We start from the raw sequence: 55,671 nt of genomic DNA on the forward strand, positions 1-55,671 counted from the left end.
GTTTGCTCGGTGCCTGGGTCCGCCCCTGGCTTCCCGGCGCTTTCTGCGGGGCGGGGGCCCTGCCGCAGATCCGCCCGGACCGCCGCAAGATGCTGCTCCACTCGATCAGCGAAGCGGCTGCCACGGCGCCGGGCTGGTCGGCCCGCGAGCCGAGCTTCTATCCCGAATTCATCGAGAAGGAAGCCGCCTGAAACTTCACAAACGTTGTCCACGTGGACAACGCGCAAGTTTCAAGGATAGCGTTTTAATTCAATGCATTATGAGAAACGCGCTGGTGAAGAACCGGCGCGTTTCGCGTTTCTCCCGACGATGACAAGGAGCCCGCCGATGGTGACAGGCTCACCGTCGGTAGGAAAGCCCGCTTACGGGATCAGCACGGTCGAGCCGGTCGTTTCGCGGTTCTCCAGCGCGCGGTGCGCCTTGGCGGCGTCTTCCAGCTTGTAGGTCTGGCCGATTTTCGGCTGGAGCACGCCGCTGGCGATGCGACCGAACAGCTTTTTCGCACTGGCCACCAGCATCTCGGGCGTCGCGATGTAGTCGGCGAGGGTAGGGCGCGTGGTGTAGAGCGAGCCGCCGCGCATCAGGTCGAGCAGCGAGATCGGCGGGACCGCGCCCGAGGCATTGCCGTAGCTGACCATCATGCCTCTGCGGCGCAGGCAAGCGAGCGATGCCTCCCACGATGCCGCGCCGACGCCGTCGTAGACCACATCGCACAGCGCGCCGCCGGTCACGGCGTGAACCGCTTCGGACAGCTCGTCAAAAGAGACATGGAGCGAATGCTGCGCGGGCACTTGTGCGGCCTTTTCCGCCGTACCCGAATGGGCGATCACGGTCACGCCCTTGTCGACGAGCCAGGGGACCAGCAGCGATCCCACGCCGCCGGCCGCCGCGTGCACGAGCGCGGTCTGGCCTACGGCTGCGGGAAAGGTGTCCTCTGCCAGATAGCAGGCCGTCAGCCCCTTGAGCATGACCGCCGCGGCCGTTTCCGGCGCCACGCCTTCGGGGATCCGAATCGCCTTGTCGGCGGGGATCAGCCGGTGCGTGGAATAGGCACCGCCGTTTTGCGTGGTGCCGATGCGCTCGCCGACGGCAAAGCCGCTCACGCCATCGCCCAGCGCGACGATTCGCCCGACGCTTTCGGACCCCAGATGGATCGGCAGGGCATCGGGATAGAGCCCTTTGCGGTAATAGGTATCGATGAAGTTGAGCCCCACGGCCTCGGTTTCGATCAGGATTTCACCGGTGCCGGGGGAGGGGACCGTGAAGTCTTCCCGTTCGAGGACTTCCGGGCCGCCGTGGGTCTTCACGATGATGCGGTATCCCTCTGGCATATCCAACCAATCCTTTGAAATATAATATTAATTCACACGGCGGAAAGTTTCCGCACGTGAAACGCGCCAGGCGTGTGCATAGTGCGTCGATTCAGGATCTTCCAAAAGCTGCCCCGGCTGCACGAAGCGATAGACTTCGTCGAGCGGGCCGGCCTTGGCGCTGTCGATGCGCTGGTACATGTCGTGCTGGGTGAGCTGCCAGGGATTGTCGTAGCCCATGGCGACGACGATCTCGCGCAGCGACTTCAGCGTCTCGTGCTGGAAGCGCGCGACCCGCTCCGCCTTGTCATCGACCACGAGGCCTTTCTGGCGCCAGTCGACCTGGGTCGCGACACCTGTCGGGCATTCGCCGGTGTGGCACTTCATCGACTGGACGCAGCCCAGCGAGAACATGAAGGCTCGCGCGGCATTGCACCAGTCCGCGCCCAGCGCGAACGAGCGGGCCATGCCGGCGCCCGAATGGACCTTGCCCGAGGCACCGATGCGCACGCGATGCTTGAGGTTGGCGCCCACCAGAGCGTTGCGCACCAGGATCAGACCTTCGCGCAAGGGCATGCCGACGTTGTCGGTCAGCTCCTGCGGCGCGGCGCCGGTTCCGCCCTCGGCGCCATCGACGACGATGAAGTCCGGGGTGATATCGGTTTCGATCATGGCTTTCACGACAGCCATGATCTCGTGCGGCTGGCCGACACACAGCTTGAAGCCGGCCGGTTTGCCGCCCGACAGCTCGCGCAGCTGCGCCACGAATTGCAGCAGTTCGATCGGCGTCGAAAAAGCGGAGTGGGCCGGGGGCGAGATGCAGTCCTCACCGACATCGACCTTGCGCGCGGCCGCGATCTCGGCGGTGACCTTGGCGCCGGGCAGCATGCCGCCGTGTCCGGGCTTGGCGCCCTGGCTCAGCTTGATCTCGACCATCTTGACCTGGTCGTCCTGCGCCTGCTCCGCGAAGAGTTCGGGATTGAAGCGGCCGTCCTTGTGGCGGCATCCGAAATAGCCGCTGCCCAGTTCCCAGATCAGGTCGCCGCCGTGCTTGCGGTGATAGCGGCTGATCGATCCTTCGCCGGTGTCGTGCGCGAATCCGCCGATCGCCGCACCCTTGTTCAGGGCCTCGATGGCATTGGCGGAAAGCGAGCCGAAGCTCATCGCGGAGATGTTGAGCAGGGCGCTGTCGTAGGGCTTGGTACATGCCTCGCCGCCGACGCGCACGTGCCAGCTCTTGGGCGCATCCTCGTTCGGGGCGATCGAATGGCCCAGCCACTCGTACTCGTCCGAATAGACGTCGAGTTCGGTGCCCATCGGATGAGTCGAGATATCGCCTTTGGCGCGGGCGTAGACGAGGGCGCGTTCATCGATGTTAAACGGACGGCCCTCGCGGTCGCTTTCGACTATATAGGCGCGCAGGAACGGGCGCAGGTCCTCGAAGAGCCAGCGCACGCGCGCGATCAGCGGATAGTTGCGGCGCAGCGCATGCCGATTCTGAAGAAAGTCCCAGAGCGTGATCAGCAGGATCGGGACGAACAGCACCAGCGCCCAGCGCAGGGGGGCGACGAACCAGCAGGCGGCCGTGAGCACCACGACCGCCAGCGGCACGACATAACGCGGGATAAGCGACATGGCGGCTTAGCCGATGTGCTCCTTGAAGAAGGCTTCGGTTCGTTCGTCGGCGAGCTTGGCGCCGGCCTCATCGCGGCGCGACCCGATCTCGGCGGCAAAGCCGTGGTCGAGACCTTCGTAGTCGTAGAGCGTCACGCGCGGGTGATCGTCGAGACCTTCGTGCATGGCCTTCTGCGCTTCGGGCGGAACGAAGCCGTCTGCCGTGGGTACGTGAAGCATGAGCGGCTTGGCGATCGCGTGCTTCTCATTCAGCATCTGGTCGATGCCGACGCCGTAGTAGCCGACCGTGGCATCGATGTCGGTGCGCGCGGCGACCATGTAGGCGACCTTGCCGCCCATGCAGTAGCCGACGAGGCCCACCTTGGGCACACCCTGTTCGCGGCGGATCCAGTGGATCACCGCTTCGAGGTCGCGGATACCGAGATCGAAGTCGTGCTTCATCATGAAGTCGATGGCCTTCTGGAATTCCTCGGGCTTGTCGGCATCGAGTTCGACGCTCGGCTCCTGGCGCCAGAAGGCATCGGGTGCGACGGCGAGGTAGCCCTTGGCGGCCCAGCCATCGGCCTTCTTGCGGATACCGGGATCGACGCCGAACACTTCCTGCTGCACGATGATCGCCCCGCGGGGGGTGCCTTCGGGCTTTGCCACGTAGGCCGGGATCATGCCGTCACCGTCGAGTGTGGGGATTTCGGTGTTGGTAGTCGCCATGGGGGTCTCTCCTGAAGCGGGTTGGCCTGAATCGGGTTTCAGGCTTGTTAGGCACTTGCATTGGACTTTGTGAAGTGCATGTGTCAGCTATGTCAAAGAAATCCCGCGGGAGACGCTGAATGAAGGTCAATGTCGAGGTCGAATGTTCGCCTGAAGAGGCCCGGCGTTTTCTTGGTCTGCCCGATGTAACCAAGGCCAACGAGGTCTATGTCGATGCCCTGACCAACGCTATGAAAGGCGCCGGCAATTTCGATCAGCTTCAGGAACTCACCAAGCAGATTGCGCCGATGGGCGAATTCGGCCTGAAGATGTTCCAGCAGTTCATCGAAAGCGGTGTGGCCATGGCGATGAGCGGTGGCAACTCGCCATCGGGCAAGCCCAAGAACGACAAGTAAGTTCGGGACGGCTCCGCGACGCGGGCCTGTTGCAGCATCATGGCTGATACGATTTTCGCGCTCTCGAGCGGGTCTCCGCCTGCGGCCATAGCGGTGGTGCGGATCAGCGGGCCGCGAGCGGGGGAGGCGCTCGCGGCGCTGGCCGGTGCCTTGCCGAAGCCGCGCATGGCGAGCTACCGCACCTTGCGTGTTCCACGTGGAACAGTGCTCGATCAGGCGCTGGTGCTATGGTTCCCCGGACCGCGCACGGCGACCGGCGAGGATCTGGCCGAACTACACCTCCACGGTGGCAGGGCGGTCGTCGCCGCGGTGGAAGCCGCACTGGCTGACCTGTCCGGATTGCGCCGTGCTGTCCCGGGAGAGTTCACCCGCCGCGCTTTCGCCAATGGCCGGATCGACCTCGCCGAGGCCGAAGGACTGGCCGATCTGCTCACCGCAGAAACCGACCTGCAGCGCCGCGCTGCCCTTGCCATGGCAGGGGGCGCCTTCTCTCGGCAGATCGAAGAATGGCGCGACCGGGTACTGGCGGCGTCGGCGGCGGTGGAAGCCGTGCTCGATTTCGGCGACGAGGATGACGTTGCCGATTTGCCGCCGGACTTCATCGCGCGGCTCGATGTGCTGGCCGGCGAGGTGTCCGATTGGCTTTCCCGGCCTCGCGCGGAAACTTTGCGCGAGGGGTTTCGGGTGGTGCTGGCGGGGCCGCCCAATGCCGGCAAGAGCACTCTGTTCAATGCGCTCGTCGAGGACGAGGCGGCCATCACCGCACCGCTGGCGGGCACCACCCGCGATGTTCTGACGCGCGCGGTGGCCATCGGCGGCGTGCCTTTCGTATTTGCCGATACGGCGGGCCTGCGTGACGAATCCGGCGACGAGATCGAAGTCATCGGGATCGCCCGCGCCCGTGCTGCGCTGGAGGGGGCCGATCTGGTCCTTTGGCTCGGTCCGGAAGGGGACGGGCCGGACGCGGCTTGGGAGATTGCGGCCCAGTCCGACCGGGATGATGCCAGTGCCAAATCGACGCCGCGCCATCGGGTGTCGGCGGTTACGGGTGAGGGGCTCGACGCGCTGCGGACCGATCTGATCGAGACGGCCCGGCGGGCGATGCCCAGGCCCGGTGAGGCCGCGCTCAACAGGCGGCAGCATGCCTTGCTCGTTCAGGCCGAAGCGGCGCTGCGTGATGCCCGGGATGAGACCGATCCCCTTCTGGTGGCCGAGGCGCTGCGTCTGGTGCGTGTGGCTTTCGATGCCTTGATCGGCCGGGCGACGACCGAGGACATGCTCGACGCCCTGTTCGGCCGGTTCTGCATCGGGAAGTAGTTGGGGGCCCAACCGGAAGGTCAGAGGCCAAAGTTTCACGTGAAACGTGCCAAGGTGCTTTGACGCGAATCTCGCTCTGGAGTAAGGGCGGCGTATGCATTCCTTCGATGTGATCGTGATCGGCGGCGGCCATGCCGGCTGCGAGGCGGCGGCTGTTGCCGCGCGCATGGGCGCGCGCGTCGCGCTCGTCAGCTTCGATCTTGATGCCATCGGGGCGATGAGCTGCAACCCCGCAATCGGTGGTTTGGGTAAGGGGCACCTCGTGCGCGAGGTCGACGCCTTCGATGGACTGATCGGCCGGGCCGCAGATGCGGGCGCAATCCACTACCGCATGCTCAACCGTTCGAAAGGCAGCGCGGTGCAGGGCCCGCGCGTGCAGGCCGACCGCAAGCTGTTCAAGGCGGCCATTCAAAGACTGCTGAAGGAGCAGGGAGACCTGACGCTCGTGGCCGGCGAAGCGGCGGCGCTGGCGTTCGACGGGGGCAGGGTGGTCGGCATCGACCTCGCCGATGGCACGCGGCTGATGGCTCAAGCCGTCGTGCTGTGTACCGGCACTTTCCTCGGCGGCACTCTGTTTCGGGGCGAGGAGCGTATTGTCGGTGGCCGTATCGGCGAGGCCTCGGCGCAGCGGCTGGCCGAGCAGATGCGCGAGGCCGAACTGCCGATGGCACGCCTCAAGACCGGGACCCCGCCACGCCTCGATGGCCGCACTATCGATTGGGCCCGGCTCGGCGAGCAGCCTTCCGATGGTGAGATGTGGACGATGTCCGCCATGGGGACGCGCCGGATCAATCCGCAAGTCTTCTGCGCGATCACCCGGACCAACCCGCACAGCCACGATGTCATCCGCGACAATCTCCATCGCTCGCCGCTCTTCTCGGGCGCGATCGGCGCGCAGGGGCCGCGCTACTGCCCTTCGATCGAGGACAAGATCCACCGCTTCGCCGACCGTGACGGGCACCAGATATTCCTCGAGCCTGAGGGTCTCGACACGCACCTTGTCTATCCCAACGGTATCAGCACATCGCTGCCCGCAGACGTGCAGCTTGCCATGCTGCGCACCATGGAAGGGCTGGAGACGGTCGAGATGGTCGTGCCGGGCTATGCCGTCGAGTACGATCACATCGATCCGCGCGCACTGCGCACCACCCTTGAGCTGCGCGAAATGCCCGGCCTTTTTTGCGCGGGCCAGATCAACGGCACCACCGGATACGAGGAGGCCGCTGCGCAAGGGCTGGTTGCCGGCATGCACGCGGCTGCCGAAGTGCTGGGCCGCGAAGCCGCTGCGATCGACCGGGCCAACAGCTACATGGCGGTGATGATCGACGACCTCACGCTGCATGGCGTGAGCGAACCCTACCGCATGCTCACTGCGCGGGCCGAGTACCGGCTGCGTCTCCGCGCCAACAACGCCACGAGCCGGCTCACGCCCCTGGCGCTGAAAGCCGGGACGGTCGGCCCTGAGCGCAAGGCCTGGTTCGTACGACGTGAGCAGGCGAAGCAGGCGTTGGGCGCAGCGTTCGATATGCCGGTCTCCGCGAACGATCTGGCCAACGCCGGCCTGCCGGTGCGCACTGATGCCGGGCGCCTTCCGCTGCGCGAGTGGCTCCGCTTCGGTGGTGTCGACCTCGAAGGGCTGACCCCATGGCTTGAAGACGACCTCCTCACGGATCGTGACCTTGCCGAGGAGATGGCCGAGGACGCGGCCTATGCCCCTTACCTTGAACGGCAGGAGCGCGAGCTGCGTGACCTGCGCGCGAGTGAGGCCCTGCCGCTGGGGGATCGTTTCCCCTATGAGGCGATCCCCGGCCTGTCACGAGAAATGGTCGAGCGGCTGAGCAAGGCTCGGCCGGCAACTCTGGCAGCGGCAGGGCGCATCCCCGGTATCACCCCCGCGGCGCTGGCGGCGCTGCTGGTCCATGCCCGGCGGGAGGCCGCGTGATCGAATCCGAGCAAGAGGCACGCGCCTGGCTGCAGGCCTTGCCCGAATGCGACAGTGCGGCGCTCGAGCGGCTGGAACTGCTCTGCGCTATGCTGGCCGAAGAGAACCAGCGCCAGAACCTCGTCTCGGCGACAAGCCTTGATCAGGTCTGGTTGCGGCACATCGTCGATAGCGCCCAGCTCCTGCCGCATGTTCCACGTGAAACGCCAGGTCGATGGCTCGACCTTGGAACGGGAGCGGGATTTCCCGGCCTCGTCATCGCCGCGCTGCGGCCCGAATGCGAAGTGCTCATGGTCGAATCGCGCAAACGGCGAATCGAATGGCTCGACCGCGCGCGAATCGCCATGGGTCTGGACAAGGCGCAAGTGCTCGGCCAACGCCTCGAAATGGTCGAAACACGTCAGGTTGCAGTCATATCGGCACGCGCATTTGCACCTTTGGATCGTTTGCTGCCACTATCAGCACGATTTTCCACAGCTGACACCATCTGGCTGTTGCCCAAAGGGCGCTCCGCGCAGCAAGAATTGGATGACCTTCGCAAGTGGCGGCATGTGTTCCACGTGGAACAGTCCCTGACGGACCCGCAGGCAGGCATTATTGTCGGCACACTCGCCGGCAGGAAGGACAAGACCAAGTGATCCGGATTGCCATTGCCAACCAGAAGGGCGGGGTCGGGAAGACGACGACCGCCATCAACATCTCGACTGCGCTTGCCGCGACAGGCTGGAAGACCCTGATGATCGATCTCGATCCGCAGGGTAACGCTTCCACCGGGATCGGCGTGTCCTCATCCGAGCGCGATGCCTCTTCCTACGATGTGCTAGTCGATCGGACGCCGGTTGCCGATTGCGTGATGCCGACGCGCATTCCGGGTCTCGATCTACTCCCTGCTACGGTCGACCTGTCCGGCGCCGAAGTCGAACTGGTCAACGAGGACGATCGCGCCCACCGTCTGCAGGGCGCGCTACGGGGCGATCTAGGATACGACGTCTGCCTGATCGACTGCCCGCCTTCGCTAGGCCTGCTGACGCTCAATGCCCTGACAGCCGCCGACACGCTGCTGGTGCCCCTGCAGTGCGAGTTTTTCGCGCTCGAAGGCCTGAGCCAGTTGCTCCAGACGGTCGACCGGGTGCAGCAACGCTTCAATCCCGATCTCGGCATCATCGGCATCGCGCTGACCATGTTCGACCGCCGCAATCGCCTGACCGACCAAGTGGCAGAGGACGTGCGTTCGTGTCTGGGCCAGCTCGTCTTCGAAACAACCATTCCGCGCAACGTGCGTCTGTCCGAAGCGCCCAGCCATGGCGTTCCCGCGCTGATCTATGATCACGCCTGTGCAGGCAGCCGGGCCTACATGGCGCTGGCGCGCGAACTGATCACCCGTCTGCCCGAGAAGAGGAAAGCGGCATGAGCGACGAATCGGTCACCCGCACGAACGCCCCGTCGCGTCAGAAGTCGAAGGGGCTGGGCCGGGGGCTCGGTGCGCTCCTGGGCGAATCGCGTCGCGAGGAGCCGTTGGCACAGGCGCCCTCGGGTGAAGGCGCCTCCGCGTCTGCACGCGCCACCGGGCTGATGACGCTGGCGATTGCCGACATCACGCCGCACCCCGATCAGCCGCGCCGCATCTTCGACGAGAACGCACTGGAGGAACTGGCGGCCTCGATTTCGCAGCGCGGGGTGATCCAGCCGATTATTGTTCGGCCTACCGATAATGGGCGTTACCAGCTCGTCGCCGGTGAACGCCGCTGGCGGGCGGCGCAGAAAGCGCGGCTGCACGAGATCCCGGCGCTCGTCCGTGATCTGTCCGAGCGGGACGTCATGGCGCTGGCGCTGATCGAGAACCTGCAGCGCGAAGATCTGAATCCCATCGAGGAAGCGCGGGCCTACAACCGGCTGGCCGAGCTGGAAGGCATGACGCAGGCCGAGATCGCGCGGATGGTCGACAAGAGCCGCAGCCATGTCGCGAACTTCCAGCGCCTGCTCGCGCTGCCCGAAGGGGTGATCAACTTCGTCGAGAAGGGTGATCTGTCGATGGGCCATGCCCGCGCGCTGATCGGCTGCGACGATGCCGAGGAAATCGCCGAGGCCGCGATTGCCAAGCAGATGTCGGTACGCGAGGTCGAAAAGCAGGTGCGCAAGAAGCAGCGGGGCGATGCCGCGCCGCGCCGTGCCCGCACGGCGCGCAATCCCGCCGACGACGCGGACATTGCCGCCGTGCAGAGCCACCTTGAGGAGTTCCTCGGTCTGCCGGTAAAGATCAATGCCGATGCCGATCCCAAGTCGGGCGCGGTGACGATCCGCTATACCACGCTCGATCAGCTCGACCTGATCTGCCAGCGCCTGACGGGAGGCTCTATCTAACTGATTTATTTATATAAATTAGTTAGATTTACTCTTGTATAGCCCATCCATGCGTGGACCGTAGCGTTCTTTCAGCTTGTGCCGCCGGATCTTCAGGCTCGGTGTCATTTCCTCGTTCTCGATGGTGAAGGGTTCATCGGCGAAGGTGAACTGACGGACTTTCTCGACGACCGAGAGGTGGACGTTGACGCGGTCGATGGCGACCCGGATCGCGCTGCGGAATTCGGGGTCGTCGCGCAAGTCCGAAATTTCCGCAGACTTGCCGTTGTCGCTGGCCCATTGCTGCATCCATTCGGGATCGGGCACGATCAGACCGACGATGTAGGGGCGGCGGTCGCCCGAGACCATGGCCTGCGCGATCTCCGGCTGCAGCGTCAGCATCGATTCGACCTTTTGCGGAGAGACGTTGTCGCCCTTGTCGTTGACGATCATGTCCTTCTTGCGGTCGGTGATGCAGATGCGGCCCTTTTCGTCGAAGTGGCCGATGTCGCCGGTGTGCAGCCAGGTGCCCGAGCCAGTCTCGAACCGCAGGACGTTCGCGCTGGCGGCCTCGTTCTGCCAGTAGCCGGACATGACCAGTTCGCCTTGCACGAGGATCTCGCCGTCCTCGGCAATGCACACATCGACGCCGCGCATCGGCGGGCCGACGGTATCGAACTTCACGCCCGCAGCCGGCCGGTTGCAACTGATGATCGGGCCCGCCTCGGTCTGGCCGTAGCCCTGAAGCAGGGTAAGCCCCATGGCATCGAAGAAACTGCCGATCTCCGGGTTGAGCGGTGCACCGCCCGAAACCAGCGCCTTGATTCGACCACCGAACCTGGCGCGGACCTTGGGCCGCAAGGTGCGTTCGACGAGCAGGTTGAGCGGATAGTCGAGGAGGCGCCGGCGGCCTTCCTCCTTGCGTTCGGCTATGCCCATGGCGGTGTCGAGCAGGCGTTTGGCCGTGCTGCCCTGCTTCTCGATCTGCTTGATGATGCGGGTGCGCAGAACTTCGAAGAGGCGCGGTACGACCACCATGATGGTCGGGCGCGTTTCCTCGATATTGGCGGAAAGCTTGTCGAGCCCTTCGGCGTAGTAGATCTGTGCACCGAGCCCGATCGGCAGGAACTGGCCTCCTGTGTGCTCATAGGCATGGCTGAGCGGGAGGAAGGAGAGGAACGTCTCGTCCTCGCTCCAGCCGAAGTCTTCCTCGATGATCTGCGCGGCCCCGGCGACGTTGGAAAGCAGCATGCCGTGGTGCTGGCGCACGCCGCGCGGGGCGCCGCCTGTGCCGCTGGTGTAGATAATGCAGGCGAGGTGGTCGCGCTCCATCGTGACCAGCTGCGCCTCGACCTCGGCGCGGGCTTGGAGCGAATCGCCTTCCAGAAGGGTATCCCAGTCGTAGTGGGTGAAAGTACCGCCCTGCATCGGGTTCAACGGTTCCATGCTCACGACGTGGCGGCACATGTCGGTCTGGACGATGGCAGGCAGCAGCGTCTTGGCCAGCTTGGCGCTGGAGACGATGGCGGCCCGTGCGCCCGAATTCTCTAGGATATGGACGTGATCGCGGGTGGTGTTGGTGGTGTAGGTGGGCACCGTCACGCAGCCTGCGGCCATGATGGCGAGGTCCGCCAGACACCATTCGGGCCGGTTTTCCGAAACGATCAGGACGCGGTCGCCCGGCTGCAGCCCGATCCGGCGCAGCGAAGCGGCGAGCAGGCAGACGCGTCGGGCCACCTCGGCCCAGCTCAGCGATACCCATTCGCCCTCGCGCTTGGCCCACAACATGGGCGCGTTTCCGCGGCTTTCGGCCCGCTTCAGGAACAGCGAGACGAGGTTCGGGCTCTTGTCGAATTCGGCGAGGTCCATGGCGCCTCTCTACATCCCCTCTTTTGCACCCGAACGTCTAGGCGGGGGGGAAGGTTGCGGCAACCGTGGCTTTCTCTGTGTCTTATTCGGTGCCCACAGCTTCGGCGAGGGTGGTGAATCCGTCGCGGCGCATCAGGTCGACCAACCCCTTGCAGATCGCGCGGGCAATCCCCGGACCTTCATAGACCATCGCACTGTAGAGCTGGACGAGGCTGGCCCCGGCACGGATGCGGGCCCATGCGTCGTCGGCATTGGCAATGCCGCCCACGCCAACCAGTGGCACGGTGCCGCCGGTTGCCTTGCGGAAGTCGCGCAGACGCTGCTGGGCGAGATCGCGCAGCGGCGCGCCCGAAAGGCCGCCGGTCTCCCCGGCATGCGGCGAGGCAAGCGGCGGGCGTGAAATCGTGGTGTTGGAAACGATCAGCGCGCCGAGCGCCTTGTCGATCGCGATACGCGCGATGGCATCGATATCGGCCGGCTCCAGATCGGGGGCGACCTTGAGGAAAACGGGCGGTGCGGCTTCTCCGCAGACCGTGTCGCGCGCCTCGATGACGGCATCGAGCAGCCCGGTGAGCGCCGATTCGTCCTGAAGCGCGCGCAGACCCGGGGTGTTCGGGCTGGAGATGTTCACGGCCAGATAGCTCGCGTGCGGGGCCATGAGTGCCGCCATCTTCGCGTAGTCGGCAATGCGGTCCGGCGAATCCTTGTTGGCACCGATGTTGATGCCGAGCACGCCGGGCCTGCCGGCGCGGGCTTTTATTCGGGTGAGCGCGGCCTCGGCGCCGCCATTGTTGAAGCCCATGCGGTTTATCACCGCGCGGTCCTCGACCAGCCGGAACAGCCGCGGCTTGGGGTTCCCGGCCTGGGGAAGGGGGGTGATCGAACCGACTTCGGTGAAACCGAAACCGAGCCCCAGCAGCGCATCGGGCGCCTCGGCATCCTTGTCGTAGCCTGCGGCCATGCCGACGGGATTGGGAAAATCGATCCCGGCCACGCGAACCGCGAGCCCCGGAAGCGGCTTCGGTGTGCGCGACGGTTTGGCGAGTTTCAGCGCCTTGAGCGAAAGGCCGTGGGCCCTTTCGGGGTCGATTCGGAAAAGGGCGGGTCTGATCAGCGGATATAGCACGGACACAGCGCATAAACCCTGCCGACGCAGTGCTCAATTCCTTCCTGCGCGCATAATTTTATTACAAGAGCGAACACAATCGGTTGCAACATGCCGGATCAAACCGCGCTTGTCGCAATTGTACAATAAATCGCCTTGCCCGGCGCATACAACCAACTTGCGACCCGAAGGGCTCGTAGCGGGATGCGCACGAGTTCCTTACTTACCTTGATGGCGGTTTCCGGCCTCGGCCGGGAACCGCCTTTTTTCAACCCGGGAACTGCACCGGGCGGCGATTCGTTCCCGAAAGGCGTCGGAAACCCCATTGAAACAGCGGCGCGGCTGCACTAGGTGAAATCGGAAAGAATCAATCCGATTTAACTGCGGGTCCGGAAAAAGTAGCCCTATGCGCCTGTCCAGCATGGCCGATTATGCCGTTGTCATCATGTCTGCCGCCTCGCGGCACTGTGGTGGCGCACGCGTATCGGCGGGGCAGCTCGCAGACGAAACCGGGCTGCCGGTGCCGACCGTGCAAAAACTGGTGAGCAAGCTTTCCGCGGCCGGCCTCATGCGCTCTTCGCGTGGTGTCGGGGGTGGTCTCAAGCTCGCCCGACCGCCGGCGACGATCACGCTGGCGGACATCGTCGAGGCAGTGGAGGGGCCGATCGCGCTTACCGCCTGCCTCGATGCACAGAAAAACGATTGTACGCTGGAGAGTGCCTGCAATGTGCGCAGCCATTGGCCCGCCGTGAACGCGGCCTTGCGTAGCGCTTTGGCGAATGTGCCGCTGACCCAGCTTGCCGAGGAAGTCGAATGACCGAAGAAACCGTCCCCGAAGTGCGTGATGCCGCGGCCCGCGAGGCTGCCGCGCGTGTGGCTGAATACGAGCACGGCTGGTCCTCCGATATCGAGCAGGAATTCGGGCCCAAGGGTCTGTCCGAAGACACCGTGCGCTTCATCTCGGGCAAGAAGGAAGAGCCGGAATGGATGCTGGATTGGCGCCTGAAAGCCTATCGCCGCTGGCTGGAAATGACGCCGCCGGACTGGGCCAAGCTCTCGGTGCCGCCGATCGACTATCAGGAAGCCTACTACTGGGCCGCGCCCAAGAAGAAGGATGGGCCCAAGAGCCTCGACGAAGTCGATCCCGAGATCCTGCGCGTCTATGAAAAGCTCGGCATTCCGCTCGAGGAGCAGAAAGTGCTCGCCGGGGTGGAAGGCGCCCGCAAGGTTGCTGTCGATGCGGTGTTCGATTCGGTCTCGGTGGCCACTACCTTCCGCAAGGAGCTGGAGCAGGCGGGCGTCATCTTCCGCTCGATCTCCGAGGCGATCCGCGAATATCCGGACATGGTGAAGAAGTGGCTGGGCAAGGTCGTGCCCCAGCATGACAACTACTTCGCGGCGCTCAACTGCGCGGTCTTTTCGGACGGCACCTTCGTTTACGTGCCCGAGGGCGTGCGCTGTCCAATGGAGCTTTCCACCTATTTCCGCATCAATGCCGAGAACACCGGTCAGTTCGAGCGCACGCTGATCGTCGCCGAAAAGGGCTCCTACGTCTCCTACCTCGAAGGCTGCACCGCGCCGCAGCGCGACGAAAACCAGCTCCACGCCGCCGTGGTCGAGCTGGTCGCGATGGAAGATGCCGAGATCAAGTACTCGACGGTGCAGAACTGGTATCCCGGCAACGAGGAAGGCAAGGGCGGCATCTACAACTTTGTGACCAAGCGCGGACTGTGCCAGGGCGCGCGCTCGAAGATCTCGTGGACGCAGGTCGAAACCGGCTCGGCCGTAACCTGGAAGTATCCCAGCTGCGTGCTCAACGGCGAGGATTCGGTGGGCGAGTTCTACTCGGTCGCCGTCACCAACAATTACCAGCAGGCCGATACCGGCACCAAGATGATCCACAATGGCAAGGGCTCGCGCTCGACGATCATCTCCAAGGGTATTTCCGCCGGCAAGTCGAACAACACCTACCGCGGCCTCGTGCGCGTGGCCTCGGGCGCGGAGAACGTGCGCAACTTCACCCAGTGCGATTCGCTGCTGCTGGGCAAGGACTGCGGCGCGCATACCGTGCCCTACATCGAGGTGAAGAACCCGAGCGCGCAGATCGAGCACGAGGCGACCACCTCCAAGATCAGCGACGACCAGCTGTTCTACGCGATGCAGCGCGGGCTCGACACCGAGCAGGCGGTGGCGCTGATCGTCAACGGCTTCGCCAAGGAAGTGCTGCAGCAACTGCCGATGGAATTCGCGGTCGAGGCGCAGAAGCTGCTGGGCATTTCGCTTGAGGGGAGTGTGGGGTGATGTCGGAACGCAAGACTCTTGGCGTGAGCAGCGCGTCGGCTCCCAAGTCCGACGCCCGCGCCGTGTTCAACGTTACCGGTGCGCGGCTGGAGAAGCTCAAGGAACGCGCCCGCGACTTGCGCCGCCACCCGACCGAGGCACAGCAGGCGCTCTGGACGGAACTGTCCGGCGCGCGGCTGGGCGGCGTGAAGTTCATGCGCCAGTCGGTGGTAGGCTCTGTCATCGTGGATTTCGCCTGCCCCTCGCGCTGGATCGTCGTCTCGCTTTCGGGCGCCGATTCCAACGCCGAGGTCGATGCGCTGCAGGACAAGAAGCTGGCCGATGTCGGCATCCGTGTCCTGCGTTTCAGCGACGCCGAGGTGCTCGCCGAAGTCGACACGGTGGTGAAGGCCATCAACACCGAAGTGAACAAGCCGTTCGACAAGCGCGCCGCGCGTCGCGGCCAGACTGCCAACACGCCCGCTCCTGCATTCGAAGGAGCCGAAGGATGACCATGCTCAAGATCGACAATCTTCAGGCCAATGTGGCCGACAAGCCCATCCTCAAGGGGCTCTCGCTCGAGATCAATCCGGGGGAGATCCACGCCATCATGGGGCCGAACGGCGCGGGCAAGTCGACGCTCGGCTACACGCTCGGCGGCCGTCCCGGCTATGAAGTCACGGGTGGGTCGGTGGAGTTCGCCGGGCAGAACCTGCTCGACCTCGAACCGCACGAGCGCGCCGCTGCCGGGCTGTTCCTCGGCTTCCAGTACCCCGTCGAAATCCCCGGCGTGTCTTTCGTCCAGTTCCTGCGCGAGGCGGCCAATGCCCAGCGCAAGGGGCGCGGCGAGGAACCCTACTCGGGCGGCGAATTCCTCAAGCTGGCCAAGGAAAAGGCCGGTCTGCTCAAGATGGATATGGACATGCTCAAGCGTGCCGTGAACGTCGGCTTCTCCGGCGGCGAGAAGAAGCGCGCCGAGATGGTGCAGATGGGCATTCTCGATCCCAAGCTGGCAATCCTTGACGAGACGGACTCCGGCCTCGACATCGACGCGCTGCGCATCTGCGGCGAAGGCATCAATTCGATCATGCGTGCGCCCGACAAGGCGGTGCTGCTGATCACCCACTACCAGCGCCTGCTCGACTACGTGAAGCCGGACTTCGTGCACGTCCTGGCTGGCGGCCGCATCGTCAAGTCGGGCGGTCCGGAGCTTGCGCACCAGCTCGAGGACGAAGGCTACGAGGCGGTGGTCGCGTGAGTGAAGTAGCCGCCCTCCCGACGCGGAAGGACGAAGACTTCCGCTATTCCGATATCGACGCGCTCGGCACGCTCTGGCCTGTGGCGCGCGAGGAAATCGCCGTTGCCGATGGCGCCGAAGATACGCTGCAGATCGTCCTGGACGATTCGGAGGCCATAGCGCGCCATATCGCCATTTCGGTCGGCAAGGGCGCGACGTTCGATCTGCGCGTGCTGTCCGCCGGTCCGACATACGGGCGCATCGCACTCGATGTGACGCTGGCCGAAGACGCCGACTTCACGCTTGGAGCGGCGCAGCTGGCGACCGGAACCGAGACGCTGGAGATCGTCACTGACGTCCATCACACCGGTCCGAACGCGACCTCCGCGCAAGTCGTGCGCACGGTGCTCGCGGACCATGCCACCGGCACCTATCTCGGCCGTATTGCCGTAGCGCGCGGCGCGGACGGGACCGATGCCGAACAGTCGGTGCGGGCCATGCTGCTCGATCGCACGGCAACGGCCAACGCGCGGCCGGAACTCGAAATTTTCGCCGATGACGTCAAGGCGGCACACGGTTGCGCGGTCGGTGAACTCGACGCGGACGGCCTGTTCTACCTGATGAGCCGCGGGCTGCCGCCGGCAGAGGCCAAGCGGCTCATGCTGCAGGCCTTCATTGCCGAAGCCTTCACCGGCGCACCGGATGAGGAAGCCCTGAGCGAAGCGGCGCTGGTACGGCTGGGCACCCTGGTGGAGACGGGCCTGTGACGACGGCAACGCTGACCCTGAAGGACCAGTTCCCCGGTCTCGCCGGCGGCTGGCACTATCTCGATACCGCCGCAACGGCGCAGAAGCCACAGGCAGTGATCGATGCCACGGTCAATGCGCTGGGCCGCGACTATGCGACCGTGCATCGCGGCGTCTACGCGCGCTCGGCCGACATGACGCTGGCCTTCGAAGCGGCGCGGCAGCGCACCGCGGCGTTTGTCAAAGGCGCCGAGGACGAGATCGTCTTCACCCGCGGGGCGACCGAAGCGATCAATCTCGTCGCGCAGACCTGGGGTGTCGAGAATCTCAAGGCGGGCGACCGCGTGCTGCTTTCGACGCTGGAGCACCATTCGAACATCGTGCCCTGGCAGATGCTGGGCGAGCGCACCGGCGTGGAAATCGACGTCTGCCCGCTGACCGCCGATGGCCAGATCGATCTCGATGCGGCAGAGCGCATGCTCACCCCGGCGCACAAGCTGGTGGCCCTGGCGCACGTCTCCAACGTGCTGGGTTCGGTACTCGATGTGCGCCGCGCGGCAGATCTCGCCCATGCGGTCGGTGCCAGGCTGTTGATCGACGGCTGCCAGGCCGCCCCGCGCATCGCGCTCGACGTGCAGGCGCTGGACTGCGATTTCTACGTTTTCTCGGCGCACAAGCTCTACGGCCCGACGGGCGTCGGCGTCCTCTGGGCGCGCAAGGACATTCTCGATGCCATGCCGCCATGGCACGGCGGCGGTGCGATGATCGACCGCGTGACCTTCGAGAAGACGACTTATGCCCCGGCGCCGCAGCGCTTCGAGGCGGGCACGCCGATGATCGTCGAAGCACTCGGCATGGCGAAGGCAATGGACTGGCTTACCGAAATCGGCCTCGACCGCGCCGAGCGGCACGAGCGCGAGCTGGCCGCCAAGCTGCGCGACGCGCTGGGCAAGCGCAACGATGTGACCCTGTTCGGGCCCACCGATTCGGTCGGCATTGTCAGTTTCGCCCTCGACGGGGTTCACCCGCACGATCTGGGCACCATATTGGACGAGGAAGGTGTTGCGATTCGGGCGGGGCACCATTGTGCGCAGCCGCTGATGGACAGCCTCGGCGTTCCGGCGACAGCACGGGCCAGCTTTGGCCTTTACAGCGATGACAGCGATATCGAGGCGCTCCTGAAAGGGATCGAGCGTACCAGGAGAATCTTTGGATGAGCGACGAACACCGCAAGTTCCAGGTCGAGGAAGTCGAAGCGGCCAGCCAGCCACCGCGGGCGCGCGTGCAGGATGCAGAGAGCGCGGCGGAAAAGCTCGAGCGAAAGCGCGACTACCTCGAAGGCTTTCTCTCGGAGAAGCCGCAGGCCGACAATCCGGGCGAACCGGGCGGCGCGGTCTACGATGCCGTGGTCGCCGCGCTCAAGGAGATCTTCGACCCGGAAATCCCGGTCAATATCTACGATCTCGGCCTGATCTACGGCGTCGAGGTTTCGCCCGAATCCTCGGTCTCGGTCATCATGACGCTGACCACGCCGCATTGCCCGGTCGCCGAATCGATGCCGGGTGAAGTCGAGCTGCGGGTGGCCGCGGTGCCGGGTGTGCGCGACTGCGAGGTCAATCTCGTCTGGGATCCGCCGTGGGACATGGCCAAGATGTCCGACGAGGCGAAGCTGGAACTGGGAATGCTATGAGCGATACGCTGGCCCCCGATACGAAGACGGAGGCTGCACCGGCCGATGTGACGGTGCGGCTGGCGGACTATGGCTACGAACCCGACGCGCAGGCCGTCGTCACGCTGCTCGATGCCTATGCGCGCGATCCGATGGGCGGCGGCGAGCCGCTCGACGATTCGGTGCGCAAGCGGCTGGTGGCGGCGCTCGATGCCTTTCCCGGCGCCTTTTCGCTGCTCGCGTTCGATGGCGAGGACGGTTCCGAGCCGGTGGGCGTTGCCAATTGCTTCACCGGCTTTTCGACCTTCGCGGCCCGGCCGCTGATCAACATTCACGACCTCGCGGTCCTGCCCGGCCAGCGTGGCCGCGGGATCGGCCGCGCGCTGATGCAGGCGGTCGAGGATGAGGCCCGTGCACGGGGCGCCTGCAAGGTCACGCTCGAAGTGCTGGGCGGCAACGAACGGGCAAAGACGCTCTATGCCGCGCTTGGCTATGCAAATTACGCGCTCGCCCCCGAAGCGGGGACCGCGCAGTTCTGGGAAAAGAAGCTATGACCACGACAACCAGTACCCCCACCCGGGAACGTCCGGCTGCCGTCGTTCTCACCCCGGCCGCCGAAGCGCGTATTGCCAAGCTGATGAGCCAGGCGCCCGAAGGCGCGATCGGCGTCAAACTCTCGACCCCGCGCCGGGGTTGCTCGGGGCTGGCCTACTCGGTCGACTACGTCACCGAGGAAGAGAAGTTCGACGAGAAGATCGAAACTCCCGGCGGCATCTTCTACATCGACAGCGCCTCGGTGCTCTACCTGATCGGCAGCACGATGGACTGGCAGGAAGACGACTTCACCGCGGGCTTCGTGTTCGACAACCCCAACGCCAAGGGCGCCTGCGGTTGCGGCGAGAGCTTTACCGTCTGAGGGGACGGGCAGGGCCCGCAGGCCCTGCTGCCACCAAGCGCTCAGTTCGCGCTTTCGAGAACCAGTTCCGCTTCACCACCCGCAGCCTTGGGCAGGTGCGCGACCGCCGGAGGCGTCTGTCCGCCGTTGGGGCTCAGGCGTCCCTCGAGACGGGCGCCCTGTTCGATCGTGAGCGAATCGTAAGCGACATCGCCTTCGATACGGGCGGTTTTCAGAATCACCACTTCGCGGGCGGCGATCGTGCCGCGTACCAGACCGGCGACGCGGACCGTCTCGGCGCGCACGGCACCGGTGATCTCGCTGCCTTCGCCCTGGACGAGTGCATTGCAGGTGATGTCGCCGTCGACGCGGCCGTCGACATGCAGGTCGGCACTGGCTTCGACGTTTCCGGTGATGACGGTGTCGCTGCCGAGCATGGAGAAGGTGGACGCGCCGTTGGAGCGGGCGCTGGGGGGTGTCCGTGCCATAGAATCAGGAATCTTTTTGCTGAACATTGCGTGCGGCTTCCAGGAAAGGACGCGGATTGACCGGACGGCCATTGACGCGGACTTCGAAGTGCAGGTGGGGGCCGGTGGAACGGCCGGTGCTGCCCATGGCGCCGATCACGGTGCCGGCGTCGACCTTTTCACCGACATGGGCCTTGAAGCCGGAAAGGTGCGCATAGCGCGTCATCAGGCCGTTGCCGTGGCTGATCTCGATGCAGTTGCCGTAGCCATGACGGCGGCCGACGAAGCTGACCTTGCCCTTGGCGGCGGAGTAGATCGACGAACCGCGCGGACCGGGAAAGTCGAGGCCGGCGTGGAAGGCAGCGGCGTGGGTGAACGGGTCGGAGCGATAGCCGTAGCTCGACGATACGTAGGCGACGTGGGCCGGACTGACCTGCGGGATCGAGGCGAGGCCGTTTTCCAGCGCGTCCATGCGGGCGAGGCTGGCACCCATGCGCTGGAAGCGCGGGTCGAGGCTGCCGTCGGCCGAGGTGGCGAGGCGCATCAGCGGACCACCTTCGCCGCCCTTGGCATTGGCGATGATGGCATTGGGGTTGAGGCCGAGCTTGCGGATGGCCGTGCTGGCCGCGTCGGCGCGGCGGTCGGCATAGCGGGTCAGGCGTTCGACGAAGGCGAGCTGATCCGCCTCGACGGCTGCTAGACCGCGGGCTTCGGGAACGACGGAGCTGACCTTCTTGACCGTGTCGGCGGCTTCGCCGGTGCTGTCGGAAACGGTTTCGCCGGTTTTCACGTCCTTGGGAAGATCGCCGATGTGGGCCTGGACCATCTGTTCGATGAAGTGCTGGCGGCGGCGGAGATCTTCGGTCGTGTCGTCAAGCTTGTCGCGGTAGGCCGCGACGCGGTTTTCCGACTTGGCGACGGCGGCTTCGCGGTGCAGCAGCGAGGCCTGTTCGGCATCGGCGGAAACCTGTGCAATGGCTGCAGCGGCGATGGTGCCGAGCCAGACCACCAGAAGCGATGCGGCAACGCCTGCACCGAGAATCTGGAAGCGCGATGAAATTGTAATAAAACGGACCTGTCCCTGCGAGCGCATGATGAACTCGCGATCTGGAAAGGCGGCCCGCAGGCGCGAAAAAAGCGCCCCGGCAGATGTAATGTTCAAAACGACCCCGCTTCGATCTTGCAATCTCAGTCCCGGGGCAGGGAGCTAGCAGCGGCATGGGTCTATGGCGAATCGGCTCACCGTAAACCATTGCAGAAACGGGGTGAGTTGCCGGGTGGTTGCGATGAGTTGAGGGAACTCCGTTAGTTTTCGTCCTTAGGCCGCTGAAACGTGTCAAATGAAAAAGGACGACAGGAACGCGGCATGTTGTCATTGTGCCGCTGTTGTGGCCCCGAAGGCACAGCCGGGCGGCGGAATCGGTGACATTTCGCCACTTCGGTGCTAGGCGGCGGCGATGAACCTGCAGACCACCAGCGAGGCGGCGCCCATGGCAGCCGCTCCCGAAGAATCGCCCGAAGATCTCGTTGCGCGTCTGGCGCGGGATGGCCGGGCCGCGCAGCGCGTGCTTGCACGCCTCAGCGATACGGAAAAGGCAGATGCCTTGCGCGCCGCCGCAAGCGCGCTGCGCGGGGCCGCGCCGGCCATTCTCGAAGCCAATGCACGCGATGTCGTCGCCGGCGAGGAGAAGGGGCTGACCGGCGCCATGCTCGATCGTCTGCGGCTCGATTCGGCGCGTCTGGTCGGGATTGCCGATGCGGTCGAGCAGGTCGCGAATCTTCCCGATCCGGTCGGACAGGTCATCGAGGCGACCGAGCGGCCCAACGGGCTGAAGCTCAGCCGCGTGCGCATTCCCATCGGCCTGATCGGCATCATCTACGAGAGTCGGCCCAATGTGACCGCCGATGCCGCGGCGCTGTGCCTGCGTTCGGGCAACGCGGTGCTGCTGCGCGGGGGAAGCGAGGCGCTCCATTCGAACCGGGCGATTCGCGCAGCTTTCGCGACGGGTCTCGAAAGCGTCGGTATTCCCGCTTCCGCGATCCAGCTCGTGCCCACGCAGGACCGCGCCGTTGTCGGCGCCATGCTCACCGCTGCCGGGCTGATCGACATGATCGTGCCGCGCGGGGGCAAGAGCCTCGTCGCGCGGGTGCAGGCCGATGCGCGCGTGCCTGTGCTCGCCCACCTCGACGGTATCTGCCACACCTACATCCATTCCGCCGCCGATCCCGAGATGGCGAAGCAGGTCGCGCTCAATGCCAAGATGCGCCGCACCGGCATTTGCGGAGCGATGGAGACGCTGCTGCTCGACACGCAGTTTCCCGCCTCGCGCGATGTGGTCACAGCACTGATCGAATCGGGCTGCGAACTGCGCGGCGACGCGCGGGCGCGGTCGCTCGATTCGCGTATCCTGCCGGCGGGCGAGGAGGACTGGGATACCGAGTACCTCGATGCCGTGCTGTCGGTCGCGGTCGTCGACGGACTCGATGCCGCGATGGATCACATTGCCGCGCATTCCTCGCACCATACGGATGCCATCGTGACGGCCGATGACGCCGCAGCCGAACGCTTCCTCAATGAAGTCGACAGCGCCATCGTCATGGTCAACGCATCGAGCCAGTTTGCCGATGGCGGCGAGTTCGGCCTCGGCGCGGAAATCGGCATTGCCACCGGGCGTCTTCACGCACGCGGCCCCGTCGCGCTCGAGGGGCTGACCACCTACAAGTGGCAAGTGCGCGGCAGCGGCCAGACGCGGCCCTGAAAGCCGTGGCCTCGCGGCGGCGCTGCGGCCCGGCCATCGGGCTGCTCGGCGGCAGCTTCAACCCCGCGCACGGCGGGCACCGACGCATTTCGCTTTTCGCGATGGACGCGCTGGCGCTCGACGAGGTCTGGTGGCTGGTGTCTCCGGGTAATCCGCTCAAGCCGGCAGCGGGCATGGCGCCCCTCGCGGCGCGGGTCGCCTCGGCGCGGCGGCAGACCCGCCGCACGCGAATCCGGGTCACCGCGATCGAGCGCGAACTGGGGACCCGCTACACGGCCGATACCCTCCGCGCACTGCTGCGGCGCTACCCAAAGCGGCGATTCGTCTGGCTGATGGGCGCCGATAATCTGGCCCAATTCCACAAGTGGAGGGACTGGCGTGCCATCGCGAAGCTGATGCCGATTGCGGTTATCGCCAGACCGGGGTATGATGCCGCTGCCCTCGCGAGCCCCGCGATGGCCTGGTTGAGGCAGTTCCGGCGGCCTGTTTCCAGTCTTCGTGGTCCGGAAAGGTGGAGCGCGCCAGCGCTTGTGACATTGCGATTCGACCCCGATACGCGGTCGGCTACGGCGATACGCCGGGCCGATCCGGACTGGGCCCGGACGATCGGGACGCGGCCAGCGCGCACCCTGTCTCTTCGGGATGCTGTCACCCACCGCATTATCCCGGGAACGGCAGCGTGAATGGCCTTCAGGCCCTTCTCCCATGTACCCGGCTTTTCCAGCATATGATTGAACGCGGCAGGATGATCACCACCTTGCGGCGACGATCCCTGAAAGGAGCAGAACCTACTTAGATGCCACAGGCACAAATTCAGCCGGCTTCCACCGGCACCGCGCCCCCGGCGATGGTCGATAGCGACGATCCGTTATTGACCCTTATCCTGCAGTCACTTGACGATGATCAGGCGCAGGATCTTGTGACCATCGACCTGGAAGGCAAATCCAGCATTGCGGACTTCATGGTGATCGCCTCCGGTCGTTCGACCCGGCAGGTTGCCGCCATGGCACAGAAACTTGGCGAACGTCTGAAACACGGCGGCTTCGGCAATCCCCGTATCGAGGGACTTCCGGCAGCCGACTGGGTTCTCGTCGACGCCGGCGGCGTGATTGTCCACCTCTTCCGTCCGGAAGTGCGCAGCTTCTACAACCTCGAGAGGATGTGGGGCTTCGACGGACCGTCCGGCGCGGCCTGACCGCCGCGTCCGACTGCCAGGAACAGCCCGGCGCACGAGCAACCGGGCCCAAGCGAGAGGAACTTGCGCGAAAGGCGCCGCGGTGTGTCGCGTGCCTGCCAGGTCACATACTGACAGATGCTGCTGCACATCATCGCCCGCGGGAAGATCGCCCGCTCGCCCGAAGCCGAGCTGCTTGAGCGCTACGCCAGGCGCTTGACCTGGCCGTTCAAGCACAGCGAGTTGCCCGATAGTGGCGGAAAGATTCCGCCGCCCACCCAGACACCCGTTCGCGAAGTGCTCCTCGACGAGCGCGGCAAGGCCATGACCAGCGAGGAGTTCGCGGCCCTGCTCGGCCGCTGGCGCGACGAGGGCGTGCGCGAATGCCGCTTCCTCATCGGCGCCGCCGACGGCCACGGCGACGAAGCCCGCGCGCAGGCCGATCACCTCCTGTGCTTCGGCAAGATGACGTGGCCCCACCTGATGGCCCGCGCAATGCTGGCCGAACAGCTCTGGCGCGCGACGGCCATCCTTGCGGGGCATCCTTATCATCGGTCGGGGTAAAAACTTCGCTGGCCTAATTTCGTCATCCCAGCGCAGGCTGGGGACCGCTATCGATCTTACGCAACGTTGCTTTGTACGGCCCGCGATCCCAGCCTCCACCGGGATGACGGTTCGGCATGACGCCACTTCCCTCTTTCCGCGCGACTCGCGGCCCTCTAGGTAGGACGCCGTGAAGCCCGCTGTCCGCCTTGCCCTGATCCTCGCCGCGAGTGCCTCTGCCGTGTTCGCCACGCAGGCGCTGACGCAGCAGGGGACGCTGGCGGTGCTCGATCCCGCTGCCGACGCGACCAAGGCGCAGGAAGACATGCTGGCGGCCCGGCGTGAGGGCGAAGCGGCGCGCAAGCGGGCGGAAAAGCTCGAGGCGCGTGCACGCGAAGTCACCGAGCAGGCCGAGAAGACCGCGCGTGACGCGGCGGCGGTGGCGGCGCGAATCCAGGAGACCGAAGCGGCGATCGCGGCGCAGCAGGCCAGGATCGACCTGATTGCCTCGCAGCGAGCGAAGTTGCGCGCCGAACTGGCGGCCAAGCAGGACCCGCTCGCCCGCCTGACGGGGTCTTTGCAGCGTCTCTCGCGCCGTCCGCCGGTGCTGGCCCTGCTGCGGCCCGGCACGGTGCGCGAAGCCGTCTACATGCGCGCACTGCTCGATACCGTGCTGCCCGAAGTGCAGGCCCGCACCGCCGACTTGCGCAGCGAGATCGAGCGCGGGCGCACGCTGGAGCAAAGCGCGCAGGCGGCCGAGGCGGATCTTACGCAGACCGAAAAGCAGTTGCGTGATCGCCGCCAGCGCCTCGCCGCGCTCGAATCGCAGCAGCGGCTCGCCAGTCGCAAGGCCAGCGGCATTGCTGCACGTGAAAGCGAACGCGCGCTCGCCTTTGCCGAAAAGGCGCGCGATCTGGGCGATCTGGTGGAGACCATGGGCAAGCAGGGCGAACTGCGCGAGCAGCTTGCGGGGTTGCCCGGTCCGATCATGCGCCCGCCGCGGCCCGAGGAAGCGCAGGTCGTCGAAGCCTCGCAGTTCACGCCGCCGCCGGAAGGCCTGCCGAGCTACATGCTTCCCGTCACCGGCCGAGTCGTCACTGGCTTCGGCGAGGATGCGCCGGGGCAGGCGCGGTCTTCCGGGTTGGTGCTCGCGACGCGGGCGAATGCGCAGGTGGTCTCGCCTGCACCCGGACGCGTGGCCTTCGCAGGGCCCTATCGCGGCTACGACCGTATTGTCATTCTCGAGCACGATGGTGGCTGGACCTCGCTGGTGACGGGACTCGCCCGGCTGGACGTCGATGTGGGGGAGAAAGTGGTGACAGGCTCGCCGCTCGGCATGACGGGGCCGGGAAATCCGCAAGTCATGGTCGAACTGCGGCGCGACCGGGATCCTGTTAATCCCCTGCAATATATCCGTTCGCTATAGTGCGAGCCTCCGCCCCCATCGGGCCACTGGCGTTCACCGCCAAGGACCGGTAGGATCGGACCCGGAAACCCCGACCGGCCCCGGGCCGGAAGTGAAGTACGAGAGGCATATCGCCCGATGAAATTCGCCCCCCTGATGCGCGCCGCCCTGCTGGTTTCCGCCGTGGCCGTGGTGCCCGCTGCAACCTCCGGCCTCGCCGCCGTGGACGGTCGCGTCAATCACGAGTTCGACAAGCTCTTCACCATCTACGAGCTGGTGAGGCAGAACTACGTCGATCAGGTCGACGACGACAAGCTGGTGAAGGGTGCGATCGACGGCATGCTCGCCAGCCTCGATCCGCATTCGAACTATCTCGACGGGCCCGCTCTGCAGCGGCTCGAGACGATGATCGACGGCAAGTATTCCGGCCTCGGCCTCTCGGTGATCGAAGAGGACGGGGCGGTAAAGATCATCTCGCCGTTCAAGGGCAGCCCGGCGGAGAAGGCCGGCCTCAAGGCGGGCGACTACATCACCCACATCAACGGCGTGCTCTACTACGACCGCGACCTCGACGAAGCGGTCGAGAAGATGCGCGGGCCCGCCGGCACCACGATCAACCTCACCGTTTATCGCCCCGGCCGCGACGAGCCGCTCGACGTCACCGTGACGCGCGGCGTGATCGAACTGAAGCCGGTGACCTGGGAGCTGAAGGACAACGTCGGCGTCATCAGCGTCAACGAGTTCTCGCGCAATGTCGGCTTGGAGGTGAACAAGGGACTCATCGACCTCAAGAAACAGGCCGCGCTCAAGGGCAACGGCAAGCTCGTCGGCCTCGTGCTCGACTTGCGCTCGAACCCGGGCGGCTCGCTCGACGAGGCGATTGCCCTGTCCGACCTGTTCCTCGATCATGGCGACATCGTTTCGCAGCGCGGGCGTCTGGCCAGCGAGAACCAGTTCTACCGGGCCGAGACCGTCTTCAAGGGCGATGCCGCCAAGGGCTTGCCAGTGGTTGTGCTGGTCGATGCCGGCTCGGCTTCCGCTTCGGAAATCGTCGCGGGTGCGTTGCAGGATCAGCACCGCGCCGTGGTCATGGGTGAGCGGACCTTCGGCAAGGGCTCGGTGCAGTCCTTCATCCAGCTCGATCCCACCAGCGCGGTGAAGCTGACGACGGCGCGCTACTACACGCCCTCGGGTCATTCGGTGCAGGAAGGGGGCATCATCCCCGACATCAAGGTGCCGCAGCTTTCCGATCCTGACGCCCGCGCCCGGGCCGAGCGGGCGGTGCGCGAATCCGACCTTCGCGGTCATCTGATCAACGAGGCCGCGCTCGACGACAAGGATCTGGAATCCGACGACACGCAGGATCCGCGCTTCAAGGTCTCGGCCGAGGAGCTCAAGGAAAAGGGCATCAAGGACTTCCAGCTCCACTACGCCATCTCGACGCTGGAACGAACCGCCGACAAGCCCGCGCTGGCTGCGGCCGGCGCGGAAAAGTCAAAGGACTGAACGGGTACACGCCATGGCCGTTCCCGTCGCCGCACCCGTTCGGGCAGCCAGCTGGCTGGCCCTGATCGTCCCCGCCGCATTGCTGGGCGGGGCCTATATCAGCCAGTACGTCTTCGGGCTCTACCCGTGCGAGATGTGCTGGTGGCAGCGCTATCCGCATATGTTCGCGCTGGTCTTTGCGGCGTTGGCTTTTTTCTGGCGACCGGTCCGTCCGCTCGTCGCCGTGGCGGCACTCGGCATCCTGACATCGGGCCTTATCGGCGCGTTTCATGCCGGGGTGGAATACGGCTGGTGGGAAGGGATCACCGCCTGCACCGCCAGCCCCTTCGCCGCGGGCGCCGATCCGCTCGAGGCGATCATGAGCGCGCCGGTTGTGCGCTGCGATCAGGTGCAGTGGAGCCTGTTCGGGATCTCGCTGGCGGGTTGGAACTTTCTGTTCTCGACGGCCGGCGCATTGGCGGTATTCGGCCTGCTGGCGGCCAGCGGGAATGCGAGAAGAGGAGCCTGAGGGCATGACTGCAGAACGAAGCGCGCGGATGCTGCGCGTCGATCAGGCCGGCGAATACGGCGCGACTCGCATCTATGCCGGGCAGATCGCGGTGATGGGTACGCGCGCGCCGCACGCGACCGAGGTCGCGGGCATGGCGCGGCAGGAAGAGGACCACCGCGCCCGCTTCGATGCCATGATTGCCGAGCGCGGCGTGCGCCCGACCTTGCTGCAGCCGGTGTGGTCGGTGGCCGGTTACGCCTTGGGCGCGGCGACCGCGCTCATGGGCCCCGAAGCGGCCATGGCCTGCACCGCCGCCATCGAGACCGAGATCGACCGGCATTACACCGAACAGCTCGAGGAACTGGGCGAGGATGATCCCGAGCTTTCCGAGGTCGTGCGCGAATTCCGCGACGACGAGCGCGAGCATCGCGATGCCGCGCTGGCCGCCGGTGCGGAGAAGGCGCCGGCCTATCCCTTGCTGTTCAACGCGATCCGCCTGGGCTGCCGTGCCGCGATCAAGCTGTCGGAACGCATCTGAATATTTCGCCCGCGAGTTGTTCTGGCGCAAGGTTGGCGCCGGCGCTTAAGCTATCGTTCAAGCCCGCAGGCCCCTATAGGGGGCCGGACAAGATACATTCGATCGATTGGAGCCCCCGATGTCGCGCTTCCTTACCGCTGCTGCTGCCGTTACCCTTGGCCTGACCATGGCGGCTGCGCCCATTTTCGCGCAGGACGAGCAGGACGAGGACGGGATCGTCGCCCCCGATGGCGAACGGGTGAACCAGCTGATCGTCTACGGCGAGGATCCGTGCCCGGCCTCGACCGACAATGAAATCACCGTCTGCGCGCGCAAGCCCGAAGCGGAGCGCTACCGCATTCCCAAGCCGCTGCGCGGCATCGATTCGCCTCAGGCCCGCGCGTGGACCGACCGGGTCGAAGCCTACGAAACCGTGGGGTCTTTCGGCACGCTGAGCTGCTCGCCGGTCGGCGCGGGCGGATCGCTCGGCTGCACGCAGGACCTCATCGACAAGGCCTATGCCGAGAAGGCCAACGGTAGCGACGTCAAGTTCAGCGAACTGATCGCCGAAGAGCGCGAGAAGCGCCTCTCGACCATCGATGCCTCTGCCGCTGCGCAGCAGAAGCGCGTCGAGGAGGCTGAAAAGGCCTACTTCGCACAGGACAAGAAGCAGCAGTCCGAAGATGCCGCTGCCGAGGATGAAAACGGCAATGCCACCGTGGAGTCTCCGGTCCAGGAACCGAAGACCGAGCCCAAGTAAGGGCGGCTTCAGGCGCGAAACAAAAAAGCCGGGAGAGTGGCTCCCGGCTTTTTTTGTATGCGGTGGCGTTTGGGCTCAGCCGAGCGCGATATCCGGCGCATCTTCCTGCTTCATGCCGACAGTGTGATACCCGGCATCGACATGATGCGTCTCGCCGGTCACGCCCGAGGCGAGGTCCGACAGCAGGTAGAGGCCCGCACCGCCGACATCGTCGATGGTGACGTTGCGGCGCATCGGCGAGTTCAGTTCGTTCCACTTGAGGATGTAGCGGAAGTCGCCAATGCCGCTGGCTGCCAGCGTCTTGATCGGGCCGGCGGAGATCGCGTTGACGCGCACGCCGTCCGGACCGCAGTCGTTGGCGAGGTACTTCACCGAGCTTTCCAGCGCCGCCTTGGCGACGCCCATCACGTTGTAGTGCGGCACGACCTTTTCGGCGCCATAATACGTCAGCGTCAGAATCGAGCCGCCGCTGGACATCATCGGCATCGCCCGCTTGGTGACAGCGACCAGGCTGTAGGCCGAGATGTTCATCGTCATCAGGAAGTTGTCGAGCGTGGTGTCGTAGAACTTCCCGCGCAGCTGGCTCTTGTCCGAATAGCCGATGGCGTGAACGACGAAGTCTATCGTCGGCCAGCGTTCGGCCAGCGTGGCGAAAGCCGTGTCGAGCGCATCCATCGAGGACACGTCGCAATCGATCAGGAAATCGCTTCCCAGGCTCTCGGCGAGCGGACGCACGCGCTTTGCCAGCGCTTCGCCCTGATAGGAGAAGGCCATTTCGGCCCCCTGTTCGTGCAGCTTCTTGGCGATACCCCAAGCCAGGGACTTGTCATTGGCAAGGCCCATGATCAGGCCGCGTTTACCCTGCATCAGACCGGTCATTCGTGTTCTTCCCGTGCTTCGTTTTCATGCGGCGCGCTGGCCATGGCGGATCGTCCGAGCATGTCCCTCTCTTCGGGCGATTCAGCGAGGGCCGCATTCAGTTCTGCGCCCACGACCATCCCTAAGCCTACCAGCCAGAAAAAGAAAAGTGCGATCATCACTCCGCCCAGACTTCCATAGGTCAGATCGTACATGAAAAAGTTGCGCAGGACCTTGGGCAGCATGTAGGCGACCAGCAGCCACCAGGCCGTGACAAGCGTGGCGCCCGGCCATTTCGGGTAGGCCCGGCTCTGATAGGCTGCGGGCGTGAGCAGATAGAACAGCATGTAGATCGACCCCATGAGGGCGCCGGCGGTGATTACACTGGAAATGGCGATCTGCTCGGGCAGGGTGTCGAGCTGTGGAAACAGTGCGAAGATGATCGTCTGCGTCGCCGATATCAGGACCTGCGAGGAAAGCGAGATCAGCAGCAGCAGCACTGCGCCGAAGATCAGTCCGGTCGAAATCAGCCGGTAACGCCAGTAGCGCTGGCGCTTGGTGGTGCCATAGGCGCGGTGCAGGATGTCGCGGATGGTCTCGATCAGGCTGGTCGCCGTCCACAATCCGAAAAGTCCGCCAGCCCAGAGCAGCCAGCCGTGCCGTGCAGTCACGACGTCATGCGCGACCGGGCCCAGGACTTCGGCGACGCGCGGCGGCATCGCCCGTAGCACGGCATCGATCGAGGCGCCCAGCCGGGCCTCTTCGCCGATCGCGGAGAAAATGGCAGCGACTGCGATGAAAAAAGGAAACAGCGCCAGCAGCGTCATGTAGGCGAGGTTGCCGGCGTGGATGAAACCGTCGTTCCAGGCACCGCTGGCTACGCGAGCGATCACCGCGAAAACGCGTGATCCCGGCCCGGCACGCCGCTTGATGCGCTGTCGCAGGCCCTCCTTCTCGAGCACCGCCTCCCGCCGCCGCCCTTCGGGCGTGAGGTCCGGCGGACCGGCAGGTTCTATCGGCGGTTCGATGTTCACTGGCCGGACATAGGCGCTGGCGGCGCTGCGTTCAATTTGCACGCACGCTCGGTCAACTGGCAGTGGAAAAGCAAGTCAGGCGGCCCGTTGGCACAAGGCTGCGCAGTCGCCAGCCTAAACGCCCAGCTTGCCGCGCACGTCGCGTGTGTCGGTCCAGCCTTCCAGCCGCTTGGCGAGGTCCTCGTCGTGTTCGGGCAGGACGATTTGGAGCGTGATGAGCTGGTCGCCGCGACTGCCGTCCTTGCGGGTCATGCCCTTGCCCTTGAGACGCAGGACCTTGCCCGAGCTGGAGCCCGCGGGGACCGTCAGCATCACGGCGCCGGATGCGGTGGGCGCCTTGACCTTCGCGCCGTTCAGCGCCTCGTCGAGCGTGATCGGCAGGTCGAGCCTGAGGTCGTCGCCGTCCTGCGTGAAGTAGGCATGCGGCTGGATCTGGATGGTGATCAGCGCGTCGCCGGGGCCACCCGGTCCCGGTTCGCCCTTGCCGCCCAGCCGCATCTGGGTGCCGTCCTCGACACCGGCGGGTAGCTTGAGGTCGATGGTCGACCCGTCGGACAGGGTAATGCGCTGGTCCTTGCGCTCGGCCGCATCTGTCAGCGGAACGGCGAGGCGATAGGCGACGTTGGAGCCGCGCGGCGCGGCCCGGCTGCGCCCGCCGCCCATTCCGCCCATACCGCCGGGGCTGCGCCCACCGGCACCGCCGAAGATACCGCCGAACAGGTCCTCGAGGTCGATCCCCTCGTTGCCGCCGAAGCCGCCGGAGAAGCCGCGCTGGCCTCCGCCACCGCCCATACCGCCGCCAAATCCGCTGCCGCCGGCACCAAACGGCATCGTCGGGTTTCCGTCGGCATCGATCTCGCCGCGGTCGAACTGTGCGCGCTTGGTCTTGTCGGACAGAAGGTCATAGGCGCGGGTGACGTCGGAGAAACGCTCCGTCGCCTTGGGATTGTCCTTGTTGGCGTCGGGGTGGAGCTCCTTCGCAAGCCTGCGATAGGCGGACTTGATGTCCTTTTCGCTCGCGCCCCGCGATACGCCGAGAGTGGTATAAGGATCTGCTGCCATAGTGACGCTTAGCTAGGTGTCCTCGGGGCTTACGGCAAGTTATGTATGCCCGTGCGCTTTTCTACTGCGTGCGCGGCGGCTATCGCTTGGGTTATGCCGCTTCGTGCCTATTTGAATTGTTCCCGATCAAGGCGGCCCGTGGCCGTGCGGGCAAGAAGCGTATTCCTTTCCCATCAAACCCTCAGGACAGTGCAAACCGTGTCAATCGCATCAGGAAACCGCCATGGAAAATGAACTGGCCCGCGAAGTCGTCCCGCACGGCGATCCCATCGCGCTGTTCAAGGCCTGGTACGACGAGGCCCGGACCACCGAGTTAAATGATTCCAATGCCATGGCTCTCGCCACCGCGACGCCGGAGGGGCTGCCTTCGGTGCGCATGGTCCTGCTCAAGGGCTACGGGGCGGACGGCTTCGTGTTCTATACCAATGGCCTTTCGCGCAAGGGGCGCGAGATTGCCGCGAACCCGAACGTCGCGTTGCTCTTTCACTGGAAGAGCCTGCGCCGCCAGATCCGCATCGAAGGCCATCTGCAGCCGGTAACGGCGGAGGAGGCCGACGCCTATTTCCATTCGCGCGCGCGGGATTCGCAGCTCGGCGCTGTCGCTTCCGACCAGTCGGCGCCGCTCGACAGCCGTGAGACGTTCCTGGCACGCTACGAATCCGTGCGCGACAGGTTCGATGGCAAGGACGTCGAGCGTCCGGGGCATTGGGGCGGGTACCGGGTCGTCCCGGCAGCGATGGAATTCTGGCACGACCGCGCGCACCGGCTGCACGAGCGCCGCCGTTTCGAGCGCGGGGCCGACGGCGACTGGTCCAGTACGCTGCTCTATCCGTGAGCATGCACCACGGGCATCTCAACCGCAGTGCGGCCATCGCCAGTATCTTGGCGGCGACGCTGCTGCTGGCGATCAAGGGCTGGGCGGCGTGGTCGACCGGCTCGACAGCGATGCTCGGCAGCCTTGCCGACACCGTACTCGATCTGGTTGCCAGCTTGGCGACGCTGCTGGGCGTGTGGATCGCCGCGCAGCCGGCGGACGACAAGCATCGCTTCGGCCACGGCAAGGCAGAGGCCATCGCCGCGCTGTTCCAGATCGTCCTGATCTCGATCTCTGCGCTCGGGATCGCCAGCCGCGCCATCGAGCAGTTCCTGTCCGGCGCGCGGGTGCAGTCCGCAGCCGAGGGTATCGGTGTTTCGGTGGCGGCGATTGTCGTGACCTTCGCGCTGCTGGCGTGGCAGCGCCACGTGATCCGCAAGACGGGCAGCCTCGCGATCACCACCGATAACGTCCATTACCAGTCAGACCTGCTGCTCAACCTTGCCGTGATCGCGGCGCTGGCGCTCGACCAGTATGCGGGCATTCGCGCCGCCGACCCGCTGTTCGGCTTCGGCATTGCGCTGTGGCTGGGCTGGGGTGCCTGGAAGGCGTCGAAGCAGGTGCTCGATCAGCTCATGGACCACGAATGGCCCGAGGCGAAGAAGCAGCGTTTTCTGGAAGTGCTGGCCCGCTATCCCGACATTACCGGGGTGCACGACCTGCGGACGCGCACGTCGGGCGACAAGGATTTCGTGCAGTTTCACATCTGGGTCGATCCGGCGATGACGGTGCGCAAGGCGCACCGGGTCATGGACGAGATCGAGGCCCAGATTCATTCCGAGTTTCCCGGCGTGGAAGTGCTGATCCACACCGATCCGGACGGTCTGGTCGATGAAAAGGGCGATGCCGGCAAGGACGTGCTGCCCCCGATCCGGATCGATGCCGAAACACCCTAGGCGGGATCGGCGCTAGTCTTTCCAGCCCGGGAACAGGGCGAGCAGCGCGCCCAGCCGGTCGTGCAGCACGCGTTCCTGCGCCGCATCGCTTTCGCCGAGGCGGACGATCGTGAGCAACTGGCTGGGCGATCCGATCACGTACTGCCCATGCTCGCCAAGGCACGCGAAAAGGTTGCTCGGGGCCGTGCCGGGATAGAGGCGGGCCTCGTCACCCGGCGGGGCGGTGTTGAGCCAGACCCCCGCGCCATAGGCCTCGTTGCGCGGCGAGGGGCTCAGCATGAACTGGATCCAGCGGCGCGGCAGGATCTGGGCGCCCTTGACCGACCCCTTGTGGCGCAGGAACTCGCCGAGCTTGCCCCAGTCGCGTGCGTCGGCGTGGATCATGGCGGCGCCGATCATCGTGCCCGCGCGGTCGTATCCCACTAGCGTCGAATCCATGCCGATCGGCAGCAGCACCCGGTTCTTGAGGAATTCGCTCACGGCATGGCGGCGGCGGGCGGGATTGTTGTCGGGCGCAAGCACCCTTGCGGCAAGGTCCGAGAGGATAACCGGGGTCGCCGAGGAATTCTCGAAGACGCGGCCGGCGGGCGCTTCCAGCGGCTGGGCCTCGGCATAGGCGGCCATGTCGTCGCGCCCGTCGAGGAAGAGCATGCGCATGCGATCCGATTCGCGGTCCTGGTCCTCGCCGCTTTCGGCCTTCTCCGAATGGCGCAGGCCCGAGCGCATCTGCAGCAGCTGCTTGAGAGTCACGACGCCGCGCGGGTCGCCGGGCCGCTGCCACGCGGGGACGGGGGCGGATTCGTTGAGCCGCAAGCGGCCGTCGCTCACGAGTTGACCGATCATCAGCGACGTGACGCACTGCCCCATGCTCCAGCCGGGTAGGCGGGTATCCTTGTCGATGCCCTCGCCATAGCGCTCGACGATCACTGACCCGCGCTTCATCACGATCAGCGCCTCTGTCCTGCCCACGCTTTCGCTGTCGAACAGCGCGTCCAGCGCGCGGCCGAGCGGTTCGCGCGGCGCGCCGCCTTCGTCGGCAATCGCGGCGAGCGAGGCATCGCTTGGCGGTGGCGGCCCTTCGGGGGCGGACTGTCCACAGCCCCACAGGGTTGGCAGCGCAAGCAGGGCGAGGATATGGGGAAGGCGGCGCACCGGCATGACGCTCGGTGTGATGTGCGAGGCGCAGGCGAATGGCAACACCCGGAAAATCGCGGACAGGGGACAACCCCTCGCAGGCCTACCCCACGCGCCAGCCTTCGCGCTGGGCACGTAATCTGGTGATCGTGCTGCTGATCGCGGGTGTTGCCGCGCTGGCGGGGTCCTGGCACGGGCTGCGCGAACGGGCGCTGGTCGGATCGGCCTATGGCGCGCGCGTCGGCTGCGTCTGCCGCTATGTTTCGAACCGTTCGCTCGACAGCTGCGAAGGCGATATTGCGGTGGCCGGGCTGGGTCGTATCGCTTCGCTGGTCTCGCTCTCCGAGAACAACGAGACGAAGACGATCACCGCTGGCATCCCGATGCTGATGCATCAACGTGCGACCTTCGATGCCAAGACCGGTTGCCAGCTCGAACCCTGGCAGGACTGATCGTCAGTCCCCCAAGGTCAGTCCCCCAAGGTCAGTCCCCCAGGGCTTCCTTCGCAACAGACTGGACGGCTTTCCAGTGGCTGGCGACCGGATCGGCCGGGTCGTAGATTTCCAGCCACTCCTGCGGGGCGATGCCGGTTTCCTCGAACACGGTGCCGTCGGGCGCGGCGAAGACTTCGTTCGAGAGTTCGAGCAGCCAGCCGTTTGGTAGCGGCTTGGGCAGCGGCGTCGAGAAGGAACCGCGCGTGGTCGTGCCGACCTGACGGACCTGCGGAAGCTGCCGGAACGCCAGCGTCGCCAGTTCGCCGCCGCTCACGGTCACGTCGCTGGTCATCAGGTAGACCGGTCCGTCGAAGCGCGGACCGTCGGCTGGCCTGATCCAGTGGGGAAACGGCGCGAGGCCCGAGCGGGGCGCGCGGGTGGTGAAGCCGATATAGGGCTTTTCGGTGAAGCGGCCGGGCAGCGCCTTGGCCACCGCGTCCCAGCCGCCGCGGTTGTTGGACAAGTCGACGATGACGGCATCGAGCCCCTCGAAAGCCGTGGAGGCCTCATCCAGCACACTATCAAGCGCGCCCAGTTCGGCGGCAGCCCATTCCGGAGAGGCGAAGTCCTCGCGGTCGGTGAAGCCGCCCATCACGAAGACCTGCAGATAGCCCACCCGCCCGTCGATCACACCCCAGATGATGCGGTCCTGCGCGACCTGATGGGCCGTATCGCCGAGCCCCGCACGCGTCTTTGCCATGAGCTGCGTTAGCCACGCGCCCTCACCCATGCTGGCGCGGATGCGTGGAAGCGTCTCGCCCTGACCGTCCTGGATGCGCCGCTTCTTGCCCTCGACAACGCCGATCAGCTTGGTGTGGCTGTCGGAAAGGCCGTCCATGAAGGCCCCCAGCGCGGTCCACAGCGCGTCGTCGTCCATGTCGGGGTGCATCCTGGCGCGCAACTTTGCGGCGCGGGCCGCGAAATCGGGCGGGCGGCGGTCGAAGAAGGCATAGTGCCGCTCGAAATGATCGAGGAAGGCATCGGCGACCACTTGCGGCGTTGCTTGCACGGGCGAAAGGCAGGGCGCGGGCAGGGCTTCGAGGCGATCGAAGACAACATTGGTATCGCCCGCGAGAAGCTGGAAGATCGCCGACTTCCCGCCGGGAAGCGCGCGGAAGTAGCGGTAGTGGACCGAAGACATGTCGCTGAGCGGCCCGCCTTCCTGCGGCGGGCGGTAGCAGGTGTCGCCGCTCTGGAACCGGGTCACGCCGTCTTCGTCGATATCGATGATCCAGCCGTAGCCTCGCGAGCGCCAGGCACCGCGAACGGCGGGGTCGGTATGGCCGTCCGCGGTCACGATCGGCTGGAGAGGCCCGGCCCCTTCCCAGGGCGTGGCAGCGGACGGTGTTTGCGCCGCGAGCGCGGCACCGGCAAGAAGACCAAGCAGCATCGAAACTTCCCCTGTTGCCCTGATCGGGCACGAAGTGCTTTGTGGTCAGGCGGTTATGGCGGCTTCGGTCGCTTCGATCCAGCCCCCGCCGATCACCCGCTCGCCGGCGTAGATCACCGCTGCCTGTCCCGGCGCCACGCCGTATTCGGGATTGGCGAAGCGGATGGTCGTCTCGGCATCGTCGCCGAAGGGGCCATCGAGCGTGATCGGCACCGGCTTGGCGAGCGAACGGACCTTGGCGGTGAGCGGGGTGCCCGCGGGTAGCGGGCCGATGCGGTTGGTCTCGGTGATCCGCGCGGACGCGGTGGCGAGCAGACGGCGCGGGCCGACTACCACATGGCGCGTGTCGGCATCGATGCGCACGACATAGAGCGGTTCGGGCTGCCCGCCGATCTCGAGGCCGCGGCGCTGACCGACCGTATAGTGGATCACGCCACGATGCGTACCGAGAACGTCGCCGGTCTCGGCATGGACGATCTCGCCGGGCGCTTCGCCCTCGGGACGCACGGAGCGCACTACCTTGGCGTAATCGCCGTCGGGCACGAAGCAGATGTCCTGGCTGTCGGGCTTGGCGGCTACGCGCAGCCCGGCAGCTTCGGCGAGGCGCCGGGTTTCGGTCTTGGGCAACCCGCCGAGCGGGAAGCGCAGGAAGTCGAGCTGTTCCTCGGTGGTGCCGTAGAGGAAGTAGCTCTGGTCGCGCGCGGGATCGGCGGCGCGGTGCAGTTCGGGGCCGGCCGGGCCGATCACGCGCTGCACGTAGTGCCCGGTGGCAAGGCAGTCCGCGCCGAGTTCGCGGGCCATGGCCAGCAGGTCTGTGAACTTGGGCCCCATGTTGCAGCGGATGCAGGGGATCGGCGTGCGACCCGAGAGATAATCGTCGGCGAAACGCTCGACGACTTCCTCGCGGAAGCTGCTCTCATGGTCGAACACGTAGTGGGCGATGCCCAGTCGGTCGGCCACGGCGCGGGCGTCGCGGATATCGTCGCCGGCGCAGCAGGCGCCCTTGCGACCGGTCGCCGCGCCATAGTCGTAAAGCTGCAGGGTCACGCCGATGACTTCGGCGCCGCTCGCGGCGGCAAGGGCGGCAACCACCGAGCTGTCGACTCCGCCGGACATGGCGACGACGATGCGCCGCTCGGAAAGCGGCTCGGGCAATTGCCAGATCTTAACCGGATCGAGGCCGGCAAGCAGGTCGGAAAGAGGGCTCATGGGCGGCCCCATACAGCGCATGGCACGGTTTTCCTACCTTTGAAGGCTTCGGCGCGCGGGAACGCAAGGCGTACCGGGTCGTTAAGCTTGTTCAACGAACCGTAAGAACGTCCTTTACCGTCCCTTGACCATGTTGAGGTTATACGGCCGGCATGAACATAGCTCACGACCACAAAACCTGCACGACAGGGCATCCGCAGGGTCGCGCGGATGAGGCGTTCGAGCCCCTTCAGCTAGACTGGAGGGACCTGCGTACGCGCTTGTTCGCCGCTCATGAAGTTCGCACCGTCCTGTCCCCGGAAACCAGGCCTTTGCGCCTGCGAATCCGTGGAAGTTTCGACGGTTGCGCAGCCTCCGCGCTAACTACTTATCAAGGTGTATCAAGACCCGTTAACCCAAAAGCTTCAGCCTATTGCAAGCCTGAAGCGGCAAAAGTCACTCCTGTCGCCGGAACAAGCAGCACCGGCGGACGAGGGTAAAGATGATCGAGAACCAGAAAATCCGTCCAGCCCAGGTGATCGGGCCTCTCGGTGAGCCGCTGACGCTGGACTCATTGCCGCCGCCGAACACGACCCGCTGGGTCGTGCGTCGCAAGGCGGAAGTGGTGGCCGCGGTTAACGGCGGGCTGCTGACGATTGACGAAGTTTGTGAACGCTATCAGCTCACACTCGAGGAATTCGCGTCGTGGCAGCGCGCGGTGGACCGGTCGGGCATGCAGGGCCTGCGTGTGACCCGAATTCAACACTATCGCGATCTTTACGAGCGCCAGCAGAAATACTGACGACGGCGACCTGAAGGTCTCAACGACAAAAAGAGCGGCGGTGGACACGGTTCACCGCCGCTTTTTTGCTTTCTGGCGTAACAATCAGCATGCCCGAGGGGTGTTTTCGGCAACCAAGTCGTTCGTCGATCCTGATCCGCTCCAAGGCGAGCGCACATTGCCACTAACCGGATGCAGGTATATGGCGGCAGCAACGAATTTCTGTCGCATGTGCAGACCGGATCGACTTGTGATCCGTCGGCTTCGTGGCAAGAGAAGGTCGATGTGGCCTTGTGGGAAGGCTTCGGCCGTTGCGGTGACTGAATGAATTACGAACCCAAGATAGAAGCCGAAGAAAGCAACCAGGTGGATACTGCGGAAAACCCGCTGGACACGGACCTCGAACAGGAACGTGCCTCCAAGCGCCGGATCTGGTTCATCGTCGGTATTGCCCTGGCGGCAATCGTCGGTATCTGGTTTCTTCTGCACAGCGGTAGCAGCGAAGACCTGGCCGGCGATGCGGCGGGACAGATCCCGGTCGTCACGGCGGTCGTTCCCGGCAAGACGACGATCGCCGGTGAAATCAATGCTACCGGCACGCTGGCGGCACGCCGCGAAATGCCGGTCGGTTCGGTCGGTGAGGGCGGTGAAGTCCGTTCGGTTCGCGTCGAACCCGGCGACTGGGTCAAGAAGGGTCAGATCCTGGCGGTCGTGGACCGTTCGGTGCAGTCGCAGCAGATCCAGAGCCAGGCCGCACAGGTCCAGGTGGCCGAGGCGGATGCCCGGCTCGCCCAGTCCAACCTCGACCGCGCGCTCCAGCTCGTGGACCGCGGCTTCATTTCCAAGGCCGACGTCGACAGGCTGACGGCGACCCGCGACGCGGCCAACGCGCGCGTGCAGGTCGCGCGCGCCACGCTGCGGCAGCTGCAGGCGCAGACTGCACGTCTCAACATCGTCGCGCCCGAGGCCGGTCTCGTGCTGACCCGCAGCGTCGAACCCGGCCAGGTCGTCGGCGGCGGCAGCGGCGCCCTGTTTACCATTGCCAAGGGTGGTCAGCTCGAACTGCTCGCCGATCTCAGCGAAGATGACCTGTCCTCGATTTCCGTGGGCGTCACCGCGCAAGTGACTCCGGTCGGCACCGAAAAGGTCTTTACCGGGCAGGTCTGGCAGCTCTCGCCGGTCATCGATCCGCAGAGCCGTCAGGGCACGGCCCGCATCGCGCTCGATTACGATCCGGCGCTGCGTCCGGGCGGTTTCGCCAGCGTGAAAATCAGCAGCGGTACCGTCGTGGCGCCGATGCTGCCGGAATCGGCGATCCAGAACGATGCCAAGGGCGCGTTCGTCTATACCATCGACGACAAGGGCATCGTGCATCGCAAGCCGGTCAAGACCGGTATGGTCACGGGGCAGGGCATTGCCGTCACATCCGGCCTGAGCGGCACCGAACAGGTGGTACTGCGTGCCGGTGGCTTCCTCAACGACGGCGACAAGGTCAAGGCCAAGCTCGTCTCCGGCGAGGAGTGATCGGCGCATGAGCCTGCGCAACATATCCGCATGGTCGATCCGCAACCCGATCATTCCGATCGTGTTCTTCATCGGCGTGATGATTGCCGGTCTGGTGTCCTTCAACCGGATGGACGTCAACAACATGCCGGACATCGAGTTTCCCGGTGTGATCGTGCGCGTGACCCAGCCGGGCGCCGCGCCGACCGAAATCGAGACGCAGGTCACGCAAAAGGTAGAAGCCGCGGCCCGTTCGGTCCCCGGCGTCGAGGAAATCCAGTCGACCGCCTCCGAAGGCGGCTCGACCACGCTGGTATTCTTCTCGGTGGGCACCAACGCCGACGTGGCCACCAACCAGGTCAAGAATGCGGTCGATCAGATCCGCAGCGACCTGCCCGACGGCATTCTCGAGCCGCAGGTGACGAAGATCGAAGGCGGCGGCGATGCGCTGGCTTACTTTGCCGTGAGCACCGACGACATGACGATGGAGCAGCTCAGCTGGTTCATCGACGATACCATCTCCAAGGCGCTGCTTTCGGTGGAGGGCCTCGCCGAGGTAGACCGCAATGGTGGTGTCGACCGCGAGATCCGCGTCGTCGTCGATCCCGAGCGCATGCAGGCACTGGGCGTGACCGCGCGCGACGTCAACATTGCGCTGCGCCAGATCAACACCGACGCAGCCGGCGGGCAGGCCGAAATCGCCGGTTCGCGCCAGTCGGTGCGCGTTCTGGGTAATGCCGAAAATGCCTACGACCTGTCCCAGACGCGCATCAATCTGGGCGGCGGCCGGCAGATCAAGCTGTCCGACATCGCCAGTGTCTACGACGGCTATTCGGAACAGACCCGCATCGCCAAGCTGCGCGGACGCGAAGTCGTCACGTTCAGCTTCCGCCGCGCGCTCGGGGCCTCGGACGTCACCGTCTACGACGAGGCGATGAAGAAGCTCAACCGGATCGAGAAGGACAATCCGAACATCCACATCACGCGGCTGTTCGCACCGGTCGACTATACCAAGGAACAGTACAGTTCTTCGATGGAAGCGCTGGTGGAAGGCGCGGTTCTGGCCATCGTGATCGTCTACCTGTTCCTGCGCGACTGGCGGGCCACGTTCATTTCGGCAATCGCCATTCCGCTGTCCGCGATCCCGACCTTCTGGTTCATGGACATGCTCGGCTTCACGCTGAACTTCCTTTCGCTGCTGGCGCTGAGTCTCGTGGCGGGTGTCCTCGTCGACGACGCGATCGTCGAGATCGAGAATATCGTCAGACACATGCGAATGGGCAAGAGCGCCTATCAGGCGTCTATCGACGCTGCCGACGAGATCGGCCTGGCAGTCGTCGCCACGACCTTCTCGATTGTCGCGGTGTTCCTGCCTGTCGGCCTGATGCCGGGTATTCCGGGACAGTTCTTCAAGGCCTTCGGTCTTACCGTGGTTGCGGCCGTGCTGATGAGCCTTGCTGTGGCGCGTCTCATCACGCCGATGGTCGCGGCCTACTTCCTGAAAGCCCATGGTCACGCCGAGCACGGCGGCGGCAAGGCGATGGACCTCTACATGAAGGTGCTCGCCTGGACGCTCGACAGCAGCGAGGCGCACCGCCGCAAGGCTGCGCTGGAAAAGGCACCGTCGCACTGGTGGTACTACCTCGTCGCGACCGTGCTGATCGTGGTGATCCTCGGCGCAGGCATGGCCCTCGCCGGCGGGATATTCAAAGTCCTGCAGATGGGGCTGGGCGCCATCGGGCTCGACAAGGCGGCCTTCGTGCTGGCTGCCGCGCTGGCGCCGCTCGGCATTCCGGTCGCGGTCATTGTGCTGGGCAAGCTGTTCAAGATGGCGGCTTCTGCGATGGGTGGTCTGGGACGGTGGTATCGCTATTTCTCGGACCGCATCGCAGCGCGCATGCACGATCACCGCTTCTACGCGTTCTGTGCCGGTATCTACGCGCTGGTTCTGACCTTCGCTCTGCTGGCCGGCCTGCCGCAGCAGTTCCAGCCCAACCAGAACGATGACTTCAGCCAGATCAATATCGAGATGGTGCCCGGCACCACGCTCGAGCAAACCGTGGGTGTCACCGACGAAGTCACGCATCTGCTCGAAGAGCAGCCCGAGGTCCGTCAGGTACTCCAGGCCAGCCGCGAGGGGCGGGCAACGCTCTATATCTCGCTCAAGCCTGCCGGCGAGCGCGGCATTACCAGTGTGGAGTTCGAACGGCGGATCGCTCCGCAGCTCCAGCAGATCGCCGACGCCCGCGTGAGCTTCGCGACGCAGTCGGGCGGCTTCGGCAGTGGCCGCGACATCTCGGTTATGCTCTCGGGCAGCGACAGCGACTTGCTCAACCAGACCGCGCAGACGCTGGTGGAACAGATGCGCGGTATTCCCGGCGTGGTGGCGCCGCGGATCGCGGCCGACCTGCAACAGCCCGAAATCGTTATCGTGCCGCGTCTCGATCTTGCCGCACAGCTTGGGGTGACGACAGCCGCGCTCAGCCAGACGATCCGCATCGCGACGATGGGCGAGATCGACCAGAACGCCGCCAAGTTCTCGCTCAGCGATCGCCAGGTGCCGATCCGCGTCATGCTGGGCCGGTCCTCGCGCCGCGACTTCTCGACTATCGAAAACCTCGCTGTGCCAACCACCAGCGGCGGTTCGGTTCCGCTCAAGCGCGTTGCAGAGATCCGCTTCGGGGCCGGCCCCACCCAGATCCAGCGCTACAATCAGTCGCGCCGCATCTTCGTTGGCGCCGATCTGGGCGAAGGTCAGGTCAAGGGCCCGATCATGGAGCAGATCCAGAACCTGCCGATCATGAAGAACCTGCCGACCGGCGTTTCGAATGCACCGGTGGGTGAAGACAAATGGCAGGCGGAAATGATCTCCAGCTTCGTGATCGCGGTGATCAGCGGCATCTTCCTGGTCTTCGCGGTGCTGGTGCTGCTCTACAAGCGCTTCGTTTCGCCGCTGGTAAACATGGCCTCGCTGCTGCTGGCCCCGCTCGGCGGCCTGCTGGCGTTGACGGTGGTGGGGCAGCCGGTTTCGATGCCGGTCTACATCGGCATTCTCATGCTGCTGGGCATCGTCGCCAAGAACTCGATCCTGCTGATAGACTTCGCCATCGAGGAGATGGGCAAGGGTGTCGACAAGCTGCACGCGATCATGGATGCCGGTCATAAACGTGCCCAGCCGATCGTGATGACCACTGTGGCGATGACCGCAGGCATGGTGCCGACGGCGCTCTCGTTGTCCGGCGACGGCGCGTTCCGTGCACCGATGGGCCTGACCGTGATCGGCGGCCTGCTGCTCTCGACGCTGCTGACCTTGGTGATCGTGCCTGCAGCCTTTAGCCTTGCCGATGGTTTCGAAAAACGCATCGGTCCGCGTCTGCGCAAGTCGCTGCTGACCTTCGAGCCTCACCACGCGGAGGAAGCGCATCGCGGCGAGCATGGGCTTCCGGCGGAATAAGCGAAAGGAAGCCATTGCCGCCAGTCCGGCGAAACAGGGTCGCGATCGCGCAGCTTCCCCCATCTGACAGGGCCCGGCGCATGCGGTTGTTCGCGACCGGGCTGCTGCTTGTCATGGCGGCGGCGTTCATCACCTTTCGGCAACTGCAGACGCTCTATCCCGGATGGGACGTGCCGCTGGGCTATGCCATCGCCTTTACCGAGGCGGCCATGGTCGGTGGGCTGGCCGACTGGTTTGCGGTGACCGCGCTGTTCCGCCGTCCGCTCGGCCTGCCGATCCCGCACACTGCGATCATCCCGGTCAACAAGGACCGGATCGCCGATTCGATGGCGACCTTCCTGCGGGACAACTTCCTGACGCCGCAAGTTGTCGCGCGGCGCCTTCAGGTGTTCAACCTTGCCGCGAGTGCGGGCGCCTTGCTCGCGAACCCGCAGCGCAGCGACCAGTCGCGCTTGCGCGAAGGCGCGGCGGGCCTGCTCGCTGACGTTCTGGAATCGCTCGATCCCGACAGGATGGGCGGCATGGTCAAGACCGGCCTGCGACGCCAGATCGAGAAGATCGATATCGCGTCGTTGCTCGGTCAGATGCTGGAAAACGCCATTGCCGACAAGCGCCACCTCCCGGTGCTGGAAAGCCTGCTGCGCAAGGTGGGCGAGGCGGTCGAATCGAACGAGCCGATGATCCGCGAGATGATCCACCAGCGCGCCAACACGATCATGCGCTGGACGGGGCTCGACGAGCGGCTGGCGAATGGCGTCCTCGACGGGACCTATCGCTTGCTGGCCGAGGTAATCGTGCAGCCCGATCACCCGCTGCGCGCAAAGATCGACGAGGCGCTTGCCAGTCTCGCGCACGACCTGAGGCACGATCCGGAGACCCGTGCCAAGGCCGAGCGGATCAAGAGCGAACTGCTCGAGAACCCGGCCATGGCAGCGTGGATGGACGCCATGTGGGAGCGTGGTCGCGAGGCGCTGCTGCGCGCCGTCCGCAACCCGGACCGGGCGCTTGCCGGCAGCCTTGGCGAATCGATCGCGCAGCTGGGTCAGGCGCTGGGCGAGGATCCGCGATTGCAGGTCCTGGTCAATCGCTTTGCCCGCCGCACGTTGGTCGGTGTCGCCTCACGCTATGGGTCGGAGATCGTGCGGCTGGTCTCGGAGACGGTGAAGCGCTGGGATGCCAAGACGGTTTCGGACCGTATCGAGGGTGCCGTCGGGCGCGACCTCCAGTTCATCCGCATCAACGGGACCGTTGTCGGCGGGCTTGTGGGTGTGGCCATCCACACGGTAGATCGCTGGCTATGACCGATGGACCGTTTCTGACCACCGAACGCTTAGAGCTGTGGAAGCCGCAGGCAGGAGATCTGCCGGACAGGGTCCGCCTGCTCGAAGGAGACGGCATGATGCAGTTCCTGGGCACTATCGGTCCCGATCCCAAGGCGCAGCATGACAAGCTTCTGCAGCACGCCGGAAGCTGGGCGCTTTACGACTATGGCACCTTCAGCGTTCGCCGTCGCGGAGAAGGCGACATCATCGCGACGGGCGGCATTTTCCATTCCTGGCGCGGTTTCGGTAAAGGGCTGGACGACGTCGCCGAGGCCGGCTGGATCGTGCGTCAGGACTGCTGGGGGCAGGGTGTCGCCGGTGAAATGATGCGGGCGTCGCTCGCCTGGTTCGATACGGCACACGGGCCGAGGCGCGTTGCCTGCATGATCGAGGCGGGCAACACTGCGTCGGAAAAGGTCGCCGGGTCGCTGGGTTTCGTGAAATACGATAGCCACGAAGAAGAGGGTGGCGCCGCCGTCAACCTGTTCGAGCGCCTGCCGGGCTAGGCGGCGGTTTCCGGAACGAGGCCGAGTTTCTCCCACGAAACATCCGCACTCCCGCGGCGTCCCTCGACGAAGCCGGCAGTGGCCAGATAGCCGGGATCGATCTCGCCGGTGCTCGACCAGTCGCGCACGCAGAGCCGCTCCTTGATGCGCCAGGTGCCCTGTTCGCGCTCCAGAGTGTCGACGTAGCGCCCACCCAGCTGGGTCATGCGTTCTCCCGGATCGGTGTCCGCGATGAGCGTGGCCACGAAGTATGTCTCCGCCGAAGCGGCACTGCCGTTCACCCGGATGAGCGACTGGCCCAGCATGTGGCTGACAACCTTGGTGGTCTGCCGCGCCTTTTCCAGAATGCGCTGTGTGAAGACCTTTCCGTCGCACTTGTCCGGACCGTGATCGTCCCAGCTCTCCTCGCAATAGACCGACGCCATTTCGGCCTCGTCGGCACGATCGCAGCCGTGGCAATAAGTCGCCAGCAGCTGGCGGATCTCGTGATGGTCCCACAGTTCCTGCAGACGTTCGTCCCGCTCTGGCCCTTGCACCGCATTCTCCCGCTCGATTTCGTGGCAGGCTATGATGAGAAGGAAGGAGCGCAAGCAAAAACCCCGGAAGGAAGCCTTCCGGGGTTCTCGTTCTTGTTCGTTTTTGCGGTGCCTCAGAGCTTGCCGGTCAGCTCCGGCACGGCATTGAAGAGGTCCGCCACGAGGCCGATATCGGCGACCTGGAAGATCGGGGCGTCCTCGTCCTTGTTGATGGCGATGATGGTCTTGGAGTCCTTCATGCCGGCAAGGTGCTGGATGGCGCCCGAGATACCCACGGCGATGTAGACTTCCGGTGCCACGATCTTGCCGGTCTGGCCGACCTGGTAGTCGTTGGGCACGTAGCCGGAGTCGACCGCGGCGCGGCTGGCGCCGACGGCAGCGCCGAGCTTGTCGGCGAGCGGCATGATGTACTCTTCGAAGGTCGGACCGTCCTTGAGGGCGCGTCCGCCCGAGACGATGATCTTCGCGCTGGTCAGTTCCGGACGCTCGCTCTTGGCGATTTCGGCGCCGACGAAGCTGGAGAGACCTGCATCACCGGGACCGGCAACATCCTCGATCGCAGCCGAACCGCCGGTTGCAGCAGCCTTTTCGAAGGCGGTGCCGCGCACGGTGATCACCAGCTTGGCATCGCTCGATTCGACGGTGGCGATGGCGTTGCCGGCATAGATCGGGCGCGTGAAGGTCTTTTCGCCTTCGACCGAGATGATGTCCGAGATCTGCATCACGTCGAGCAGCGCGGCGACGCGCGGCGCGATGTTCTTGCCGGTCGTGGTGGCGGGGGCCAGGAACGCGTCGTGATGGCCCATGAGATCGGCGATCAGCGGCGCGGCGTTTTCGGCCAGACCGTGTTCGTAGGCGGCATTGTCGGCCAGGTGGACCTTGCCCACGCCGGCGATCTGCGCGGCGGCCTCGGCCACGGCGCGGCAGCCCGAACCGGCGACCAGAAGGTGTACCTCACCGAGCTTCGAAGCGGCGGTGACGGTGGCGAGAGTGGCGTCCTTCAGGGACGCGTTGTCATGTTCGACCCAAACGAGCGTCTTCATCAGGCGACTCCCATTTCCTTGAGCTTGGCGACGAGGGCGTCGACGTCCTCGACCTTGATGCCGGCCTGGCGCACCGGCGGCTCGGAGACCTTGAGGGTCTTGAGACGCGGAGCGGTCTCGACGCCGTAGTCGGCAGGCGTCTTGTTATCGAGCGGCTTCTTCTTCGCCTTCATGATGTTCGGCAGCGAAGCGTAGCGCGGCTCGTTGAGGCGCAGGTCGGTGGTGACGATCGCCGGCATGGCGAGCTTCACGGTCTCGAGACCGCCGTCGACCTCGCGGGTGACGGAAACGCTGTCACCTTCGATCACGACCTTGCTGGCAAAAGTGCCCTGCGGGCGGCCGAGCAGCGCGGCGAGCATCTGGCCGGTCTGGTTCGAATCGTCGTCGATTGCTTGCTTGCCCAGGATCACGAGACCCGGGGTTTCCTCGTCGACGATCGCCTTGAGGATCTTGGCAACGGCCAGCGGCTCGACTTCGTCGTCGGTCTGGACGAGGATGGCGCGGTCGGCGCCCATGGCGAGCGCGGTGCGCAGGGTTTCCTGCGCCTTTGCCGGGCCGATCGAGACCGCGACGATCTCTTCCGCGCTGCCGGCTTCCTTGAGACGAATGGCTTCCTCGACGGCGATTTCGTCGAACGGGTTCATGCTCATCTTGACGTTGGCGAGGTCAACGCCGGAGCCGTCGGCCTTGACCCGCGGCTTCACGTTATAGTCGATCACCCGCTTAACGGGGACGAGGATTTTCATTTCGATCAGTCCTCTCACTGCGGCGCGGCAGCAATTTAACCGCGCGATTAAATCTGGTCGGGCTCGCTATTGCGATATGAAGGCGTAACGTCAAGCCCTGCAAAAAGCGATGGGTGTCTCGATGCCTTTGCGATTCATCGCTTTCAGCGCCCGGATAAACAAACGGCGAGGGTGTTCGCCCCCGCCGCATGTCGTCTTATCGGTGCCTTGAGGCTGTCCGAAAGAATCAGGCCGCCTTCTTGACTTCGGCGACGATCTTCTGGGCGGCGTCGCCCAGGTCGTTGGCCGCCACGATGGGCAGGCCGGAGTTGGCGAGGATGTCCTTGCCCTGCTGAACATTGGTGCCTTCGAGGCGAACCACCAGCGGAACCGAGAGGTTCACGTCCTTGGCCGCGGCAACGATGCCCTCGGCAATGACGTCGCACTTCATGATGCCGCCGAAGATGTTCACGAGGATGCCCTTCACGTTGGGATCGCCGAGGATAATCTTGAACGCGGCCGTCACCTTCTCCTTGTTGGCGCCGCCGCCCACGTCGAGGAAGTTGGCGGGGAAGGAACCGTTGAGCTTGATGATGTCCATGGTCGCCATGGCGAGGCCGGCGCCGTTCACCATGCAGCCGATGTCGCCATCGAGCTTGATGTAGGCGAGGTCGTACTTGCTGGCTTCGATCTCGGCCGGATCTTCCTCGGTCTCGTCGCGCAGCTCGGCCACGTCGGGGTGGCGGTAGAGCGAGTTCGAATCGAAGCTCATCTTGGTGTCGAGCACGAGCAGCTTGCCGTCGGCGCTTTCGACCAGTGGGTTGATCTCGAGCATGTCGCAGTCGAGCGCGATGAAGGCTTCGTAGACCTGCTTGGCGAGCTTCTGGGCCTGCTTGTTGAGGTCACCCGTCAGCTTGAGCGCGAAAGCGACGGCGCGGCCGTGGTGCGGCTGGAGGCCTTCGGCCGGATCGATCGTGACGGTCGTGATCTTTTCCGGAGTCGAGTGGGCGACTTCCTCGATGTCCATGCCGCCTTCGGTCGAGGCGATCATGGCGACGCGGCCGCTGGCGCGGTCGACCAGCATCGAGAAGTAGTATTCCTTGGCAATGTCGACGCCGTCGGTCACGTAGAGGCGGTTCACCTGCTTGCCGGCTTCACCGGTCTGGATGGTGACGAGGGTGTTGCCGAGCATTTCCTTGGCGAATTCCTCGACCTCCTCGATCGACTTGGCGAGGCGCACGCCGCCCTTGGCATCGGGGCCGAGTTCCTTGAACTTGCCCTTGCCGCGGCCACCGGCGTGAATCTGGGCCTTCACGACATAGAGCGGTCCGGGAAGCTGCTTGGCGGCGGCAACGGCCTCTTCGACGGTGAGGGCGGGGATGCCGGCGGGGATACCCACGCCATACTTCGCAAGCAGTTCCTTGGCCTGATACTCGTGAATGTTCATCGCTGAATCGCTTTCTGCTGGAGTTTCCTCGGGGAAGGCGCGGGTGCCGAATTTTGCACCGCCGCATAAGCACATCCCTGCGCGCTTGAAAAGTCCCGTTCCCTGCGCAATTTCATAGGGTGGGCCCGCCCTGTGAAAGAAAGAAGACCTCCTCCCATGATCGACCGCCAGAAACTCGAAGCCATCGTCCGCGAAGCCGGGCGCATCGCGCTTGCCGGCTGGCCGGGCGACGGGCACGTGCTCGATCACTGGGAAAAGTCGCCGGGCAATCCGGTCTGTTCGGTCGACCTGGAAGTCGATTCGTTTCTGAAGAAGGAGTTGCGCGCGCTCCTGCCGGCGGCGGGCTGGCTATCCGAGGAAACGCTCGATGCCCATGAACGGCTGAACGATTCGCTGGTGTGGCTGGTCGATCCCATAGACGGCACGCGCGACTTCATCGGCGGGCGTCCCGGCTGGTCGATCTCCGTCGCGCTGGTCAACACCCGGCGGCCGCTGCTCGGTTATCTCTATGCGCCGGCGCGGCGCCGCGAGGAGGGGGGCGAATTCTGGTCGGGCGAGGCGGGCAAGGGAGCCTGGCGCAACGGCAGCCGGCTGACGGCGAGCTCCCGCGATTCGCTGCCCGGTGCGCGCGTACCGGCAAAAAAGCTTGCGCCTGAGGACGCCGATCTGGAGCTGGTCGACCAGCCCAACTCGATTGCCCTGCGCATGGCAATGGTCGCGGCCGACGAGGCGGACCTGCTGGCGACACTGCGCTGGGGTTTCGAATGGGACATTGCAGCGGCTGGTCTGATCGCGCGCGAGGCCGGGGCCGCCGTCACCGATGCCTTCGGCCGCCCGCTCAACTACAACAAGCACGATCCGCGCGCCTTCGGCGTGCTTTGCTCTTCCGCGGGCATTCATGGCCAGGCAGTGGAGCGGCTGGCGGACCGGGCGGCGCGAATCCTGTCCTGACGGCGGCTCAGGTCGCGACGGGTTCTCGCGGTGAACTGCTGCGCAGCAGAACCAGCCCGAGCATGGCCGAGAGCAGCGATCCGGTAAGCACTCCGAGCCGGACCGGCGCATCGAACGACGACATCTCGAAGGCGAGGCCGCCGAGGAACAGGCTCATCGTGAAGCCGATGCCGCAGCAGGCTGCGAGGCCGTAGAGCTGGACCCAGCGGGTCGCCGCCGGCATCGGCGCGAAGCCGAACCGGATCATCGCCGCCATCGGCAGGAAGATGCCAAGCTGCTTGCCGAGAAACAGGCCGAGGACAATGCCCAGAGTGACCGGCTCGCGGAAGCTTTCCAGCCCCACGCCGCCGAAAGCGACACCGGCGTTGACGAAGGCGAACATCGGCAGGATCAGATAGGCCACCCAGGGATGCAGAACGTGCTCGAGATCCTTGAGGGGCGAGCGGTCCGGCGACTTGCGCGAGGTCATCGGAATCGCAAAGGCCGTAACGACGCCCGCCAGCGTCGCGTGGACGCCCGACTTGAGCACGCAGGCCCAGAGGATCGCGGCGATAAGCGCATAGGGGATGAGTTGCTCCACCCCCATCCGGTTGAGAACGATGAGTGCCAGCACCGCGACTGCCGCCAGTGCCAGCGAAACGGTCGATAGATCGCTGGTGTAGAAGACGGCGATCACGATGATGATTCCGAGGTCGTCGATGATGGCGATCGCGGTGAGCAGGATCTTGAGCGATGTCGGAACGCGGTTGCCGGCAAGCGCGATGATGCCGAGCGCGAAGGCAATGTCGGTCGCGGCGGGAATGGCGACGCCGGGCATGCCGGCCGGATCGGCGCGGTTGATGAAGGCATAGATCAGGCACGGCACGATCATTCCGCCGAGGGCCGCCACCACCGGCAGTGCCAGGGCCGAGCGGTCGGCGAAAGCGCCTTCAAGAAACTCGCGCTTCACTTCGAGCCCGATGAGGAAGAAGAACACCGCCATCCACAGGTCGTTGACCCAGAGCAGCAGCGGCTTGGTGATCTCCAGCGGGCCGAGGATGACCGAGCCGGGGATCGCGAGGAACCGCTCGTAATGGATGCCGTAGGCACTGTTCGCGAGCAGCAGCGCCACGGCAGCGCAGGCCACGAGGATCAGGCCGGCAACGGCTTCCTTGCTGAGAAAGTCGTTGAGCGGGTTTCTCAGCACGCGCTTGTCCTGATCGGCGTAGGCTACCATGGTCCGTCCTCGCGTTGGGGGCGCAGTGCGCTGCGGTCTTTCCTATCGCCTCCGTGCGATAGGAATATTCGCCGATGGCTAGAAAGCCAAAAGAGGCCGGAATGCGGATCGCACCCGGCCTCTTTGCGTGTTCGCGTCAAGCGAGGGGCTTAGCGCGCGGCATTGGCCTCGTCGGTCGTGACCGGCGTGATCTTGATTTCGACGCGGCGGTTGAGCGCGCGGCCTTCCGGGGTGGTGTTGTCCGCGACCGGGTAGCCTTCTCCCATGCCCTGCGTCTGGATGCGCGCGGAGGAAACGCCGCGGCTGATCAGGTAGCGGGCGACCGAATCGGCGCGGCGCTTCGACAGGTCCATGTTGTAGGCGTCCGATCCGGTCGAATCGGTGTGGCCATAGACGTCGATCAGGCTGTTCGGGTACTGGACCATCGAGTTGGCGACCTTGTCCAGCGTCGCCTGGAACGACGGGCTGATCGCGGTCGAATTAACGGCGAAGGTCACGTCGGGCAGGTTTACGAGGATGCCGTCGCCTTCCTGGCTGACATCGACGCCGGAGCCGGCGGTCTGCTCCTTGAGTTCCTTGATCTGCTTGTCCATCTGGTAGCCGACCACGCCGCCCGCGACGCCGCCGATGCCGGCACCAAGGATACGTGCGGTCTTGCCGCCGATGACACTACCCAGCAGATAGCCGAGCCCGGCGCCGCCGACGCCGCCGATGGCCGTGCGCGAAACCTTGCGCTCGCCGGTGTTGGGATCGGTGACACAAGCTGACACGGCAACAAGCGACAGTGCAGCCGCGGCCGATGTTAACAGGCGCGATTTCTTCATGAGACAGGCCCTTCCTCTGTTAAATTCTTGCGCGTGTATGTGCGGTAGTGAACATGAACGGCAAATGGATATTAGTGTCCAAACTCGTTTCGTCCCCATGTGTTCCATCTGCCTCTCTACCAAGGCGATGACGGTGCTGTTGCAAGCGCCTCTTCGCTATTGCGCAAATCTCTGCTAGCGCTGGCTCCATTGTGACGCCCTTTCCCTGGACCGACCTCCTCATCATCGCCGGACTTATCCTGCTCAACGGCCTGTTCTCGATGTCTGAACTGGCCATTGTTTCAGCGCGTTCGGCCCGGCTCCAGGTTTCTGCCGAAAAGGGCAGCGGTGCGGCGAAGACCGCGCTGGAGCTGGCTGCCGACCCCGGCAAGTTCCTCTCTACCGTGCAGATCGGGATCACCCTGATCGGCATTGTCGCCGGTGCCTATTCGGGCGCAAGCCTGGGCGAACCGGTGGGTGAGCGGGTAAAGATGCTGGGTGTGCCTGAAGGCATCGCCAGTCAGACGGGCTTCGCGCTCGTGATCATCGCCACGACCTATGGCAGTCTTGTTATCGGCGAGCTGGTACCCAAGCAGCTCGCGCTGCGTATGGCCGAGCCCGTCGCCATTCTGATGGCGCGACCGATGCTTTGGATGGCCCGCCTGATGGCCCCGTTCGTATGGCTGCTCGACAAGTCTTCGGGCGTGATCCTGCGGCTGTTTTCGATCCGCGGAAGCGGGCAGGAGCGGCTGACCGCGGAAGAACTCCACATGATCTTTGCCGAAGCCACGCGCAGCGGCGTGATCGAGGAAGAAGAGCGCGCGATGATGACGGGGGTCATGCGTCTTGCCGATCGCCCGGTGCGCGAACTGATGACGCCGCGCAACCAGATCGACTGGATCGACATCGATGCCGACGAAGCCGGTCTGCGCGCCAAGATCGAGGCTTCGCCGCACTCGCTGCTTCCTGTCGCCGACGAGGATTCGCCCGACAACGTCGTGGGCATTCTGCGGGTCAAGGAAGTCCTCGCGGCGCTAGTCGCCGGACGTGAAGTCGACATCCGCACCATGATGAAGAAGGCGGAAGTCATTCCCGACCAGCTCGATTCGATGGATGCGCTGCGCAAGCTGCAGACCGCCGAAGTCGCCATGGCTGTCGTCCACGACGAGTATGGCCATCTCGAAGGTCTCGTGACCCCGTCGGACGTGCTGGCCGCGCTGGCCGGATCGTTCGTGAGCCACCAAGACGAGGGCGACGAGCCGATGGTGGTCGAGCGTGAGAATGGATCGTTGCTGATCTCGGGTTCCATGCCGGCCGATGCCATGGCGGACCGCTTGCAGGTGACCTTGCCCGAAGACCGTGAGTTCGCGACCGTGGCCGGCTACGTCATGGCCGTGCTCAAGAAGGTCCCCAAGGAGGGTGACGCCTTCACCGAGTACGGGTGGCGCTTCGAAGTCGTCGACATGGATGGGCTGCGGATCGACAAGGTGCTTGTCGAACTCGTCGAATTCGCTGCGGAAGTCGAAGAAGGCGATGGTGTCAGCGGAGATAGCTGACCGGGGTTCGGTGTTCCCGATCACCCGGATACAGCAAGAAAGGGCCGGAGTTTCCCCCGGCCCTTTTTCTGTGTCTTGCGGTGCTGGTTGGTTCAGCCGCCGACCGAAGTCTGGGCGTCGCGGCCGTCACCTTCCGGTGCCGAGAGGATCGCGCGGGTCACCTGCCCCTTGGCCACGGTGTAGGTCTGCGGATCGCCGACCGAGGAACGAATGCCGGGATCGGCCGTGCCGGCCATGCCGAGCGTATTCTTCTCGATGTCGCTGCGGGCCTGCGGGCCGCCGAACAGGGCGTCGAGCGTCTGCTGCTGCAGGCTGCCATCGGTCGGGCGCGGCTCGCCTTCCTTGGGCGGCGTCAGCGAGAAGTCGGGCGGAACCACCAGCGGAGACTGGCGCTGCACCGCAAACTCGTCGGGACGGTTGCGGTTGAAAAGCCCCGTGCTGCCGCAGGCGGACAGCAGGACCGCGCCTGTCGTGACGAGAATAAGGGCGCCGGTTTTCTTCATGGGCATCAAATCAACTCTCCGGAGCGGGTTCGGTTTTCGCATCGGGCTTTTCGCTCGAAAGCAGGGATCGGGCAAGGATAATCAGGACACCGATGGTAATCGCGGCATCGGCCAGATTGAAGATGAGGAACGGGCGCCATTCCCCCAAATGCAGATCGGCATAGTCGATGACGTAGCCCACTTCGGCGCGGTCGCGGATGTTGCCCGCAGCCCCGCCGAGGACCAGCGCCAGGGCAACAATGTCTCCCATCTTGCGCTCGCGCATCATCCAGACAAAGACGAACAGCGCGATCGCACCGGTCATCGCCACAAGCGCCCAGCGGCCTTCGGGAGAGCCGGCCGTGAACAGGCCGAGCGAGACGCCGAAGTTCTGCGTCCAGCGCAAATCGAAGAACGGCAGCAGCTCGATCACATGTTGCTGGCGCAGCTTCAGGCCGTAAACGAGCCAGCTCTTGAGACCCTGGTCCGCGAGGAAAATCAGCGCCGCGATCAGCAAACCGGCGATGCGGTGGCGCACCGCGTTGTTCATGCATTGGCCTCCATGGCGCCGACCACTTCGTCACAGCGCCCGCACAGATCGCCATCCTCGGACACTTCCGGAAGGTGGCGCCAGCAGCGGCCGCACTTGTGGTGGGACGTGGGCGTGACGGTTACCGCCTCGCCTTGCCCGCGCGTGACTGTCGCAGTGATGAACAGCTCGGCCAGATCGGCATCGGAGAAGCCCTCGGGCACCGAAGCCGCAGGAACGGTCATCTCGGCCTCGAGACTGGAGCGGATCGTCTTTTCGCGGCGCAGCGGCTCGATCGTCTCGGTGACCGTCTCGCGCAACTCACGAAGGGCGTTCCACTTCGCGTTCTGCTCTTCGACCTGCGGCACTTCGGGCCATTCGAGCAGATGGACGCTGCCGCCATCGGGATAGCGCGTGCCCCAGGTCTCTTCGGCGGTGAATACCAGCACCGGCGCGGCATAGCGCACCAGAGCGTGGAACAGCGTGTCGAGAACGGTGCGATAGGCGCGGCGCTTCAGATCCTCCGGGCCGTCGCAATAGAGGCAGTCCTTGCGGATGTCGAAGAAGAAGGCCGAGAGGTCTTCGCTGCAGAAATCGACGAGCGTGCGGACGTAGTCGTTGAAGTCGTAGTCATCGATCGCCTTGCGAAGCGCGGAATCGACCCCGCCGAGCAGCGAGAGTACGTAACGCTCGAGTTCGGGCATCTCGTCGACCGGCAGGCGTTCGTCCTCGCTGAAACCGGCCAAGGCGCCGAGCATGTAGCGGAAGGTGTTACGCAGGCGGCGGTACTGGTCGCCCACGCCCTTCAGGATCTCCTC

At 65.1% G+C, this 55,671-nt stretch carries 57 protein-coding genes (2 of these 57 running past the window's edge); 35 read left to right on the top strand and 22 right to left on the bottom strand.

Translation table 11 applies throughout. The features are described 5' to 3' along the window. Positions 1-191, top strand: the 3' end of a protein-coding gene (locus IEX64_RS01115; RefSeq protein ID WP_188817384.1) for a hypothetical protein. It extends 337 nt beyond the left edge of the window; 191 of the gene's 528 nt are visible here — the last part of the coding sequence; its start codon lies off the left edge, out of view; it ends in the stop codon at positions 189-191. Between the two features lie 171 nt (positions 192-362). Here IEX64_RS01115 and IEX64_RS01120 read toward each other — a convergent pair whose 3' ends face one another. The 3 genes from IEX64_RS01120 to IEX64_RS01130 are packed head-to-tail and all read right to left on the bottom strand — an operon-like array spanning position 363 to position 3,653. Further along, positions 363-1,331, bottom strand: a complete 969-nt coding sequence (locus IEX64_RS01120) for a quinone oxidoreductase family protein (protein ID WP_188817386.1) — start codon at positions 1,329-1,331, stop codon at positions 363-365. A 27-nt stretch (positions 1,332-1,358) separates the two neighbouring features. Continuing rightward, positions 1,359-2,945, bottom strand: a complete 1,587-nt coding sequence (locus IEX64_RS01125) for an FMN-binding glutamate synthase family protein (protein WP_188817388.1) — start codon at positions 2,943-2,945, stop codon at positions 1,359-1,361. Between the two features lie 6 nt (positions 2,946-2,951). Then, positions 2,952-3,653: a dienelactone hydrolase family protein gene (locus IEX64_RS01130; protein WP_188817390.1), complete on the bottom strand. Its 702-nt coding sequence runs from the start codon at positions 3,651-3,653 to the stop codon at positions 2,952-2,954. Between the two features lie 119 nt (positions 3,654-3,772). Between IEX64_RS01130 and IEX64_RS01135 the strand changes: the two genes are divergently transcribed. From IEX64_RS01135 to IEX64_RS01160, 6 genes are all read left to right on the top strand, one after another. Beyond that, positions 3,773-4,048, top strand: a complete 276-nt coding sequence (locus IEX64_RS01135) for a DUF6489 family protein (protein WP_188817392.1) — start codon at positions 3,773-3,775, stop codon at positions 4,046-4,048. 39 nt (positions 4,049-4,087) lie between these two features. After that, entirely contained in the window at positions 4,088-5,365 is a 1,278-nt protein-coding gene (gene mnmE / locus IEX64_RS01140) for a tRNA uridine-5-carboxymethylaminomethyl(34) synthesis GTPase MnmE (RefSeq protein ID WP_188817394.1), read from the top strand. A gap of 94 nt (positions 5,366-5,459) precedes the next feature. Beyond that, on the top strand, positions 5,460-7,307 hold the full coding sequence (gene mnmG / locus IEX64_RS01145; protein ID WP_188817396.1) for a tRNA uridine-5-carboxymethylaminomethyl(34) synthesis enzyme MnmG: 1,848 nt from the start codon (positions 5,460-5,462) through the stop codon (positions 7,305-7,307). Further along, positions 7,304-7,945 carry a 16S rRNA (guanine(527)-N(7))-methyltransferase RsmG gene (gene rsmG, locus IEX64_RS01150; RefSeq protein WP_188817398.1) on the top strand — a complete coding sequence of 214 codons (642 nt, stop codon included), beginning with the start codon at positions 7,304-7,306 and terminating at the stop codon, positions 7,943-7,945. Before mnmG ends, rsmG begins: the two co-directional genes overlap by 4 nt. After that, positions 7,942-8,718 carry a ParA family protein gene (locus IEX64_RS01155; protein WP_188817400.1) on the top strand — a complete coding sequence of 259 codons (777 nt, stop codon included), beginning with the start codon at positions 7,942-7,944 and terminating at the stop codon, positions 8,716-8,718. Before rsmG ends, IEX64_RS01155 begins: the two co-directional genes overlap by 4 nt. Then, on the top strand, positions 8,715-9,668 hold the full coding sequence (locus IEX64_RS01160; protein ID WP_188817402.1) for a ParB/RepB/Spo0J family partition protein: 954 nt from the start codon (positions 8,715-8,717) through the stop codon (positions 9,666-9,668). Before IEX64_RS01155 ends, IEX64_RS01160 begins: the two co-directional genes overlap by 4 nt. Positions 9,669-9,686: 18 nt before the next feature. On the opposite strand, the gene IEX64_RS01165 is transcribed toward IEX64_RS01160, so the two are convergent. Next, a complete protein-coding gene (locus IEX64_RS01165; RefSeq protein WP_188817404.1) occupies positions 9,687-11,516 on the bottom strand; it encodes an AMP-dependent synthetase/ligase in 1,830 nt (609 codons plus the stop codon). Positions 11,517-11,598: 82 nt separating this feature from the next. Next, positions 11,599-12,642: a quinone-dependent dihydroorotate dehydrogenase gene (locus tag IEX64_RS01170; RefSeq protein ID WP_188817618.1), complete on the bottom strand. Its 1,044-nt coding sequence runs from the start codon at positions 12,640-12,642 to the stop codon at positions 11,599-11,601. A gap of 385 nt (positions 12,643-13,027) precedes the next feature. Between IEX64_RS01170 and IEX64_RS01175 the strand changes: the two genes are divergently transcribed. The 9 genes from IEX64_RS01175 to IEX64_RS01215 are packed head-to-tail and all read left to right on the top strand — an operon-like array spanning position 13,028 to position 19,469. After that, on the top strand, positions 13,028-13,438 hold the full coding sequence (locus tag IEX64_RS01175; RefSeq protein WP_188817406.1) for an SUF system Fe-S cluster assembly regulator: 411 nt from the start codon (positions 13,028-13,030) through the stop codon (positions 13,436-13,438). Then, on the top strand, positions 13,435-14,922 hold the full coding sequence (sufB, locus tag IEX64_RS01180) for a Fe-S cluster assembly protein SufB (RefSeq protein WP_188817408.1): 1,488 nt from the start codon (positions 13,435-13,437) through the stop codon (positions 14,920-14,922). Before IEX64_RS01175 ends, sufB begins: the two co-directional genes overlap by 4 nt. Further along, positions 14,922-15,413: an endonuclease domain-containing protein gene (locus IEX64_RS01185; protein ID WP_188817410.1), complete on the top strand. Its 492-nt coding sequence runs from the start codon at positions 14,922-14,924 to the stop codon at positions 15,411-15,413. The genes sufB and IEX64_RS01185 overlap by 1 nt, the downstream gene beginning before the upstream one ends. Positions 15,414-15,415: 2 nt before the next feature. Next, complete coding sequence (gene sufC, locus IEX64_RS01190) at positions 15,416-16,159, top strand: Fe-S cluster assembly ATPase SufC (RefSeq protein ID WP_188817620.1); 744 nt, start codon at positions 15,416-15,418, stop codon at positions 16,157-16,159. Further along, positions 16,156-16,905, top strand: a complete 750-nt coding sequence (locus tag IEX64_RS01195; RefSeq protein WP_188817412.1) for a SufD family Fe-S cluster assembly protein — start codon at positions 16,156-16,158, stop codon at positions 16,903-16,905. The genes sufC and IEX64_RS01195 overlap by 4 nt, the downstream gene beginning before the upstream one ends. After that, the gene (locus IEX64_RS01200) at positions 16,902-18,101 is read left to right on the top strand and encodes an aminotransferase class V-fold PLP-dependent enzyme (RefSeq protein WP_188817414.1); all 1,200 of its coding nucleotides are present in this window, start codon (positions 16,902-16,904) and stop codon (positions 18,099-18,101) included. Before IEX64_RS01195 ends, IEX64_RS01200 begins: the two co-directional genes overlap by 4 nt. Beyond that, complete coding sequence (locus tag IEX64_RS01205) at positions 18,098-18,574, top strand: SUF system Fe-S cluster assembly protein (protein ID WP_188817416.1); 477 nt, start codon at positions 18,098-18,100, stop codon at positions 18,572-18,574. The genes IEX64_RS01200 and IEX64_RS01205 overlap by 4 nt, the downstream gene beginning before the upstream one ends. Beyond that, positions 18,571-19,107 (top strand): GNAT family N-acetyltransferase, encoded by a 537-nt coding sequence (locus tag IEX64_RS01210; protein WP_188817418.1) that lies wholly within the window; start codon positions 18,571-18,573, stop codon positions 19,105-19,107. Before IEX64_RS01205 ends, IEX64_RS01210 begins: the two co-directional genes overlap by 4 nt. Continuing rightward, positions 19,104-19,469, top strand: a complete 366-nt coding sequence (locus IEX64_RS01215) for a HesB/IscA family protein (RefSeq protein ID WP_188817420.1) — start codon at positions 19,104-19,106, stop codon at positions 19,467-19,469. The genes IEX64_RS01210 and IEX64_RS01215 overlap by 4 nt, the downstream gene beginning before the upstream one ends. Before the next feature lie 41 nt (positions 19,470-19,510). Here the strand turns inward: IEX64_RS01215 and IEX64_RS01220 are convergent, their stop codons facing one another. Together IEX64_RS01220 and IEX64_RS01225 are read right to left on the bottom strand one after the other, a co-directional pair. Beyond that, complete coding sequence (locus IEX64_RS01220) at positions 19,511-19,936, bottom strand: bactofilin family protein (RefSeq protein WP_188817422.1); 426 nt, start codon at positions 19,934-19,936, stop codon at positions 19,511-19,513. A 4-nt stretch (positions 19,937-19,940) separates the two neighbouring features. Continuing rightward, positions 19,941-21,008 (bottom strand): M23 family metallopeptidase, encoded by a 1,068-nt coding sequence (locus tag IEX64_RS01225; RefSeq protein WP_188817424.1) that lies wholly within the window; start codon positions 21,006-21,008, stop codon positions 19,941-19,943. 364 nt (positions 21,009-21,372) lie between these two features. On the opposite strand from IEX64_RS01225, the gene IEX64_RS01230 reads away from it, so the two are divergent. The 9 genes from IEX64_RS01230 (at position 21,373) to IEX64_RS01270 (ending at position 29,069) form a co-directional block, all read left to right on the top strand. Beyond that, positions 21,373-22,674 (top strand): glutamate-5-semialdehyde dehydrogenase, encoded by a 1,302-nt coding sequence (locus IEX64_RS01230; RefSeq protein ID WP_188817426.1) that lies wholly within the window; start codon positions 21,373-21,375, stop codon positions 22,672-22,674. A 5-nt stretch (positions 22,675-22,679) separates the two neighbouring features. Further along, positions 22,680-23,357 carry a nicotinate-nucleotide adenylyltransferase gene (locus IEX64_RS01235; RefSeq protein WP_229710005.1) on the top strand — a complete coding sequence of 226 codons (678 nt, stop codon included), beginning with the start codon at positions 22,680-22,682 and terminating at the stop codon, positions 23,355-23,357. Positions 23,358-23,521: 164 nt separating this feature from the next. Continuing rightward, on the top strand, positions 23,522-23,869 hold the full coding sequence (rsfS, locus tag IEX64_RS01240; protein WP_229710006.1) for a ribosome silencing factor: 348 nt from the start codon (positions 23,522-23,524) through the stop codon (positions 23,867-23,869). A gap of 117 nt (positions 23,870-23,986) precedes the next feature. Next, the gene (locus tag IEX64_RS01245) at positions 23,987-24,412 is read left to right on the top strand and encodes a 23S rRNA (pseudouridine(1915)-N(3))-methyltransferase RlmH (RefSeq protein ID WP_188817432.1); all 426 of its coding nucleotides are present in this window, start codon (positions 23,987-23,989) and stop codon (positions 24,410-24,412) included. Between the two features lie 169 nt (positions 24,413-24,581). Next, positions 24,582-25,817: a murein hydrolase activator EnvC family protein gene (locus IEX64_RS01250; protein WP_188817433.1), complete on the top strand. Its 1,236-nt coding sequence runs from the start codon at positions 24,582-24,584 to the stop codon at positions 25,815-25,817. A gap of 117 nt (positions 25,818-25,934) precedes the next feature. Then, entirely contained in the window at positions 25,935-27,302 is a 1,368-nt protein-coding gene (locus IEX64_RS01255) for a S41 family peptidase (RefSeq protein ID WP_188817435.1), read from the top strand. Between the two features lie 13 nt (positions 27,303-27,315). Continuing rightward, positions 27,316-27,810, top strand: coding sequence for a disulfide bond formation protein B (locus IEX64_RS01260; RefSeq protein ID WP_188817437.1), 495 nt, complete (start codon positions 27,316-27,318; stop codon positions 27,808-27,810). Between the two features lie 4 nt (positions 27,811-27,814). Further along, positions 27,815-28,330, top strand: a complete 516-nt coding sequence (locus IEX64_RS01265) for a demethoxyubiquinone hydroxylase family protein (protein ID WP_188817439.1) — start codon at positions 27,815-27,817, stop codon at positions 28,328-28,330. A 118-nt stretch (positions 28,331-28,448) separates the two neighbouring features. Next, positions 28,449-29,069, top strand: a complete 621-nt coding sequence (locus IEX64_RS01270) for a hypothetical protein (protein WP_188817441.1) — start codon at positions 28,449-28,451, stop codon at positions 29,067-29,069. 75 nt (positions 29,070-29,144) lie between these two features. On the opposite strand, the gene fabI is transcribed toward IEX64_RS01270, so the two are convergent. The 3 genes from fabI to IEX64_RS01285 form a co-directional block, all read right to left on the bottom strand. Next, positions 29,145-29,948, bottom strand: coding sequence for an enoyl-ACP reductase FabI (fabI, locus tag IEX64_RS01275; RefSeq protein WP_188817443.1), 804 nt, complete (start codon positions 29,946-29,948; stop codon positions 29,145-29,147). Then, positions 29,945-30,889, bottom strand: a complete 945-nt coding sequence (locus IEX64_RS01280) for a YihY/virulence factor BrkB family protein (RefSeq protein WP_373290118.1) — start codon at positions 30,887-30,889, stop codon at positions 29,945-29,947. The genes fabI and IEX64_RS01280 overlap by 4 nt, the downstream gene beginning before the upstream one ends. 186 nt (positions 30,890-31,075) lie before the next feature. Beyond that, the gene (locus IEX64_RS01285) at positions 31,076-32,023 is read right to left on the bottom strand and encodes a DnaJ C-terminal domain-containing protein (protein WP_188817446.1); all 948 of its coding nucleotides are present in this window, start codon (positions 32,021-32,023) and stop codon (positions 31,076-31,078) included. A 223-nt stretch (positions 32,024-32,246) separates the two neighbouring features. Here IEX64_RS01285 and pdxH point away from each other — a divergent pair, with 223 nt between their 5' ends. After that, a complete protein-coding gene (gene pdxH / locus IEX64_RS01290; RefSeq protein WP_188817447.1) occupies positions 32,247-32,858 on the top strand; it encodes a pyridoxamine 5'-phosphate oxidase in 612 nt (203 codons plus the stop codon). Between the two features lie 2 nt (positions 32,859-32,860). Next, positions 32,861-33,793, top strand: coding sequence for a cation diffusion facilitator family transporter (locus tag IEX64_RS01295; protein WP_188817624.1), 933 nt, complete (start codon positions 32,861-32,863; stop codon positions 33,791-33,793). 12 nt (positions 33,794-33,805) lie between these two features. On the opposite strand, the gene IEX64_RS01300 is transcribed toward IEX64_RS01295, so the two are convergent. Beyond that, positions 33,806-34,951 (bottom strand): serine hydrolase domain-containing protein, encoded by a 1,146-nt coding sequence (locus IEX64_RS01300; protein ID WP_188817626.1) that lies wholly within the window; start codon positions 34,949-34,951, stop codon positions 33,806-33,808. 32 nt (positions 34,952-34,983) lie between these two features. Between IEX64_RS01300 and IEX64_RS01305 the strand changes: the two genes are divergently transcribed. Continuing rightward, positions 34,984-35,379: a hypothetical protein gene (locus tag IEX64_RS01305; protein WP_188817449.1), complete on the top strand. Its 396-nt coding sequence runs from the start codon at positions 34,984-34,986 to the stop codon at positions 35,377-35,379. A gap of 31 nt (positions 35,380-35,410) precedes the next feature. Here IEX64_RS01305 and IEX64_RS01310 read toward each other — a convergent pair whose 3' ends face one another. Beyond that, the gene (locus IEX64_RS01310; RefSeq protein WP_188817450.1) at positions 35,411-36,811 is read right to left on the bottom strand and encodes a S41 family peptidase; all 1,401 of its coding nucleotides are present in this window, start codon (positions 36,809-36,811) and stop codon (positions 35,411-35,413) included. 45 nt (positions 36,812-36,856) lie between these two features. After that, a complete protein-coding gene (mnmA, locus tag IEX64_RS01315; RefSeq protein WP_188817452.1) occupies positions 36,857-38,020 on the bottom strand; it encodes a tRNA 2-thiouridine(34) synthase MnmA in 1,164 nt (387 codons plus the stop codon). A 481-nt stretch (positions 38,021-38,501) separates the two neighbouring features. Between mnmA and sciP the strand changes: the two genes are divergently transcribed. From sciP to IEX64_RS01340, 5 genes are all read left to right on the top strand, one after another. After that, positions 38,502-38,801, top strand: coding sequence for a CtrA inhibitor SciP (sciP, locus tag IEX64_RS01320; RefSeq protein WP_188817454.1), 300 nt, complete (start codon positions 38,502-38,504; stop codon positions 38,799-38,801). 303 nt (positions 38,802-39,104) lie between these two features. Continuing rightward, positions 39,105-40,304, top strand: coding sequence for an efflux RND transporter periplasmic adaptor subunit (locus tag IEX64_RS01325; protein WP_188817456.1), 1,200 nt, complete (start codon positions 39,105-39,107; stop codon positions 40,302-40,304). Positions 40,305-40,311: 7 nt separating this feature from the next. Then, a complete protein-coding gene (locus IEX64_RS01330) occupies positions 40,312-43,737 on the top strand; it encodes an efflux RND transporter permease subunit (protein ID WP_188817458.1) in 3,426 nt (1,141 codons plus the stop codon). Between the two features lie 80 nt (positions 43,738-43,817). Continuing rightward, positions 43,818-45,038 carry a DUF445 domain-containing protein gene (locus IEX64_RS01335; protein WP_188817460.1) on the top strand — a complete coding sequence of 407 codons (1,221 nt, stop codon included), beginning with the start codon at positions 43,818-43,820 and terminating at the stop codon, positions 45,036-45,038. Continuing rightward, on the top strand, positions 45,035-45,565 hold the full coding sequence (locus IEX64_RS01340; RefSeq protein ID WP_188817462.1) for a GNAT family N-acetyltransferase: 531 nt from the start codon (positions 45,035-45,037) through the stop codon (positions 45,563-45,565). The genes IEX64_RS01335 and IEX64_RS01340 overlap by 4 nt, the downstream gene beginning before the upstream one ends. Here IEX64_RS01340 and IEX64_RS01345 read toward each other — a convergent pair. The 4 genes from IEX64_RS01345 to sucC form a co-directional block, all read right to left on the bottom strand. Then, positions 45,562-46,101 carry a nuclear transport factor 2 family protein gene (locus tag IEX64_RS01345; RefSeq protein ID WP_188817464.1) on the bottom strand — a complete coding sequence of 180 codons (540 nt, stop codon included), beginning with the start codon at positions 46,099-46,101 and terminating at the stop codon, positions 45,562-45,564. The two genes, IEX64_RS01340 and IEX64_RS01345, sit on opposite strands and share 4 nt — an antisense overlap. Positions 46,102-46,214: 113 nt before the next feature. Then, positions 46,215-47,144 carry an electron transfer flavoprotein subunit alpha/FixB family protein gene (locus IEX64_RS01350; protein ID WP_188817466.1) on the bottom strand — a complete coding sequence of 310 codons (930 nt, stop codon included), beginning with the start codon at positions 47,142-47,144 and terminating at the stop codon, positions 46,215-46,217. Then, positions 47,144-47,890 carry an electron transfer flavoprotein subunit beta/FixA family protein gene (locus tag IEX64_RS01355; RefSeq protein WP_188817468.1) on the bottom strand — a complete coding sequence of 249 codons (747 nt, stop codon included), beginning with the start codon at positions 47,888-47,890 and terminating at the stop codon, positions 47,144-47,146. Before IEX64_RS01355 ends, IEX64_RS01350 begins: the two co-directional genes overlap by 1 nt. Positions 47,891-48,116: 226 nt before the next feature. Continuing rightward, positions 48,117-49,316, bottom strand: coding sequence for an ADP-forming succinate--CoA ligase subunit beta (sucC, locus tag IEX64_RS01360; protein WP_188817470.1), 1,200 nt, complete (start codon positions 49,314-49,316; stop codon positions 48,117-48,119). A gap of 156 nt (positions 49,317-49,472) precedes the next feature. Here sucC and IEX64_RS01365 point away from each other — a divergent pair, with 156 nt between their 5' ends. Then, positions 49,473-50,267, top strand: a complete 795-nt coding sequence (locus tag IEX64_RS01365) for a 3'(2'),5'-bisphosphate nucleotidase CysQ (protein ID WP_188817472.1) — start codon at positions 49,473-49,475, stop codon at positions 50,265-50,267. Between the two features lie 7 nt (positions 50,268-50,274). Here IEX64_RS01365 and nhaA read toward each other — a convergent pair whose 3' ends face one another. Both nhaA and IEX64_RS01375 read right to left on the bottom strand, forming a co-directional pair. Beyond that, positions 50,275-51,483 (bottom strand): Na+/H+ antiporter NhaA, encoded by a 1,209-nt coding sequence (gene nhaA, locus IEX64_RS01370; protein WP_188817474.1) that lies wholly within the window; start codon positions 51,481-51,483, stop codon positions 50,275-50,277. A gap of 149 nt (positions 51,484-51,632) precedes the next feature. Beyond that, the gene (locus IEX64_RS01375) at positions 51,633-52,307 is read right to left on the bottom strand and encodes a YiaD family glycine zipper/OmpA-like lipoprotein (protein ID WP_188817476.1); all 675 of its coding nucleotides are present in this window, start codon (positions 52,305-52,307) and stop codon (positions 51,633-51,635) included. A 191-nt stretch (positions 52,308-52,498) separates the two neighbouring features. On the opposite strand from IEX64_RS01375, the gene IEX64_RS01380 reads away from it, so the two are divergent. Continuing rightward, complete coding sequence (locus IEX64_RS01380; protein WP_188817478.1) at positions 52,499-53,842, top strand: hemolysin family protein; 1,344 nt, start codon at positions 52,499-52,501, stop codon at positions 53,840-53,842. Between the two features lie 92 nt (positions 53,843-53,934). Here IEX64_RS01380 and IEX64_RS01385 read toward each other — a convergent pair whose 3' ends face one another. The 3 genes in view from IEX64_RS01385 to ileS are tightly spaced (at most 4 nt apart) and all read right to left on the bottom strand, a layout consistent with a single transcriptional unit that may run on beyond the window. Continuing rightward, complete coding sequence (locus tag IEX64_RS01385; RefSeq protein ID WP_188817479.1) at positions 53,935-54,351, bottom strand: DUF3035 domain-containing protein; 417 nt, start codon at positions 54,349-54,351, stop codon at positions 53,935-53,937. A 4-nt stretch (positions 54,352-54,355) separates the two neighbouring features. Further along, on the bottom strand, positions 54,356-54,874 hold the full coding sequence (gene lspA / locus IEX64_RS01390) for a signal peptidase II (RefSeq protein ID WP_188817481.1): 519 nt from the start codon (positions 54,872-54,874) through the stop codon (positions 54,356-54,358). Beyond that, on the bottom strand, positions 54,871-55,671 hold the end of the coding sequence (gene ileS / locus IEX64_RS01395) for an isoleucine--tRNA ligase (RefSeq protein WP_188817483.1). It continues 2,004 nt past the right edge of the window; the window shows 801 of its 2,805 coding nt (coding positions 2,005-2,805); its start codon lies off the right edge, out of view — the gene reads right to left on this strand; its stop codon occupies positions 54,871-54,873. Before ileS ends, lspA begins: the two co-directional genes overlap by 4 nt.

This window comes from Novosphingobium indicum, from assembly GCF_014645195.1.
Taxonomy (GTDB): Bacteria; Pseudomonadota; Alphaproteobacteria; order Sphingomonadales; family Sphingomonadaceae; genus Novosphingobium; species Novosphingobium indicum.

Coding starts and splice junctions, on each gene's coding strand:
- IEX64_RS01120 (WP_188817386.1), bottom strand. CDS start 1,331: ATGCCAGAGGGATACCGCATCATCGTGAAGACCCACGGCGGCCCGGAA.
- IEX64_RS01125 (WP_188817388.1), bottom strand. CDS start 2,945: ATGTCGCTTATCCCGCGTTATGTCGTGCCGCTGGCGGTCGTGGTGCTC.
- IEX64_RS01130 (WP_188817390.1), bottom strand. CDS start 3,653: ATGGCGACTACCAACACCGAAATCCCCACACTCGACGGTGACGGCATG.
- IEX64_RS01135 (WP_188817392.1), top strand. CDS start 3,773: ATGAAGGTCAATGTCGAGGTCGAATGTTCGCCTGAAGAGGCCCGGCGT.
- mnmE (WP_188817394.1), top strand. CDS start 4,088: ATGGCTGATACGATTTTCGCGCTCTCGAGCGGGTCTCCGCCTGCGGCC.
- mnmG (WP_188817396.1), top strand. CDS start 5,460: ATGCATTCCTTCGATGTGATCGTGATCGGCGGCGGCCATGCCGGCTGC.
- IEX64_RS01160 (WP_188817402.1), top strand. CDS start 8,715: ATGAGCGACGAATCGGTCACCCGCACGAACGCCCCGTCGCGTCAGAAG.
- IEX64_RS01165 (WP_188817404.1), bottom strand. CDS start 11,516: ATGGACCTCGCCGAATTCGACAAGAGCCCGAACCTCGTCTCGCTGTTC.
- IEX64_RS01175 (WP_188817406.1), top strand. CDS start 13,028: ATGCGCCTGTCCAGCATGGCCGATTATGCCGTTGTCATCATGTCTGCC.
- sufB (WP_188817408.1), top strand. CDS start 13,435: ATGACCGAAGAAACCGTCCCCGAAGTGCGTGATGCCGCGGCCCGCGAG.
- IEX64_RS01185 (WP_188817410.1), top strand. CDS start 14,922: ATGTCGGAACGCAAGACTCTTGGCGTGAGCAGCGCGTCGGCTCCCAAG.
- sufC (WP_188817620.1), top strand. CDS start 15,416: ATGCTCAAGATCGACAATCTTCAGGCCAATGTGGCCGACAAGCCCATC.
- IEX64_RS01205 (WP_188817416.1), top strand. CDS start 18,098: ATGAGCGACGAACACCGCAAGTTCCAGGTCGAGGAAGTCGAAGCGGCC.
- IEX64_RS01210 (WP_188817418.1), top strand. CDS start 18,571: ATGAGCGATACGCTGGCCCCCGATACGAAGACGGAGGCTGCACCGGCC.
- IEX64_RS01215 (WP_188817420.1), top strand. CDS start 19,104: ATGACCACGACAACCAGTACCCCCACCCGGGAACGTCCGGCTGCCGTC.
- IEX64_RS01220 (WP_188817422.1), bottom strand. CDS start 19,936: ATGGCACGGACACCCCCCAGCGCCCGCTCCAACGGCGCGTCCACCTTC.
- IEX64_RS01225 (WP_188817424.1), bottom strand. CDS start 21,008: ATGCGCTCGCAGGGACAGGTCCGTTTTATTACAATTTCATCGCGCTTC.
- IEX64_RS01230 (WP_188817426.1), top strand. CDS start 21,373: ATGAACCTGCAGACCACCAGCGAGGCGGCGCCCATGGCAGCCGCTCCC.
- rsfS (WP_229710006.1), top strand. CDS start 23,522: ATGGTCGATAGCGACGATCCGTTATTGACCCTTATCCTGCAGTCACTT.
- IEX64_RS01245 (WP_188817432.1), top strand. CDS start 23,987: ATGCTGCTGCACATCATCGCCCGCGGGAAGATCGCCCGCTCGCCCGAA.
- IEX64_RS01255 (WP_188817435.1), top strand. CDS start 25,935: ATGAAATTCGCCCCCCTGATGCGCGCCGCCCTGCTGGTTTCCGCCGTG.
- IEX64_RS01260 (WP_188817437.1), top strand. CDS start 27,316: ATGGCCGTTCCCGTCGCCGCACCCGTTCGGGCAGCCAGCTGGCTGGCC.
- IEX64_RS01265 (WP_188817439.1), top strand. CDS start 27,815: ATGACTGCAGAACGAAGCGCGCGGATGCTGCGCGTCGATCAGGCCGGC.
- IEX64_RS01270 (WP_188817441.1), top strand. CDS start 28,449: ATGTCGCGCTTCCTTACCGCTGCTGCTGCCGTTACCCTTGGCCTGACC.
- fabI (WP_188817443.1), bottom strand. CDS start 29,948: ATGACCGGTCTGATGCAGGGTAAACGCGGCCTGATCATGGGCCTTGCC.
- IEX64_RS01285 (WP_188817446.1), bottom strand. CDS start 32,023: ATGGCAGCAGATCCTTATACCACTCTCGGCGTATCGCGGGGCGCGAGC.
- pdxH (WP_188817447.1), top strand. CDS start 32,247: ATGGAAAATGAACTGGCCCGCGAAGTCGTCCCGCACGGCGATCCCATC.
- IEX64_RS01295 (WP_188817624.1), top strand. CDS start 32,861: ATGCACCACGGGCATCTCAACCGCAGTGCGGCCATCGCCAGTATCTTG.
- IEX64_RS01300 (WP_188817626.1), bottom strand. CDS start 34,951: ATGCCGGTGCGCCGCCTTCCCCATATCCTCGCCCTGCTTGCGCTGCCA.
- IEX64_RS01305 (WP_188817449.1), top strand. CDS start 34,984: ATGGCAACACCCGGAAAATCGCGGACAGGGGACAACCCCTCGCAGGCC.
- IEX64_RS01310 (WP_188817450.1), bottom strand. CDS start 36,811: ATGCTGCTTGGTCTTCTTGCCGGTGCCGCGCTCGCGGCGCAAACACCG.
- mnmA (WP_188817452.1), bottom strand. CDS start 38,020: ATGAGCCCTCTTTCCGACCTGCTTGCCGGCCTCGATCCGGTTAAGATC.
- sciP (WP_188817454.1), top strand. CDS start 38,502: ATGATCGAGAACCAGAAAATCCGTCCAGCCCAGGTGATCGGGCCTCTC.
- IEX64_RS01325 (WP_188817456.1), top strand. CDS start 39,105: ATGAATTACGAACCCAAGATAGAAGCCGAAGAAAGCAACCAGGTGGAT.
- IEX64_RS01330 (WP_188817458.1), top strand. CDS start 40,312: ATGAGCCTGCGCAACATATCCGCATGGTCGATCCGCAACCCGATCATT.
- IEX64_RS01335 (WP_188817460.1), top strand. CDS start 43,818: ATGCGGTTGTTCGCGACCGGGCTGCTGCTTGTCATGGCGGCGGCGTTC.
- IEX64_RS01340 (WP_188817462.1), top strand. CDS start 45,035: ATGACCGATGGACCGTTTCTGACCACCGAACGCTTAGAGCTGTGGAAG.
- IEX64_RS01350 (WP_188817466.1), bottom strand. CDS start 47,144: ATGAAGACGCTCGTTTGGGTCGAACATGACAACGCGTCCCTGAAGGAC.
- IEX64_RS01355 (WP_188817468.1), bottom strand. CDS start 47,890: ATGAAAATCCTCGTCCCCGTTAAGCGGGTGATCGACTATAACGTGAAG.
- sucC (WP_188817470.1), bottom strand. CDS start 49,316: ATGAACATTCACGAGTATCAGGCCAAGGAACTGCTTGCGAAGTATGGC.
- IEX64_RS01365 (WP_188817472.1), top strand. CDS start 49,473: ATGATCGACCGCCAGAAACTCGAAGCCATCGTCCGCGAAGCCGGGCGC.
- nhaA (WP_188817474.1), bottom strand. CDS start 51,483: ATGGTAGCCTACGCCGATCAGGACAAGCGCGTGCTGAGAAACCCGCTC.
- IEX64_RS01375 (WP_188817476.1), bottom strand. CDS start 52,307: ATGAAGAAATCGCGCCTGTTAACATCGGCCGCGGCTGCACTGTCGCTT.
- IEX64_RS01385 (WP_188817479.1), bottom strand. CDS start 54,351: ATGCCCATGAAGAAAACCGGCGCCCTTATTCTCGTCACGACAGGCGCG.
- lspA (WP_188817481.1), bottom strand. CDS start 54,874: ATGAACAACGCGGTGCGCCACCGCATCGCCGGTTTGCTGATCGCGGCG.